The organism is Micromonospora tarensis (assembly GCF_016803395.1).
Classification (GTDB): domain Bacteria; phylum Actinomycetota; class Actinomycetes; order Mycobacteriales; family Micromonosporaceae; genus Micromonospora; species Micromonospora tarensis.
Genome location: NZ_JAEVHL010000020.1, coordinates 1 through 53,492 on the forward strand (window position 1 = coordinate 1; position 53,492 = coordinate 53,492).

Here is a 53,492-nt window from a genome sequence, read left to right on the forward strand (position 1 = left end):
CCCTCATCGCCCTGGCCATGCTCAGCCTCGGCAGCCACCGGCCCCAACTCCCCAAACGATGACCACCAAACAACCCACAAACCCAGCAGAAGACCCATAAATATGCCTCTGAGGTATACCGCTCAACGGCACACATCGACGGTGCCGGCCAGCCAAGGCGACGCTGGCGCCCGGAGCGCCCCTCGCCGCGCCGCAACCCCGTCCTGGGTTGAGGGGTTCGGTGTTCACGGCGGTGATCCTAGGAAGCGCGGTAGGTCGCGTCCATCCCGTTGGTCGAGAGGGTCGGCCCCCTGATTCCCTCGTGATCCGCTCGTCAGGTCGCGCGCCGTAGCAGCTCGTGAATGTGCCTGACCACCTCGTCGGGGGTGAGTTCCATGGCGTTCGCGCCGACACTGACCTCGAACGAGCACCGGTCCGGATCCGGCGCGGACCGCACGCGGCCGAACAGCTCCACCCCGGTGGCGGCGAGCATGGCGTCGGCCGCCCGCATCGCGGCGTCCGGGCCGATGGGGAGGTGGACGTGGAACAGGGGCGTCTGCGGTGGATCCGGGAACGCGCGGGCGGCGCCGTCGGCGTTGATGGCCGCCGCGATCGCCACGGCATGCTCCCGGTGCGCCGGTAGCCGGGGCAGCACGGTGTCCAGGCCGTGCAGGGCGGCGAGCGCCAGCGGCCACGCGTCGTAGACGTCGCCACCGAGCCGACGACGCCACACCCGGGCCTCGGCGAGGACGTCGGCGTCCCCGGCGAGCACGGCGCCTCCGCTGCCCTGTAGCCCTTTGTATAGCGAGACGTACACGCTGTCGAACAGGGTGGTGATCTCGGCGAACGGCCTGCGGTAGTACGTCTGGGCCTCCCACAGGCGCGCCCCGTCGAGGTGGGTGGCGGCACCGCGACGGCGCATGGCCGCGGTCTGCGCGACGAGGTCGTCCCACTCCGGCAACAGGCCGCCGATGTCACGTTGGGGCAGCTCCCAGACCACGGCCGCGAGCGGCTCGCCGACGGTCGACAGGTCGGTCAGGGTCAGCAACCGGTGCCGGTCGCCGACCGGGTGGCAGCGCAACCCGTGCACGACGCTGTACCCCCGGTGCTCCCAGACCTCCAGATGGCTCTGTGGATGGGCGGCGAAGGTCTGGCGGCCACGTCGGTCGGCGTGGATCCGCAGTGCGACCTGCTGTGTCATCGTCCCGGACGGGAAGAACAGCGCCTCGTCAGTGCCGAGCAGTGCGGCCATGCGCCGCTCCAGGACAGCCACCGGTCCGTCCGGCCCGTGCGGTGGCGTGTCGGGATCGACCTGAGCCAGCATCGACCGCAGCATGTCGTGCGGCCGGCGGCGCAGGTCCGAGTGCAGGAAGAGGGAACGGTGCACGACCATCGCTGGAGCATCCAATCCGGCTGGGCCGAGCCCGCGGCGGCGGGGTATCCGGCCAGGCTTACCGGACAGGCAGCCTACCTTGTTGCAACATCTTGGCAATAGTGGGTGCGGGGCCGCGGAGCACGTACCCGCCTCAGCCGGTTCGCCGCGTACGGCTGTGGTCGCCGTCGGCCTGCCAGGCCGCGACGAGGTCCTCGCGGGCGCGGGCGACCCGGGAGCGGATCGTGCCGACGGGGCACTGGCAGACGTCCGCGGCCTCGGCGTAGGACAGGCCGAGCACCTGGGTGGCGACGAACGCCTCGCGGCGCTCCGGGGTCAGGCCGGCGATCAGGTGGCGCAGAGCCACGCCCTCGTCGGCGCCGACCGTGACCGCGCCCGCGCCCTCGGCCGCCTCCTGCCAGTCCGGCACCGATGCCGTCCTCGGCCGCGCCACCGCCGTCCGGACGTGATCCACCGCGACGCGTCGGGCGATCGTGAACACCCACGTCCGGGCCGACGAACGGCCGGCGAAGCCGGGCAGGTTACGAAATGCCCGCAGAAACGTCTCCTGGGTCAGGTCGTCGGCCTCGCCCGGCCCGGCCAGATGCGACAGGAAGCGCCAGACCTGATCCTGGAGTGCCCGGACGAGCGCGGTGGCGGCCTGACGGTCACCCCGGCCCGCCTCCCGCGCCCACCGGGTCACCTGGTCGTCGTCAACGACGCCGTTCCGCACAGACCACCGTCCTGTGTGCCACGGGCGCTCCCCTGCCGAGCCGCCATCGTCGGAACGCCGCCGGTCGGCCGCGCACTCTGGTGGTCGGCGGCCGGCCCGGAAAAGTTCCCGATGTTCCCGCCTTCGGTCGATTTCCGGCAGCTCGGTCCGTTCGGCCGCTCAGCGGCGGGTGCGGCGGCAGGGCGCGGTTACTGCCGCCCCACCGGGGCCGAGACGGGCAGGCCGAGGCCGTTGACGGCCGCCGCGACCAGGGCCTGCGGGGCGAGCGAGGCATCGAGTACGAGCACCGGCTCGTCCGGTTCGGGCGGTTCCAGCGTGGCGAGTTGTGACTCGAGCAGACTCGCCGGCATGTAGTGCCCCTCGCGCTCGGTGATCCGGGCCCGGATCACCTCCGGCTGCCCCGCCAGGTGCACGAAGTCCACCCGGGGGGCACCCTGCCGGAGCACGTCGCGATAGGACCGCTTCAACGCCGAGCAGGCCAGCACCGTCGACCGGCCCTGCGCCGCCCGTTCGGCCAGCCACCCGGCGATGTCGTGCAGCCAGGGCCAGCGGGTGGCGTCGTCCAACGGCACGCCGGAGCGCATCCGTGCGACGTTCTCCGGCGAGTGGAACTCGTCCGCCTCGACGAACGTCAGCCCGGTCGCCGCGCTGATCCCCCGCGCCACAGTGGTCTTGCCGACCCCGGAGACGCCCATCACCACGACGTGTCGGCTGCCCGGTTCACCAGTCATGAACCGTGCCGTCCTTGAGCCGGTTGAACGGCAGGTAGGCGGGCTCGTACGGGAACCGGGCCGCCGCCTCCTCGTCGAGCTCCACCCCGAGCCCCGGTTGGTCGCCCGGGTGCAGGTAGCCGTCGGTGAAGGTGAACGACTGCCGGAACACCTCGTTGGCCAGCGGGGTGTGCTTCATGTACTCCTGGATGCCGAAGTTGTGGATGGCCAGGTCCAGGTGCAGCGCCGCGGCCATGCCGACCGGCGAGATGTCGGTGGGGCCGTGGATGCCCGACTTGATCTGGTACTGGGCGGCGAAGTCGAGCAGCTTGCGCATGGCGGTGATACCGCCGGTGTGGGTGACCGCCGACCGGACGTAGTCGATCAGCTGCTCCCGGATCAGGGTCTGGTAGTCCCAGACCGTGTTGAAGACCTCGCCGATGGCCAGCGGGGTGGTGGTGTGTTGCCGGACCAGCCGCAGCGCCTCCTGGTTCTCGGCCGGGGTGCAGTCCTCCAGCCAGAACAGGTCGTACGGTTCGAGGGCCTTGCCGAGCTTGGCGGCCTGGATCGGGGTCATCCGGTGGTGACCGTCGTGCAGCAGCGGCAGCTCGGGGCCGAACTCGGCGCGGACCGCCTCGAAGACCGTGGGCAGGTGGCGCAGGTACGCCCGGGTGTCCCAGTCCTCCTCGGCGGGCAACGGGGTGCGCTGCGCCGGTTCGTAGTCGTAGCGCTGGCCGGTGGCGCTGGGCTGCGCGGCCACGCCGTAGACGGCGTTGATGCCCGGCACCGACGTCTGCACCCGGATCGACCGGAAGCCCTCGTCGAGGTGCCGGCGGATGGAGTCGAACAGCTCGGGGATGTCCCGCCCGGACGCGTGCCCGTACGCCATGATGCCGGTGCGCGACGCGCCGCCCAGCAGCTGGTACAGCGGCATGCCGGCGGCCTTGGCCAAGATGTCCCAGAGCGCGACGTCCACCGCGGCGATGGCCGCCATGGTGACCGGTCCACGCCTCCAGTACGCCGAGCGGTACAGGAACTGCCAGGTGTCCTCGATCCGGTGCGCGTCCCGACCCATCAGCAGTGGGGCGACGTGGTCGCGCAGGTACGAGGCGACGGAGAGTTCCCGGCCGTTGAGCGTGGCGTCGCCCAGACCGGTGAGGCCCTCGTCGGTGGTGATCTTGAGGGTGACGAAGTTCCGGTCCGGGCTGGACACGATGACGTCTGCTGCGACGATCTTCACGGGGTGCCTTTCGTTCTTGGCGGTCTGAGGGGTGGTCTCACCACTCCGCGTAGGAGCCGTCGGGATGCCGCCAGGTCGGGCTGCGCCAGGCGTGCCCGCGCTTGTCCGCTGTCCGCACCGCGTGTTCGTCGACCTCGATGCCGAGACCGGGCGCGGTCAGCCGCTGGACGTACCCGTCGACGAAGGTCAGCGGGGTCTGGTCGAGGCAGTAGTCGAGCACCTCGGCGCCCTGGTTGTAGTGGATGCCGATGCTCTGCTCCTGGATCAAAAAGTTCGGCGTGGCGAAGCCGACCTGGAGGCACGCGGCGAGGGCGATCGGCCCGAGCGGGCAGTGCGGGGCGAGCTGCACGTCGTACACCTCGGCCAGGGTGGCGATCTTGCGGACCTCGGTGATGCCGCCGGCGTGCGCGAGGTCCGGCTGGGCCACCGCGATGCCGGCCTGCAACACGGGCAGGAACTCCTGCCGGCCGTAGAGCCGCTCCCCGGTCGACACCGGAGTGGTGGTGCAGCGGACGACGTCGCCGATCAGGTGCGAGTTCTCCGGCACCACCGGCTCTTCCAGGAAGAACGGCCGGTACGGCTCCAGGAGCGGGGCGACCCGGCGGACGTTGGCGAGGGTGAACCGCCCGTGGAAGTCGACAGCGACGTCCCGGTCGTCGCCGAGGACCTCGCGGGCGACGGCCACCCGCCGCACCACAGCGTCGAGTTCGGCGACCGAGGCGAGCGCGCCCATCCGCCCGGAGGCGTTCATCTTCACCGCGGTCAGGCCCGCCTCGACCCGGGCGCTGATCTGGTCGCGGATCTCGGCGGGTTCGTCGCCGCCGACCCAGCCGTAGACCCGGATCCGGTCGCGGACCGGCCCGCCGAGCAGTTGGTGCACGGGGGCGCCGTAGTGCTTGCCGGCGATGTCCCAGAGCGCCTGGTCCAGGCCGGACACCGCGCTGGCCAGGATCGGGCCGCCCCGGTAGAAGGAGCCTTTGGTCAGCACCTGCCAGTGGTCCTCGATCCGCAGCGCGTCCCGACCCACCAGCACCTCGCTGAGCTGGTGGACGGCGGTACGTACCGTCTCGGACCGGCCCTCGCAGGTCGCCTCGCCCCAGCCGACGATGCCGGAGTCCGTCTCGATCCGGACGAAGAGCCAGCGCGGGGCGACCAGGAAGGTCTCCACCTTCGCGATTGTCGTCACGGCGCGGTCAGCCCTTCGTGGCGCCGGCGGTGAGGCCGGAGACGACGTACTTCTGCACGAACAGGGCGATCAGCATGATCGGCAGGGTGACCACCGTCGCCGCGGCCATCAGGCCGCCCCAGTCGATGCTGGCGTAGCCGACGAAGTCGAAGATCGCGACCGGGAGCGTCTTGGTGTCGGAGTCGGACAACACCAGGGCGAACATGAAGTTGTTCCAGGAGAAGATGAAGGAGAGGATGCCGGCGGTCGCGACGCCGGGCACCGACAGCGGGAGGGTGATCCGCCGAAACGCGCCGATGTGGGTCAGGCCGTCGACCAGCGCGGCCTCTTCCAGCTCGGTCGGCAGGCCGTCGAAGTAGCCCATCATGATGTAGACGATCAGTGGCAGCGACACGAACATGTGGCTCAGGATCAGCACGGTGAACCCGCCGACCAGCTTCAGGTTCGAGAAGACGTAGTACCAGGGCACCAGGAGCGAGACGCCGGGGATCACCCGGGCCATCAGCACGACGAGCGCGGACCGCTTCATGGTGAAGCGGCTCATCGAGTACGCGGCGGGCACCCCGAGCAGGAGCGAGAGCACGGTGGCCGCGAACGCCACCCAGAGGCTGTTGCCGATGAACTGGAGGTAGTCCGCCTGCTGGAGGACGGTCTCGTAGTTCTTCAGGCTGGGTGAGAAGACGAACGCCTTGGCGGTGTCGTAGATGTCCACGTTGGTCTTGAACGACGCGGTGATCATCCAGAGCAGCGGCGCCATCAGCGTGAACACCACGAGGACGAGCGCCGACGTGCGGAACACCCGGTACGGCTTGCTCGGCGTCATCGGCCCAGCCCCTTCTTGCGATAGGTCAGGGCCCACATCACCCCGATGATGATCAGGAAGAAGATGATGAGGACGGTCGACGAGACGCCGTAGTCGTTGTAGTCGAAGCTGAGGCCGTAGGCGTACACGTTCAGGGTCTCGACCTCGTGGAAGGACCCGCCGCCGCGCCCCTTGGTGGCGTAGAGGATGTCGAAGGTCTTCAGCGCGTCGATACCGCGCAGCAGGATGGCGACGATCACCGTGGGCATCAGCAGTGGCAGGGTGACGTGCCGGAACCGCTGCCAGGTGCTGGCGCCGTCGATCCGGGCCGCCTCCTGGGGCTCGTCGGAGAGCGAGGTGAGCCCGGCGAGCAGGATCAGCACGACCATCGGGGTCCACTGCCAGACGTCGATGAACATCGTGGTCGGCAGGGCCGAGTGCTGGCCGGCCAGCCAGGGTTGGGGGCCGACCCCGACCCAGCCGAGCAGCTGGTTCGCCATCCCGATGTTCGGGTCGAAGATCAGCCGCCACATCATGCCGACCGCCACCGGGGTGGCCACCAGCGGCAGCAGGATCGCGACGCGGACCCACTTCTCACCGCAGAACGGCCGCCAGAGCAGCAGGGCGATCGCCATGCCGAGCACGACCTCGAAGAACAACACCACGCCGGTGAAGAGGACGGTACGCCAGACCGCCGGCCAGAACCGGTCGGTGTCGGTGAGCACGTCGAGGTAGTTCTGGAATCCGATGAACTCGGACTCGGCGCGCACCGAACCCTCGGCGTCGGTCAGGCTCAGATACCCGGTCCACGCCACCGGAAAGACGATCAGCACGGCGACGAAGGTCATGGCGGGTGCCGCGAAGAGCCACTTGCGGTGCTTGTTGGCCCAACGCGACCAGGCCGAGTCCTGCTGGGGCGCCGCGGGTGCCGCCGGCGCGTCGGTGCGGGGGGTGGTGACGGCTGACATGGAGATCTCCGGGTTCGGGGGCCAGGTCCCGACGGGGCGGCGGAGCCGGTCGGCTCCGCCGCCCGACGGTCAGGGTTACTTCGCCTCGTCGTCGAGGAACTTCTGGAACGCCTCGTTGGCGGTGTCCGCCGAGGCGGCGGCGTCCTTGCCGGTGATCGCGTCGACGATCGGCTGGCCGACGATCTCCCGCGCCTGGGCCACCTTGACCACCAGGGGTCGGTCGTGGCCGACGCCGTTGGCGGTGCTGACCGTGTTGGCCTCGACCAGGTCCTTCGGGTAGGAAGCGGTGGCCGCCGGGTTCGCCCAGACCGAGGCGCGGGCGCCGGGAACGCCGGCGGTCTGCTGGGCCAGCGCCTGCTCCTTGCCGGCCGCCCACTGGACGAACTTCCAGGCGTTGTCCTTGTTCTCCGAGTTGTCGTTCACGCCGAGCGCCCAGGAGGGGATGTTGTAGGGCTTCGAACCGGCCGGGCCGGCCGGGAAGGGGGCGAAGCCGACGGTCTCGACGACCTTGGACTTGGTCGGGTCGGTGGCGTTCTTGTAGAGCGAGTTGGCCTCGGTGTAGAAGGCGGCCTTGCCCTGCGTGAAGATCGCCATCGCCTCGGACCAGCTCATGTCGGTGCTGATGTTCTCCGGTCCGTGGTCCCGCAGCAGCCCGCCGTAGTAGGCGTACGCCTGCTTGGCCTGCTCGGTGTTGACGGTCGCCTTCCCGCTGCCGTCGACGAAGTCGCCGCCGAAGCTGAACAGGAAGCTGGAGAACTGGGTGACGGCGGCGGCCTTGCCGGTGCGGGCGACGAAGCCGGCGACGCCGGGGTTGTCGGCCTCGACCTTCGCCGCCTGCGCCTTGAGCTCGTCCAGGGTCTTGGGCGGCGCGGTGAAGCCGGACTTCGTCAGCAGGTCCTTGCGGTAGTAGAGGACCTCCTGCTCGGTGATGATCGGCACCCCGACGACCTTGTCCTCGTAGGTCGTCGCCTGCACCGGACCGGCCTGGAAGTCACCGAACTCGAAGGCGCTGTCCGACTTGGTCTTCTCGGTGAGGTCGGCCAGGTACTTGTTCTTGCCGAACTGCTTGCCCTCCTGCAACGGCCGGTACATCATCACGTCGAGGTCGCTGGCCCCGGCGTTGAGCTTGACGTTGTACTGGTCGGAGAGCTGGTCCTCGCCGAGCTGGGTGACCTCGACAGTGAGCCCGGACTGCTTCTCGAACTCCGGCAGGGCCTTCTTGATGTTCTCCGTCCAGACGTGGTTCACCAGCGTCACGCGAAGGGTCTTCGAGCCTTCGCCGCCGTCGCCACCACCGCAGGCAGCCAGGCTCATGGCGGCCACCACAGCCAGAGAAGTGCCGATTATCGGTCGACGTCGCACGCTTGTCTCTCCTTCTGTCGTGGTCGCCGCCCCCGCAGGAGGCCACTACCTCGGTGTTACATCCGCTTAACATCGGGATGCTAGGCCGACAAACCTGAGTATTTCAAGGGCTCGATCTGATTGATACGATCTTTTGGTGGAACCGTCCTCAGCAGAGGTTGCAACCGCCCGGACCGCCCCCGTCGAGGCCGGGCTGCACGCCCGCGTCCTCGACAGCCTCGGCACCGCCATCTGCGGCGGCGAGCTGACGTCCGGGTCGGTCCTCAACATCGACGACCTGGTCGACCGGTACGCGGTGTCCCGCTCGGTCATCCGCGAGGTGCTGCGGGTGCTGTCCTCGATGGGGTTTATCGAGGCGCGCCGTCGGGTGGGGGTGATGATCCGGCCGGCGAGCGCGTGGAACGTCTTCGACCCGCAGGTGATCCGCTGGCGACTGGCGTCGTCCGGTCGGATGGCCCAGCTGCGGTCGATCACCGAGCTCCGCACCGCTGTCGAGCCGCACGCGGCCCTGCTGGCCGCCGAACGGATCGGCCCCGACGAGGCGAGCGATCTCGTCGGGCTGGCGGCGAAGATGTGGGCCGCCGGCGAGGCCGGTGACGAGGAGCGCTTCCTGCACCTCGACATCGAGTTCCACCGGCGGGTCCTGGTCGCCTCCGGCAACGAGATGTTCGTGCAGCTCCAGGAGCTGGTCGCGGAGGTGCTCACCGGCCGGCACAAGCACCACCTCATGCCGCACCACCCGCACCGGCAGGCCCTCCAGATGCACGCGGATGTCGCCCAGGCGATCCAGCGGCGCGACGGTGAGCGCGCCCGGCAGGCGATGGTGCAGCTGATGGCGCAGGCGTTCGGCGAGATGAAATCACTCTGGGCCCAGACCGGCGAAACCGACCGCCACCATGCTCCATGACCACGGCGGCGCTTGATCGACTCGGCTTCCAGGAAACCGGGCCATCAAAGCGCCTCCGAGGCCCCGACTTCCAGGAAGCCGAGTCGATAACCCGCGTTCACACCAGCCCAAGGCCGATCGCGAGTTCGGTGATCGTCGCGGAGGCGTCCGGCGCGCGGGCGACCTGGCCGACCACCTCCCGTACCGCCGGACGGTGCCGGACCTCGGCGGGCGCGGCGCGGTCGGCCTGCGTGAGCAACCGGGCGGCACTGCCCGCGTCGCCCACCTGGAGGTACGCGCGGGCCGCGTCAACCAGATGCGCAGCGCGATGCTCGAGGGGCAACCACCGCCACCCGTCCCGCCTGACCGCCGCCTCGTGCCGTGCGACAGCCGCCGCCCCCTCCCCCACGTCGACAGCGGCGGCGACCCGCGCCAACTCCACGGCGGTCGGCCCGAACGCGGTCCAATGGTGGTCGTGCCCGTCACCAATCCGGGCGGCCATCTCGGTGGCTTCGTCCAGCAGGTCACCGGCCGCACGGTCGTCACCGGACGCGGCGGCGACCAGCGCGGCCTGCACCAGCAGCGCTCCGCACAGCGCCACCTCGGAGGGTGGCCCCTCGGCAGGGTCGGGTGGCGCGATCCGGTAGGCGGCGGCCAGCAGCACCGACCGCGTCCCTGCCGACGCACGGAGAGCCTGACCGAGCTGCACCGCCGCACACGCCAGCAACACCCGGTCACCGGCCGCGGCCGACATCGCCCGGTCGGCGGCCAGCCAAGCAAGGCTCGCCTCGCCCAGCTTGACCAGCACGGCTGCCGTCACCCGGTACGTCTCCACCACCAGCGCCCGAGCCAGCGCCGGGTCGTGGGACTGCGCGCGGCGCACCTCGCCCAACAACCCCGGCAACAGCTCGACCAACCGCGGGTGCCGGGCGTGCTGGTAGGTGGTCCACGCGTGCCCGATCTCCCGGCCCAACCGATCCGGCGACAGCACCGGCCGCCGGCCCGCCGGGCGACCAGGTGCCATGTCGTACGCCGACAACGCCGACCGGATACGGGCCACGCCCTCAGCGCACTCGGCCGACGCGGCGGGCTGAGCATCGCGCCCGAGCAGCGTCGAGGCGTCGACCCGCAGCACCGCGACGATGTCCCGGATGGTCGACACCCGCTCCAACGACCGCACGCCGCGCTCGACCTTGTCCACCCAGCTCTTCGACTTACCCAGCCGATCGGCGAACGACTGCTGCGACAGCTTCCGGCGCACCCGCAGGTAGGCGACCCGCCGACCGATCGGCACGTCACCGCTCACCACGCCACCGCCGATCCGGCAGCGCCCGAGTCGTCTCCTCAGCCGGTATCCGCTCCGCCTCGGCCTGCTCCAGAATCCGCTGCTTCGCGGTCTCCCGCTCCGCCGCCTCCACCTGCTCGGCCCGGTTCTCGCCATGACCGCGCTCCACGCTGCCCACGTACGACCCCTTAGTGCAAAGGGCACTGCGGTGTGCTCGGAAAGTCGCCACCGTCGCGCCGGCCAGAGGCGCGACAAACGGCAGGTCAAGAAAAGTACGAACAGGCAGTCGCGCCGTAATCAGGACGCTACGGAACGCACACTCACCGGCTGGAACGCTTACGCACCACTACTGCGTCGCGAGGCTCATTCGCTCGCAGAGCCCTCGCAACTCCGGCGACGTCGCTCCCTTGCGCAGGATCGCCCGTGCCGTCTCGCGGGCCGACACCGACGAACGCGCGTGCTGCGGGCCGACCCGTTCTGCGGCGAGCAGCATCCGTACCGCATCGCGGTCCCGACCGACCGCCTCAGCGGCACGGCCCATGTCGAGCCAGAAATACACCTGCCGCACCGCTGGTAGTCCCGTCAGGTCCACACCTGCCGCCGCTGTCATCGCCGCTTCGGGACGGCCGGTGTCGATCAAGAACGCCATCAGCCACAGCGCCACGTTCCGTGGCCCCCAGGCGAGATCCCACCTCTCGGTCTCCCCGGTGTGGGCAGCGATCCGAGTCGCCTCGTCAAGATGGTCCTCGGCGCCTGCCTGGTCACGCAGCCCGGCGAGGTGAAGCGCCCGCGCGAGATGCAGAAACCCCAGCACGTCCATCGCGCCGGCCTGCCCACTGCCGGTAAGGTCAGCGCTCGCCGCGTCGCACAGGTCCCGCGCAGGACCATACGCCCCGGAGTAGGCGGACACCCGCGCCCGATTGGCTGCCGCAACCCCGATCGCCACGGGATCGTCGAGCAACCCGGCCGCCTCGGCACAGCGCTCCGCAGCCAGCCAGGCATGCGCCGGGAAGCTGACGTTCAGCAACGACCCCATGGCCACGCCGTACACGGCGACCATTTCCGTCAGCGCGGTCTTCCGATCGGTCAGGCTGTGCATCGCCGGCACCAGGTCGGCGAGCCGCCGCAACGCACCCGCGTAGTCGCACCGTCCGTACAGGCCACGCACGAGCGTTGCCTCGCGATGCACCTGCTCTGCGGTCGCCGAGGCAGCAGAACGGCCCGCCATCGGCGTGTCCATCATGACTCGCCATACCCGCTCGGCATCGATGCGAGCAGCGTCAAGTTGCCGGTCAGCTGGCGTGTACGCCTGCCCGGTCAGGTCGACCACCGAACACTCGAGGGCGGCAGCCAGATCCACCACCATGTACCGATCGGTACGCTGCTGACCACGCTCGATGCGGGACCAGGACGTGTGCGAGATCCCAGCTCGGCTCGCCGCGTACCGCACACTCCAGCCACGCAGCTCCCGCCGCGCACGAATACGATCACCGATCGACGGGTCAGCAGGTATGGGCCGGCGAGGCATCAGCGGCGCTCCTCGGTGACGTGAGCTTCTGCCGACCATCGCGGCAGGCTGCCACTATCGGACGGTACACCGATCGACAGCGACAGCACCGCCACGGACGCGATCATCCGTTCACGGGGCGTGTCCAACTCCCGAGAGTCGAACCTGGAGAACGACATGGCGTTAACCAAGAAGGGCTCACGGCTCATCACGGTCGACGGTGTCGTCTATCGCTGGCGGGTGCGCGGGAGGCCGACCTATGCCCAAGCGCTCTGCCAGCAACCACTTACCCTCGCCGTCGAGCGCGCTGACTGCAAGGGCAGCATGCTGCTGGTCAGCATGCCCCAGGATCACCCGAGCAACTGGTTGGGCGGTCCGGCGGTCCCCGCCCTCCCGTCGACGGTCGCGGCAGTCGTCCGAAAGGCCCTGGCTGACGGGTGGCGGTCTGACCGAACGGCGGCGGCCTTCCACGTAACCGCCACCCCTGACTCCTGAACGTCTTTCACAGACCGACCGGACCGAAGGGTACGGGTGGCGGCGGCGCCGACCGGGTGAGCGTGTAGGTGCACTTCTTGGCGAGCCTGAGCGTCGCCCCGTGGCCGGTGTTCGCCCGGACGATCGCCGCGACCAGTTCGTCGGCGCTACAGGGCACGTCCCTGGCGTCGTCGCCGCCGTCCCACTGGTCGCCCTTGTCGTGCTCCTTGGCGTCCTTGCCGTCCGAGCGCTCCTTGCCGTCCGAGCGCTCTTTGCCCTCCGAGCGCTCTTTGCCCTCCGAGCGTCGCCCGGCGTCGTCGTCGCCGGACAAGCGGCTGCCGCCGGCCAGGACACGCTCTCCGGCGGTCAGCAGGCCACCGTCGCGCACCGCTTCTGGCGCGCCGACGGCCGCCAGGCCAGCCACCCCGGTCAGCCCTGCCACTCCGGCGACTACCCAGCGAGCCCGCCGCCTCTTCGGGGGCGTGCTCGGTGGGCCGCCACGTCATCCACGTTCGGGTGTCGATGGTTGGACCTCGCTCTTCTCCGTACCCCATGTCCCTGCACGTCACAATCAGTGCAGAAAGCGACAAATCGGTTACCGCGCCCAGGGGGAAACGTAGTCGAGCAGTGCTCGCGTTAAGGGTTCTTATGCGAAGAAGTCCTACATTGGTTGTGAGATCCCCAGCGCGCCCGTTCAGCAGCAGCGTGGGCCGGGCTCACCCTCCTGCGCGCCCGGTTCGCCGCAGCGGCACTCCTCGGCGCTCGCCTTGGTGAGGGTGTCGGCGTCGGCCTTGACGGTGTAGACCTCCCAGGGCTCGTTGCCGGGCCCGCGCACCCAGACCTTGTCCTGGAGGGCGTAGCAACACTCGGTGTCGCTCTCCTCCAACGTGATCAGGCCAGCCTCAGTGAGGCGCTTGGTGGCGGCGCTGACGTCGTCGGTGGAGAAGACCTCCACGCCCAGGTGGTCCATGACGGTGGGCTGGTCGGCAGCGCCCTCGAGAAGGACGAGCTTCAGCGGCGGGTTCTCCACGGCGAAGTTGGCGTAGCCGGGACGACGCTTGGCCGCTCGACGCCGAACAGGTTCGAGTAGAAGGCGATCGAGCCGTCGAGGTCGGAGACGCGCAGGGCGAGCTGGACGCGGGACATGAAGTGCCTCCTGTCGGAGCGACAGGGCGGGTCGACGAGCACACCGTCCCTGTCTAGATGGATTTCGAATCAGCCCCACTGTTGCAGGCTGTTTCGACGTCTGTCAAGGTAGAGAAATGTCGAAACAAGAGCTGCCGGTGGTGGATCTTCGGGAGGCGGCCTGCTGCGCGCCACTGTCGGTCCGCCCGATGGACGCCGGGCAGGCGGCGATTGTCGCGCCGATGTTCAAGGCCCTCGGCGATCCGGTCCGGCTGCGACTGATGTCGATGATCGCCTCGGTGCCGGAGATGTGCGTCTGCGACCTGACTCCCGCATTCGACCTGTCCGGGCCGACCATCTCGCACCATCTCAGGGTGCTGCGGGAGGCGGCCTCGTCGACTCCGAACGTCGGGGCACGTGGGTGTGGTACCAGGTCAGCCCCGAGGCGTTCCGCCAGCTCAGCGCGCTGCTCGACCTGCCCGCCACGGCCAGGCCGGCCGGCGCGTGAGGCTCAGTCTCGTTCGGCGCACCTCGGCCGAGTTCGTCGGCACGGCGCTGCTCGTCACCGCCGTGGTCGGATCCGGTATCGCGGCGGCTCGACTGTCACCCGGTGACGTCGGACTCCAGCTGCTGGAAAACGCGATCGCCACCGCGTTCGCGCTGGGTGCGCTGATCCTGATATTCGGGCCGGTATCCGGTGCCCACCTCAATCCCGTCGTGTCCGCCGTCGACTGGTGGCTCGGCCGGCGCAGCGGAACGGGCCTGACCGGTCCGAACCTCGCCGCCTACGGCGCCGCACAGGCAACCGGCGCGATCGCCGGGGCCGTGCTGGCGAATCTCATGTTCGACCTGCCGGCGACCACCTGGTCGCAGACCGACCGCACAGGAGCAAACCTGTGGCTGGCCGAGGTCGTCGCCACCGCCGGTCTTGTCGTCCTGGTCTTCGCCCTCGCCCGCACCGGGCGGACCACGACCGCACCTGCTGCCGTGGGCGCCTACATCGGCGCGGCCTACTGGTTCACGTCGTCCACCTCGTTCGCCAACCCCGCCGTCACCGTCGGCCGAACCGTCAGCGACACCTTCGCCGGCATCGCGCCCACCTCGGTGCCCGGCTTCGTGATCGCCCAACTCGTCGGCGGACTGCTCGCCGTCGCCGCGCTGGCCGCCTGGTATCCCGACGCCGGGCGCGCTGCTGATGCCGTACTCATGCCCCCGCTAGCACAGGAATCCGAAACGCCATGAGCGACAAGCCTTCAGTACTTTTCTTCTGCGTCCACAACGCCGGCCGCTCCCAGATGGCCGCCGGCTGGCTGCGGCACCTGGCGGGCGACACCGTCGACGTCCGCTCCGCGGGCAGCGAACCCGCCGACCGCCTCAACCCCGTCGCCGTCGACGCCATGCGGGAGGTCGGCATCGACATCACCGGTCAGACTCCCGTACGCCTCAGCTGGGACACGGCCGAAGCGAGCGACGTCATCGTCACCATGGGCTGTGGCGACACCTGTCCCGTCTTCCCCGGCAAACGCTACGAGGACTGGCCCCTCACCGACCCGGCCGGGCAACCCATCGACGTCGTCCGCCAGATCCGCGACGACATTCGGGCCCGGGTCGAGGAGATCCTCGCCGGCCTGACTGGGCAGCGACCCGCCTAGGCATCATCGACATGCGACGAGTGGTGACTCGTCTACGTCATCAGGTCCACAGGGATCTCCTGCGAATACTCACTGCCGCCCCGGCCTCGGGCGACAACGGCAGCGACCCGAGCAGGGCCGCTGCCGCGTCGTCAAGAACTTGAGTACGCCTCAGCGCACCACGCCGACGCCGGTGAAGGACCGGTCGTACTCGGTGAACGACTGGTTGGTGTACGGCGCGTAGATCCAGGTTCGCAGCGAGTTGGCCGCGGTGTCGACCTCGACGAGGCGTACCGGATTGGTGGTGTTCGAGTGGAACGTCTGGAGGAATGAATAGATCTTGTTGCCGTTGACCCCGGTGTCGACCCGGTTGGCGGCGACGCCGACGTGCCCGGAAAAGACGAACCGGATGTTGGCGTACTGCTTGATCAGGTTGTCGAAGAGGTACTGCGGGCTGGTCGCGCCGTAGGACGCGCTCTGCTCGATGGCGCCGTTCCCGTCGATGTAGTCGTGGGTGACGACGATGACGTTGTGCCGGGGGTTCGCGGCGACGACGTTCTTGGCCCAGTTCACGGCCTCGACCCGAGGCCAGAGTTCCACTGTCAGCACCAGCCACTGCGCGCCGCCGGCCGCAAAGGTCGAGTACGAGTTGTCGACCTTGCCGGCCTCAAACTGCCCCTTGACCGCCCGGTACTGGCCGGCGGTGAAGTACTGGTTGAAGACGGTGGTGTCGCGGACGAGTTCCCGGGTGTGGGCGGGGTCGCGGGCCGAGCCGCCGACGCCGGTGGCCTGGGTGTCGTGGTTACCGATCGCCAGCGAGTACGGGATGGCGGCGGTCTCGATCGGCCGCATCGCGTCCCGGGCGATCACGTACTGCGAATGGTCGGGCGTGTCCCAGTTGACCACGTCACCGGAGTGCGTCACGAAGCGCAGGTCCAGCGCGGAGCGGTTCTGCACCAGCCAGTTGGTGCGGTTGCGGAACCGGGTGTCGCCGCTGTTCAGCACCTCCTGCTGGGTGTCCGGCAGGACGGCGAAGCTGAACTTCGTGTCGGTGGCACCTGCGGTCTCCATCCGCGCGTACGCGATGTGGACGTTGCGGTCGCAGGCGTCGGTCCGGAAGTCGTTGACGAGTTGGACCCGCACCGTGTGCTGCCCGGCGTCGACCGCCGCGCCCACCGGGTAGGTGCCGTAGCTGGTCGCGCTGACGATTGTGGTCTGGCCGACGCTGACACCGTCGACAGTCACCCGGACTGTCGGCCAGCCCTCGCAGTAGTCACCGATGGCCCCGATCAGCACCCGCCCGGAGCCGGTGCTGGTGGTGGTGGCGTAGCTGGAGTTGCCCCACAGCGAGGCGTGCGTGCCGGACGCGGGAACCGGGGTGCCGGTCGCCGTGCGGATCGCGCCCTCCACGACGGTGAACGGCGAGGGCTCGGCGGCGTTCGCCGTAGCGCCGGTGAACACTCCCCCGGCCACGGCGACCACAGTCGCCGCGACCGTCGCCACGAGCCTGGACCTGGATCTGCTGATACGCACGCTGGGGCCTCCCCTGCCGACTGATGCCCGAGAGCTGGGCATCAGCAGCCTAGAGAGAATCCGGACGACATATGTGAATACGTCGAGACCAACCCGCGTATCCCAGTTGTACGTCCCGTGCCGCACACGGTCCCCTGGCAAAACCTGCTGAACACATGATCGGCGGGGACGCTGGATCGGGGCGACCGTCGCTGGCGAGACGGCGCTAGCGACCGCTGGATCGTCGACCCTGGCCGGCGGCGGAGGGTCGGTGACCGATGCGGGGGGCCCGCACGGCTGACGCGGTGCCAGCGCCCGGCCGGAAGTCCCGGGCGGCGGTGGCCACCACCTCGTCGGGATCGCCGGTGAGTTTCTGCCGGATGTGCGGCGGGACGACCTCGGAGGTGGCCATCGCCAGTCGGACCTGCACCGAGCGGTCGTCGACCAGGCGGTCCAGGTCCGCCTCGTCCAACTCGACCACGCGGACCAGCGCGGCCCGGACGTCGACCACCGGGTCCGCGGCGAGCGCGCTGCGCTGGGCCGCAGTGGTCCGCGGATTGCGGGCGAGCCCCTTGCGTACGCGGGCGGTGCGATCGGCCAGCAGGGCGGTGATCACGTCGGGGTCGTGGGTGTGGGTGGCGAGTCGTTCCCGCACCTCGGGTGAGGCGTCGTCGGTCAGCTTGGCGGCCAGCTCGGGCTCCAGCTGCCGACTCTCGGCGAGGAGGCCGCGCAGCTCCTTGTCCGACGCCTCCGACATCACCCGCCGAATCGACTCGTCACAGGCCGGGTTGCCGGCCACCGCCCAGCGCACCCACCGGTCGGCGTCCTTGACCAGACGCATGAGGTTGGCGAGCGAGGCGGAGGGGTTTCTCGCCACCGCCTCCCGGACCTGACGATCATGGTCCCTGGTCAGCGGTCGCAGGGCCTGCGCGGGTGCGTCGGGCCGAGCGGCTACCGTCTTGCGGACCACGGCCGACGGGTCGGAGGCCAGGTCGATCAGGGTCATCTGTGGCGTGCCGGGGTCCTGAGCGAGGGCGAGCCGAGCGTCAGCGCTGCCACCGATCGGACGGTGGTCGGTGGTACCGGTCTCGCTGTGCCGGTCGGCCTGGCCGACGTCCTGCTGTTTCCCCATCGCGCAATCATGTCACGCACCCGATCCGGGGGCGGCGGGCGCGGGTGGGACCGGCGCGGGTAGTCGCAGGCCGGACATGCCACCGTCCACCGCCAGCGACGTGCCGGTCACCGACCCGGTAGCGGGCGAGGCGAGGTAGACGACGGCGGCGGCCACCTCGTCGGCGGTCACCAGACGACCGGTCGGCTGCCGGGCTGCCAGCTGCCGCTTCTCCGCCGTCGGGTCGGCCGCGCCGGCGAGCAGGCGGGCCACCCAGGGCGTGTCCACGGTGCCCGGGGCGACGCAGTTGACCCGGACACCCTCCGTCACCAGGTCGGCGGCCATGGCGAGGGTGAGGGCGTGCACGGCGCCCTTCGACGCCGAGTACAGGGCCCGTTTGGGCAGGCCGGTGGTCGCCGCGATCGAGGAGATGTTGACGATCGCCGCGGACGGTGACCGACGCAGGTAGGGCAGGGCGACGGCGCTCGTCCGGGCCACACCGGAGACGTTGACGTCGAGCACCCGGCTCCACTGCTCGTCGTCGTTCTGCTCCACGGTGCCCACCGCCGAGATGGCGGCGTTGTTCACCAGGATGTCGATGCCGCCGAACGCCTCCGCGACCGAGGCGAGGGCCGCGGTGAGCGATTGACGGTCGGCCACGTCTGCCCGGACCGCGCGCACCCGAGGGTCCGCGGGCAGCTCCGAGACGTCCAGGTCCAGCACGCCCACCCGGGCGCCAGCGGCCAGAAACGCCCGCACGCAGGCGTTTCCGATTCCCGAACCACCTCCGGTCACCACGGCCACGAGACCGTCACACTGCATCGTTGTCTCCTTCGCGAGTAGTTGGCACACCGCCGTCAGGAGGGCCGCGCGGTCGAGCGCGGACCCGCCCGTCGGGGTGGTCAGGCGCTGCCGAGCGGGCTGCGCTGGCGGCCGAGGCCGTCGATCTCGACCTCCATCACGTCGCCGGCCGCCAGGTAGGGGAACCGGCCGGAGAGCGCCACTCCCTGTGGGGTGCCGGTGTTGATGACGTCGCCCGGGTCCAGGACCGTGTACTGGGACAGGTGCCAGACCAGGTGCGCCACGTCGAAGATCATGTCCTTGGTGCTGGAGTCCTGCCGGGGCTCGCCGTTGACCCAGGAGCGCAGCCGCAGCGCCTGCGGATCGTCGATCTCGTCGGCGGTGACCAGCCACGGGCCGAGCGGTTGGAACGTCTCGCAGGACTTGCCCTTCGACCACTGGCCGCCGGAGACGGCGAGCTGGAAGTCCCGCTCGGAGACGTCGTTGGAGAGCACGTACCCGGCGATGTGCCCGAGGGCCTCGGCCGGGGAGGCGAGGTAGCGGGCCCGTCGGCCGATCACCACGGCCAGCTCCACCTCCCAGTCGGTCTTCGTCGACCCGCGCGGGATCAGCACCTCGTCGTACGGGCCGACGACGGTGTTCGGCGCCTTGTAGAAGATGATCGGCGCGGTCGGTGGTTCGGCACCGGACTCGGCCGCGTGCGCGGCGTAGTTCTGCCCGACGCAGAGGACCACCCCGGGGCGGGCGATCGGCGCGCCGACCCGCTGGCCGGCGAGGTCCACCTCGGGCAGGTCGGTGGCCTCGCGGACCCGTTGGACGCCGTCGCCGGCGAGGAACTCCCCGTCGATGTCGGCGGTGAGCGACGAGAGGTCGAAATACCTTTCGTCGGCGAACAGCACGGGACGTTCCCGCCCCACGGGCCCGACGCGCATGAACTTCACGAACCAACCTCCAACGCATGGGTACGAATCGCAGGGTCCGCCGGCACGGCGGTCCGCTCGTGCACAGACAGCTCAGCCCGGCGCGGTGATGATCACGGTGTGGGCACCTCTCTGGGCAGCAGGCCCTCGGCCTTCAGGTCCGCCCACAGCGCGCCGGGCACCTCCCATTCGACCATCGCCACGTTGTCGGCGACCTGCTCCGGGTCACGGGCGCCGACCACCACGCTGGCGACCGCCGGGTGGCCGAACGGGAACTGGATCGCCGCGGCCCGCAGCGGGACACCGTGCCGCTCGCACACCGACCGGATCGCGGTGGCCCGGTCGAGCAGCTTCTGGTCGGCCGGCGCGTAGTCGAAGGGTGCGCCCGGCCTCGGGTCGGCCAGCAGACCCGAGTTGTAGACCCCGGCGGCGAGGACCGAGATTCCCCTCCGCTGGCACAGCGGCAGCAGCTCGTCGAGGCCGGACTGGTCGAGCAGGGTGTACCGGCCGGCGAGCATGAAGCAGTCGAAGTCACCGGCGCGGGCCAGCTCGACCAACGCCGGGGCCTGGTTCATCCCGGCGCTGACCGCGCCGATCTCGCCGGCCTCCCGCAGCCGCGCGAGGGCCGGGTACGCGCCGCTGACCGCCTCGGCGAGGTGGTCGTCCGGGTCGTGGATGTGCGCGATGTCGATCCGGTCCAGCCCCAACCGGGCCAGGCTCTCCGCGTGCGAGCGACGCACCCCGGCTGCCGAGAAGTCGAACTGTGGCGCGAGATCGGTCGACTCGGCCCAGAACCCCTGCCTGTCGCCGCCGTCGGGCACGAGCAGTCGGCCCACCTTGGTGGACACCGTGAACGCGGGGCGCGGTTTGCCGGCCAGGACCGCACCGGCCCGCCGCTCGGAGAGGCCGCAGCCGTAGAGCGGCGCGGTGTCGAAGTAGCGCAGCCCCAGATCCCAGGCCGCCTCGACGGTGGCGTGCGCGACCTCGTCGCCGACGGCGGTGAAGAGCCCGCCGATCGGGGCGAGCCCGAGCCCGAGCCGGGTCACCGTCACGTCGGTGCGCCCCACTGTGACCCGTTCGGTGGCCTGCACGCACGCCCCCTGTCCGTGGTCGATGAACCAGCGAGCCTATTTCCTATAGGATGTTGCTTTGCTAGTGTGTGTACTCGCTCACACCTGAACAGTCAAGGGTTGCTGAGGAGACGAGATGACCCCACCGGAAGACCGCGAGGGTCGACTCCGTCCCGCCCGTCGACTCACCCTCGCCGAGGACGTTTACGAGTCGATAAAGACGCTGGTCATGGACCACATCCTGCCGCCCGGCGAGCGGGTCAACATCGACGCCCTCGCCCGGGAGCTGGACGTCTCCCCCACCCCGGTACGTGAGGCGCTCGCCCGACTGGAAGCCGACGGCCTGGTCCGCAAACGCCCGCTGTCCGGCTACACCACCACCCCACTGCTCACCCGCGCCGAGTTCGACGACCTGTTCGAGGTCCGCCAGTTGCTGGAGGGCGCCACCGCCGGCCGGGCCGCCGCGCACGCCTCCGCCGAGGCGCGGCACCGGATCAGCACCGAGGCGGCGGCGAGCATCGACGTGGAGGTCGGCGACGGATATCGCCGACACGCCGCGTTCACCGCGCGGGACGCGACGTTCCACGACCTGATCGCCGACGCCGCCGGCAGCCCACTGCTGCGCGACAGCATCACCCGGTTGCACGCCCACCTGCACCTGCACCGGCTGTACTTCCCGGTCGGCGCGCGCCGGACACCAACACCGAGCACCAGCGCGTCGCCGCCGCCATCGTCGCCGGCGACGCCGCCACCGCCACCGAGGCGATGCGCGCTCACCTGAGCGCCGCCCGGGAGCGCCACCTGCCCGCCTTCGACCGACCCCCCACCCCCGGAACACCGCGCGACTCGGCGTGACCCGCCCCTGACACATCCGAGGAGCCGCCCATGCGCATCGCCCTCTTCATCACCTGCGTCAACGACCTCGCCTACCCGGCCACCGGCATCGCTGTCACCCGCATCCTGCGGCGGCTCGGCCACACCGTCGACTTCCCGACCGCGCAGACCTGTTGCGGGCAGATGCACGCCAACACGGGTTACCGGGCCGAGGCGCTGCCGATGGTGCGCGGCTACGTCGAGGTCTTCGACGAGTACGACGCCGTCGTCGCGCCGTCCGGGTCGTGCACCGCGATGATCCGCGAGCAGTACCCGCGCCTGCACCCGCCGGCCACGTCGGTGGCCGCCCGCACGTACGAACTGTCCGAACTGCTCGTCGACGTTCTCGGCGTCACCGACGTCGGCGCCGAGTTCGCGGAAACGGTCACCTACCATCCCACCTGCCACGGCCTGCGGATGCTGCGCCTCGGCGACCGGCCGCTGAGCCTGCTGCGCCAGGTCCGCAAGATCAATCTGGTCGAGCTGGGCGACGCCGAGGAGTGCTGCGGCTTCGGCGGCACCTTCGCCCTGAAGAACCCGGACGTCTCCACCGCGATGCTCACCGACAAGTGCGCCAGGGTTCGGGAGACCGGCGCCCGGGTGCTCGCCGCCGCCGACAACTCCTGCCTGGCACACATCGGCGGCGGCCTCGACCGCCACCGGTCAGGCGTGCGGGCCGTGCACTATGCCGAAATCCTCGCCGAGACGGGAGCGGGCTCATGAACCGTCCGGTCGCACCCGCCACCGGAGGCGGACGGATCCGTACCCCGCTGCCCTTCCCCACCGCGGCCAGGCCGGCCGTCGCCGACAGGCAGCTCCGGGCGAACCTGCACCGGGCCACCCGCACCATCCGCGACAAACGCGCCCGGGTCGTCGACGAGGTGCCCGACTGGGAGGCGCTGCGCGACGCCGGCTCCGCGATCAAGGCGGACGTCCAACGCCGGTTACCGGAGCTGCTGGAGCAGTTCGAGGCGTCCGCCACCGCCGCCGGCGCCACAGTGCACTGGGCCCGCGACGCGGCCGAGGCCTGCCGGATCGTGGTGGACCTGACCCGGGCCGCCGGGGCCGACGAGGTCGTGAAGGTCAAGTCGATGGCGACCCAGGAGATCGAACTCAACGAGGCGTTGGAGGCGGCCGGGATCGCCGCGTACGAGACCGACCTCGCCGAGCTGATCGTGCAGCTCGGCGAGGACACTCCCTCGCACATCCTGGTGCCGGCGATCCACTACAACCGGGCGCAGATCCGGGAGATCTTCCAACGCCGGATGCCCGACGCGCCGGCCGACCTGACCGACGAGCCGTCCGCACTGGCCGAGGCGGCCCGCGTCCACCTGCGACGACGGTTCCTCTCGGCCCGGGTCGCCGTCTCCGGCGCCAACTTCGCCATCGCCGACACCGGCACCCTCGTGGTCGTCGAGTCCGAGGGCAACGGGCGCATGTGCCTCACCCTCCCGGAGACGCTGATCAGCGTCGTCGGCGTGGAGAAGCTGCTGCCGACCTTCGGCGACCTGGAGGTCTTCCTGCAACTGCTGCCACGGTCGTCGACCGGCGAGCGGATGAACCCGTACACCTCGATGTGGACCGGCGTCACCCCCGGCGACGGCCCGCGGTCCGTGCACGTGGTGCTCGTCGACAATGGGCGGTCCGCCGTGCTCGCCGACCCGGTCGGGCGCCCGGCGCTGTCCTGCATCCGCTGCTCCGCGTGCCTGAACGTCTGCCCGGTGTACGAGCGGGCCGGTGGGCACGCGTACGGGTCGGTGTATCCCGGGCCGATCGGGGCGATCCTGTCGCCCCAGCTGACCGGCGTGGCCGACAACGCCTCCCTGCCGTACGCGTCGACGCTCTGCGGCGCCTGCTACGACGTGTGCCCGGTGAAAATCGACATCCCGGAGATCCTGGTCCACCTCCGCCAGCAGGCACCGCACCCGCCGGTCGAGCGGGCCGCCATGCGCGTCCTGTCCTGGGTCATGCGCAGCCCTCGACGCTGGGCCGCGGCCCTGCGCCTGATGCGGGTCGGCGCGGCTCCGCTCGGGGCGTACCGCGAGCGGCGCACCGGCGCGCGCACGCTGCGCCGGCTGCCCTGGCCGATGTCCGGCTGGACCCGGTCGCGGGACCTCCCGTTGCCCGCGCCGCAGACCTTCCGTGACTGGTGGGGGAAGCAGTGACCGCACGTGACGAGATCCTGGCCCGGCTCCGGACGGCGCTGGCCGACACCCCGCCGGCGGTGCCGGTGCCCCGCCGGTACCGGCGGGTCGACGACCGGCCCGACCTGGTCGAGGTCCTGGTCGACCGCCTGACGGACTACCGGGCTGTCGTCCACCACGGCCTCGACGCCCTACCCGGGCTGCTGGGCGACGTCGACCGGCTCGCCGTCCCCACCGACGTCCCCGCCGACTGGCTGACCGGCTACGCCGGGCAGGTGCACCGCGACGCTCCCCCGCTGTCCCCGGCCGACCTCGACGGCATGGACGCCGTGCTGACCGGCTGCGCGGTGGCGATCGCCGACACCGGCACCATCATCCTCGACGCCGGCCCGGCCCAGGGTCGGCGTGCGCTCACCCTGGTGCCCGACCGGCACCTCTGCGTGGTCCGCACCGACCAGGTGGTCGGTCTGCTGCCGGAGGCGCTGACCCGACTCGACCCGCGCGCGCCGCTGACCTTGATCTCGGGGCCGTCCGCGACCAGCGACATCGAGCTGAACCGGGTCGAGGGGGTGCACGGTCCGCGCCGGCTGGAGGTCGTCCTGGTCAGCTCAGCTCGGTGACACCTGCTCGTCGCTGCGCGGCATCCCGGTGCGGTCGTCGCCCGCAGCGGGATGCCGCGCAGGTTGAGCAGCATGACCACACCCACGCCGAGCACCAGCGCGATGTCCGCGACGTTGCCGACGAAGAAGCCGGCGTAGTCGACGAAGTCCACCACGTGCCCGCGCGCGAAGCCGGGCTCCCGGAAGAGGCGGTCCAAAAGGTGCGTCGTCGCGCCGCCGAGCACCAGCCCCAACGCCACCGCCCAGGGACGCGACGTGACGATTGGCCGCGCTCGGGGTGACGAAGCCGCGCCCGCTGGGGGCATTGAGGACTGGCGTGAGGACGCAGTGCCGTACGTCGCGTACGGCCTGGTCGCTGCCGCGACCCTGGAGCGGCTGAACCGGGGCCGACGACGGTGATCCGCCCGGCCGTGCTCAGTGGCCGTCGACCACTGAGGCGATCTTGGCCGGAGCGTTCAGGGGTGCCGACTGGTCCTCGCTCAGCCCGTAGCGCTGGGCGAGGTAGCCGGGGTCCTGCCAGGTGACCAGCGCGCCGGGCTGGCCGTCGTCGCGCACCATGAGTCGCAGTGGCAGGTCGATGGCGATCTCGGGGCGGGCCTGCATGGGTGGCGTGCCCGCCTGCGGGTTGCCAAAGATGATCACCTGGGTGTCGGGCATGCTCAGCCCGGCCTGGCGGGCGGCCGCCGCGTGGTCGACCACCGCCGCCACCGCCGCGCCAACGCGTTCCGCCTCGGCCCGCAGTGCGGAGATCGTCTCTCCGACATCCCGGGTGCTGCGCCTGGTCACCAGTCCGTCGTTCACGGCCGTCCCCCGCTCACCGCTCGCTGGGCGAATCCACCTCATCCTGCCCGCAACCGACACCGGTGCGGGGCGGTTCGCCGTAACCGCCGCGAAGCTGCTCGCGGAGCCAGACCCGGTCCGGGTTCACCACAGCCCGACCACGTAACGACAGCCCGGGCGCCAGTAGACGATCGGCTGGCCGTCCGCCGCGCTGGCCCGCTGCGCCTCGGCCGCGCTCATCGAGCGGGGAAAGGCCCAGAGCGAGAGGAGCAGTGCCAGCCCCAAGAAGATCAGCAACTCGACGCCGCCGACGACGGGCAGACCGGCGCTCAGTTGCGCGACCGCCACCAGCACGCCGCAGGCCACCATCAGGACCGTCAGGATCCACCGCCGCATCACGCCGGCGACCCTACCGCCAGCTACTGCCGCGCCGTGCGTCGCGGCTGAGCGCTGGGGCACCGACGGAGTTGGCGGTCGTGCGGAGCACCGACTCGTCAGGTCAGGAGTCGGAGCGTTCGATTCGAACGGCGACGCCGTCGAGGATCAGGTCCAGCCCGAGGGTGAAATCCGCGTCGGCGATCGTCGCGTCGGGGGTGTCCGACGGCGGCGCTCGAACAGCGTCGAGGAGAACAGCCGGGCAGTCTCGGGGAAGCGCTCGGGGTCGACGAGCACCGCCAGCGCGCGGCCGTAGTCGCGCTCGGCGTCGGCCTGCCCCTGACCTTCGGCCCTGCCCTCGGCGAGGTCGCTGTACTGCCGCACCGACTGCACGACGTAGCCGCTGATCAGCGACAGGATGCCGATCTTGTGCGCCCAGTCGAGCCGGGTACCGGACAACACCGCGAGCCCGATCTCCATCCAGGCGATCTGGTTCGGCCCCGACGGCGGCCCGGCGGTGGGCACCCGGGTCAGCCACGGCCGACGTTGGAGCACCGAACGATGCTCGAAGGCCCAGCCGCGCAGCCCGGGGCGCCAGTCCATGGTGGAAATGTTCGGTGGCGCGCCCAGGGCGGCGTCGGCCATCAGCTCGAGCAGTTCGTCTTTGGATCCGACGTAGCGGTAGAGCGACATCCCGGTGAAGCCGAGGCTCTGGGCGACCTTGGGCAGGGTCACCCCGCCGAGCCCGTCGCGGTCGGCGATCTCCACCGACGCGGTGACGACCCGGTTGACGTCGAGGGCCGCCGGCCGCCCGAGGCGGGAGGATTCCGACCGGCGCCACAGCCTGCGCAGCCGAGCCGGAATGAAGTCCTCGCTGGTCATGGCTCCCTCGTTCGTCGCCCGAAGATCGGGCTCCCATCATGCCAGGGCTAATTAGTGTGCGTGTGATACTTTCTCAGACAAACTAAAGCAGGCCTCGGGGAGGGGACGTCCATGAGCATCGACACGGCACCAGCGCGGACATCGAGAGGGCCGGTCCGGCCGGCCGAACGCGCCCTCGCGCCGGACCTGACCCGGGGAGCGATGCTGCTGATCATCGCTCTGGCAAACGTCGCCGGCGTCGTCTTCGCCGGCGAGCCCGGCCTGGACGCCACACCGACGGGCGTCGACCGAGTTCTCAACTTCCTCCTCTTCGCGCTCGTGCACGCACACGGCTACCCGGTCTTCGCCGTGATGTTCGGCTACGGACTGGTTCAGCTCGCCCGTCGCCAGGACGCCTCCGGCGCCACGCCCCGACAGGTCCGCTCGGTGCTGCTGCGCCGCAACCTCTGGCTCGTCGCCTTCGGGTTCGCGCACGCCGCACTGCTCTACTACGGCGACTTCCTCGGCGCCTACGGCATCGTCGGGATCGTGATGACCGTGCTACTGCTCCGCCGCGGTGCGAAGCTGCACCGGACCATCCTGGTGCTCTGGGCGCTGATCGGGGTCGAGATCCTGATCCTCGGTGCCATCGTGATCAGCGGCATCGCGGGCTCACGCGGGAGCGCACCACTGCCGGCGGGCCACGTCGACTCGCTGGCCGCCTCCCACTACCTCGCCTCCGTCGTGGACCGTCTCGCCGAGTGGCCGACGCACACGCTGACCGTGGTGCCCTTCATCGTCATCGCCTGGCTGGGCATGTGGGCCGCCCGCCGCCGGGTCCTGGAGGAGTTGGCCGGTCACCGGACGCTGCTCAGGTGGACGGCTGCCGTGGGGCTTGGCGTCGCCACCGTCGGCGGCCTGCCCGCCGCCCTCGTCAGCGCCGGATGGCTGCACGTCGACGAGCCGACCGCCAGCCTGATCCTCATGCTGCACGGCGCCAGCGGCATGTTCGCCGGTCCGGGCTACGCGGCGGTCTTCGGCCTGATCGCCCTACGGGTGACCCGGCCCGGCCCCGTCCTCAGCGCACTCTCCGCCCTGGGCCAGCGCTCCCTGTCCGGATACCTGTTCCAGTCGGTGGCCTGGCTGCTCCTGCTGGCGCCCTTCACGCTCGCCCTGGGCCAGCGCTCGGCGACCCCACGGTGGCGGGGGTGCTCATCGCGGTCACCGTCTGGCTGGTGACCGTGCTGATCGCCCGACTGCTCCACAAGCGCGGGCAGGCCGGGCCGGCCGAGGTCGTGCTACGCCGGCTGACCTACGGGCCCCGTCGGTCGCTGGCAGCGACGGCGGCTCCGGACCCGGCTGACCGTCGTCGACGGCGGTCCTGACCAGGTGTGCGGTGGCCACGCCGGTGGGCGGCACCGCCCGATCCCACCGGCCGGGTCACCTGCACCGCCACCTCCGTCGAGCCGCGCGCGGCCCAGCCGATCCTCAGCCGGTGACGTCCACGACGACCTTGCCGGCCGCGGTGCCGGCGGCGACCAGGCGGTGGGCGTCCATCACCGTGTCGAGCGTGAACGGACGCGGGTCCAGGCGGGGGCGCAGCGCTCCGGCCTCGGCCAGCGCGGCGACCTCACGCAGGATGTCGCCGTGGTGTTCGCGGCCGCGTCCGGTCAGCATCGGCAGCAGGGTGAACACTCCGGAGTACGTCGCCCCCCGGAACGACAGCGGGGCGAGCGAGTGCGACCCCCAGCCCAGCGCGCTGACAACGTGCCCGTGATAGGTACGCACCGCCGCGAACGAGGCGTCCAGCGTCGCGCCACCCACGTTGTCGGCGATGACGTCGAACCCCGCACCCCCGGTGTACCTGCGCACGTACTCCTCGACAGTGGTGGAGGTGTAGTCGATCGGCACCGCGCCGAGGCTCTCGATCACCGGCAGGCTCGCCGGCCCGCCGGTGGCGTACACCTCGGCGTTCCGGGCGAGGGCGAGCTGCACGCCCACGTGACCGACGCCGCCCGAACCGCCGTGCACCAGCACCTTCTGCCCGGCCCGAACCCCGGCCCTGTCGATGAGTCCCTCCCACGAGGTGATCGCCGCCAGCGGCAGCGCGGCGGCCTCCCGCATGGAGAGTGTCCGTGGCTTACGAGCCAGCAACCGGGCGTCCACGGCGGCGTACTCGGCCAGTGAGCCCGGCAGGTCGCCGACGCCGCCGCAGAGCCCGTACACCTCGTCCCCCGGCTCGAAGCCGGCCACCTCCGGACCCACCGCCGCGACCACACCGGCGAGGTCCAGGCCGAGCACCGCCGGCAGGCGGATGCGCGCGTGCGCGGCCTGGCCCGCCTGGATCTTCGTGTCCAGCGGGTTGACCCCGCTGGCGACGACCCGCACCAGCACCTGACCGGCCGCGGGGGCGGGTTGGTCGATCTCCTCGACCAGCATCGGCCGGCCGAACTCCCGCAGGACCACAGCACGCACGATTCTGCTCACCTCTCCCGGCGGGGTCGAGCCGCACCTGCACAGTGCAGGGGGTCACCGCCGCCGCGCCGGTCACCGCGCACCGCCCGGCGCTCAGATGACTGTCTGTTTGGTCGTCGGCAACGCGTCGACCATCGACTTCCGCACGTTGATGGTGTCCGCGATGATCTCGTGGGGCGTGTTGGCCATCCACTGCATCACCGAGATGTCCTCGAACCGGGGATGCCGGAACATCTCCAGGAACACCAGTGGCTCGTCGCCGGTGTTCTCGATGTAGTGGCCGTACGCGAAGGGGACGTAGCCCACGTCGCCGGCCTGGAAGTCGAACGTCCGGGCGGCGGCCTGGGCCGCGAAGACGCCCATCCGTCCGGTGCCGGAGATGTAGTACTGCCACTCGTCGGTGGTGGGATGCCAGTGCAACTCACGCATCCCGCCGGGTTCGACCTCGACCAGGGCGGCGGCGGTGGTCACCGACGCGGCGAAGTTGGTCGAGTCGGTGATCCGGACCGTGCCACCGCGGAAGCGTTGCGGGGTCTGGGCGGTCATCCGGTGTTTGAAGCTTCGCGGGATGTCGCCGGTTGGGCTGATCACCCGATCCTGTTGCAGGGGCGGTGGGACGTCGCCCTGGAAGATGTACTTCTCCCGCTCGGGCAGGTTCTCCATCTGTTCCATCGTCCAGCCGAAGTTCTTGGCCAGGACGTGCCGGGGAGTGTGCGCGAAGAAGTCGCTGAGCAGGAACGTGTTGTTCTCGGAGAACGCCCCGTCGTCGAAGACGAGCAGGAACTGGGCGCCGTCGGCCAACGCCTGGATGTTGTGTGGCACCCCCTGCGGGAAGAACCACAGATCACCCTCCTTGACGTCCTCGATGAAGTTGCGTCCCTCGTGGTCGACCGCGCTGATCCGGCAACTGCCGCTGAGCATGTACGCCCACTCCGACTGCTGGTGCCAGTGGATCTCCCGGTAGGCGCCCGGCTCCAGACCGAACTGGACGCCGGCGAGCTGGCTGGCGATCGGCAGGTCGCGGCTGGTGACCTCACGGGTCCAGCCGCCCTTCTCCACCCGGGTGTGCGCCTGGGAGAACGAGAACTTGAGGTTCGGCACCAGCCGGCTGTCGGTCGTCGGCGGCACGAGCAGATCCGGGTTCTGCCGCTCAAGCTCGACGTTACGGCCCGCGAAGGGCGGGCCACCCTGATCGCCGCGGCGCGGCTGGGGATCGCTGTTCGCCATGATCGCTGTCTCCTCACTCGGGTTGGATCGTGCTGGGCGCGGTGACCGGCCCAGCGCGCGGCCGCGGCCGGGACGCAGCCCCAGCAGGGCGCGCACCCCCGGGCGACCGTGCTGGTCCGCGACCGCGACCGGGACCGCCACCGCGGTCGCCACCAGCACCAGGCGGGTCCACGGCGGGGCGTGGCCACCGGCACCGGTGCCGGCGACGAGGACGAACATCAGCAGGACGACCCGGAGTCGGAGCAGGCCGGGCAGTGCGATCGAGTGGGCCATACCGTCGATGATCGGGGCCGGGCGCGGACCGTCGCATCACGCGATCGCGCTATTGGCGCAGGTCAGGTCCCGGACGTCAGGGCGCATTCGGCGCACTCGCGCCGGTTGGTCCTTCTGGTCGTCCGCCTGCTGCCGCCGTGGCTAGGCTCGCGGCATGGAGGCGCTGCATGTTCTGGCGGCGGAGATCGCCGCGAACCCCGGCGGTGAGCGCCACCGCGCCGACCTGATCGGTCGCCTGGCGCAGGCCGCGGCACTGGAGCAACCGGCAACCGCCCTCGCCGGTCTACGACACGCGCTGGGCCGGCGACTGGACGACCGGAGCCGCAGCGCAGTGCTCGCCCTGCTCGCCACGATCGCGGCTCGAACCGGCCACCCGGACACCGACGCCCTGCTCCGCGACGCCGGCACCGCGCACGCGTGGTCGGGTGACCACGCGTCGGCTCGTCACCTCGCCCTCGGTCGGGCCGCCCGGTCGCTCTCGCACGGGGACCTGCCGGGCGCCCACGCCGTGCTGGCCGCCTTGGACCCTGACGTGTGGCTGGCCCGACGGGACGCCACCGCCATCCGAGCCGAACGGATCCTGGTGCAACTCGGTCTGGGCCGATACCAGGACGCCCGGACCTCGACCCGGGAGGTGCCGGACGGCCCGCCGTCGCGCGACGCCCCGCTCAACGGCAGGCTGGCCGCGCTGGACTGCCTGCGCATGGTCGCGGTCGGAGAGCTACCCGAGGCGGCCGCGCTGGCGGTCACGATGCTCGGCTCGGGTTCGACGGACCTCGACCGGGAGGTGCGCGCCCTGTTGGTCGCGGTGATCGGCGAGGTTCGCTACCGCCGTGGCGAGCACGACGACGCCCGCGCCATCCTCCGCCCCTGCCTCACGGCGGCACGATGGCCGGACAGCACGATGTGGACGCTCGCGTGCTGCGTCGCGGTTCGCGACCCGCTCCTCAGCGCCCCGGCGAGCCTGCTCACCCGGGTCGTCGCCGATCTGCACCGCTCGGTCCGGTCGTTCGTGCCGGTGCCACACTTCGCCCCCCGGCTGGTCCGGGCGGCGGTGGCCGCCCACGACACCCGGGCCGCCGACCGGGTCACCGAGCTGGTCGAGCTGGTGGCCACCCGCACCCCGGTGCCGCTGTGGCGCGCGCTGGCCGAGCAGACCAGAGGGCTGCGCGAGGGCGACCCGGACGCCCTCCGGTCGGCTGTCGACGGGCTGCGCACCACCGAGGCGTGGCCGGCGCTGGCCGACGCGTTGCTCGACCTGGCGAACACCCCGGGAGCACGCCCCACGGAGGCGCGCGACGCCGCGCAGGAGGCGGCCGCCCTCTACGCACGAATCGGCGCCCCGGGCGACCAGGCGACGGCCGACCGGCGATCCGCTCAACTCACCGCCACCCCGCGCGACCGGTCATCGATCGACGAGCCGGCGCGCGCGGGCATCGACGCGCTCACCCCCGCCGAGGAGCGGGTGGCCGAGATGCTGGCGGCCGGTGCCACGAAGCGGGAGACGGCCGAGACCCTATTCGTCTCCTTCCATACGGTAGACACCCAGCTCCGCTCCATATACCACAAGCTGGGCATCAACAACCGGATGCAGCTGGTGCGGGCCTGGGATCGCACCCGGCGATAATCACCCGATGACCGCGTCGACCGATCTGACCCCGCTCGCCGAAGCCGTGGAGTGCGAATTCATGCACTCCTACGAGTCGCGGACGCCCGCGCCCGCGTACACCGATCTGGGGATCGCGACCACGCGTATCGGCGGCGGCGTCGCCCTCGCGATGCGGAACGACCCCTCCGGCGGGTACTGGAACAAGGCGCTCGGGTTCGGCACCACCGAGCCGTTCACCGTCCAGGTCCTGGATCGCGTCCTCGACTTCTACCGCGACCAGGGCGTCCACCAGGCTGTCCTCCAGCTCGTCCCGTCGGTGCTGCCGGTGGGCTTCGACGAGGTCGCCGCCGCACGGGGGCTCGAACCGGGCAGCGCCTGGGTCAAACTCGCCGCCCGACCCGACGACGTCGCGGCGCGGCAGACCCGCCTGCGGGTCGGCCCGGTGCCCGTCGCCGAAGCCCAGCGCTGGGCCGACGTGCTGCTCGCCGGGTTCGGCATGCCCAGCGGTGGGCTCACCACGATGCTGGCATCGACTGTCGATGCGCCGGCCTGGCGGCCGTACGCCGGGTGGGACGGCGACGATCTCGTGGCCGGCGGCAACCTGTTCCTGCACGGCGAGGCCGCCTCGCTCAACGCCGCCGCCACGGCCCCCGGGCACCGCCGCCTCGGGGCGCAGTCGGCGCTGATCGCGGCCCGCGCCCGAGCCGCCGCCGAGGCGGGCTGCCGGTGGCTGTTCGCCGAGACCGGCAAGCCCGCGCCCGGCCAGCAGAACCCGTCGTTGAACAACATGCGCCGGGCCGGGCTGGTGCCGCTCTACGAGCGGCGCAACTGGATCTGGCGATCGGCTTCCTGAGCCGGTCGACCTCACTCGGGGGGCTTGGCCCCCGACTGCTCGCTCACCAGGTACGCCGCGTACCAGTCGGGCCAGTTCTCGTCGCGCTCGCCGGTGCGCTCCTCGTGCTCGCCGTGGGCGGCGGCCGCACGCCGGAGCGCGCTCGCCAGGTCGCTCGCGGTGCCGAACGACGTCAGACCCCCCTCGATCCGCCCGGGAAGTCTGGTCGTGATCTCCTGCATCAGCCAGGTGTTGCCGTCCGGGTCGCGCAGCGTGGCGCGGGAGAAGTAGCTGCGCCGGTCGGGGTCCGGTCCGTCGGCCGGGCCGTCCGGGGTGACGTGGAAGACGTCGCCGACCTCGGCGCCAGCGGAGACGAGGGTGTCGCGGGCCGCCTCGATGTCGGAGACGATCAGGTACGCCATGGCCGAGCCGGGCGCCGCCGGGGTGAGTCCCGGGCCGAACTGTACGGAGCACCCGGAGCCGTGCGGCGTCAGCTGGACGATGCCGGGCGGCGTCTGGTCGAGCCGCCACCCGATGCGTTGGTAGAACGCCTTCGCCCGCTCGACATCCGACACCGGGATGACGATCACCTCGAGTTTCTGGTCCAGGCTCTCGATACGCGACGTCCCACTCGCGTCGCCCTGGGCAACCTTCGGGCTCATCGCCGCCCCCTCTCTGATCGCCACGCTACTGCTCACATCCCTGCTCGGTGCCGGCTTCCGGGCATCAGCCCGGCGACATCCTCGCGGTCCGGCGCACCCCCAGCAGGGCGACCAGAGCGAGCAGGATGACGGCCACGGAGTACTCGTCGGCGGTCTGCGGCAGGCCGCCGGCATAGACCACGAGGAAGCCGGCGATCACCGTGGGGAGGCCGAAGCCGACGTAGCAGACGATGTAGAGCACTGACAGCACGCTGGCGCGTTGGTGCGCCTCGACCAGTGGCATGACCGTCTTGAGGCTGCCCTGGAAGCCGCTGCCGAAGCCGACGCCGCCGAGCGCGAGGCCGACGAAGAAGCCCGGTACGGACTGCGCCATGATCGACAGCAGCGTGACGAGCATGCCCAGGATGAGCGCGACGATCCCGGTCAGGATCACCGTCCGCGCGGCGGTGTTGCGCTGGACCACGACGGCGACCGACCCGAAGACGGCGAAGACGAAGAGGACCAGCCCGGCGATCACGATCGACGTGTTCATCAGGCTGCGGACCAGCGCCGGGCCGAGCGCGCCGAAGAACCCGGCCAGCGCCCAGACCGCGAACAGCACCGGGACGACGACAAGCACCGGTTGACGCACGTTACGGGGCAGCGTGACGTCGGGTCGTAGGCTGCGTCGTGCTCCGGCCATCGGCGTGACGGTCTCCGGCATCAGCGCGACCCCGACGAGTTGGATCAGCAGGATCACGAGGAGGACGACGTACACCAGTCGGGTGGGCGCGGGTAGGAACCGGATGAGCAGCGCCGACAGCAGCGCGCCACTACCGGTTCCGATACCGGGCGCGATCGAGTTCGCGAGCGTGCCCCGGGCCCGGTCGATGTCGAGCATGGCGGCGCCCACCGCGCCGGTGGCGGCGCCGGCCGCCAGCCCCTGCACGAGGCGGGCGACCAGGAGCGTGGGTACGCCGTTGGCGAAGACGAAGACGACCAGCGCGAGCATCTGCACGGCGACCGCGACGGCCAGGACCGGCCGCCGACCGAGGTGGTCCGACAACCTGCCGAAGACGAGCAGCGACGCCAGCACCGCGAGCGCGTAGACGGCGAACACCACAGTGGTGGTGACCGGCGAGAAGTGCCACCGTTCCTGGTAGAGACCGTAGAGCGGAGTCGGTGCCGCCGACGCGGCCAGGAACGACACGAGGATCGACGCCAACAGCACCAGGGAGACCCTCGGTGAGAGTCGGGCCTGCCCGGCGATCGGCATGTCGGTGCTCCTCGGCTGCGTGGACAGCGGTCGACCTGGGCGCACTGCCGGGCCCAGGGCCAGGGCGGCGTACCCGGCGTTGGCCATTGCATGCCCGCTCGACCGCGTCGGCGCGCGGGCCGTCGCGGCTGGCCCGCGGCGCGGGCCGGCTCAGCCCTCGGCGTCGTGACCGGTTGCCGGGAGGCTCGCCACACCAACGCCGAGCGCCTCCCGGAAGTCCCGGTAGCGGTCGGGGCCGAGGGTGTCGGCGAGCCGCTGCTCGATCAGGTGCACCAGCCCGTCGGAGACCTCCATGAAGGTGCGGCCCCGCTCCGTCGGCACGATCAGCTTCGCCCGGCGGTCCGCCGGGTCGGGGGTACGCCGGACGTAGCCCAGCCGCTCCAACTCGTCGAGGATCGCGCCCATCGTCTGCTTGTTGCGCCCGGCGAGCCGGGCCAGTTCACCGGGTCGGGTGCCCTCCACGTCCAGATACGCGAGGACCGCGCCATGGCGGGGCCGGACGTCGTCGAACCCCTGCTCGGCCGAGCGTCGGAAGATCTCGCGCTGGACGCGCGCGGAGAGTTGCACGGCCAGGATCCCGAGGTCCGGGTCCTGCTCCTTCAGTGTGCTGCGCTTCATATTTTGGTCCAATCATTGGACGGTACAACTTCTGGACTATATCGTCGCTGGCGGCGACCGAGGCCCGACCTCGGTCGCAGCTGACCGAGAGGACGACCATGACCATTCTGATCACCGGGGCAAACGGCACCGTGTCGCGGGAGGTGCTGCGCGAACTCGCCGGCAAGCAGCCGGTCCGCGCCCTCGTGCGGGACACCTCGCGCACCGACAAGATGGCGGGCGTCGAGTACGTCGTCGGCGACCTGGACCGGCCCACCACCCTCACCCCGGCGTTCGAGGGGGTCACGACGCTGTGGTTGCTGATGCCGATGGGCCCGCTGGCGCCGAGCCAGAGCATGAACGCCGTGTGGGCGGCCCGGCAGGCCGGCGCGGGCACATCGTCCGACTCTCCGCGATCGGCGCCGCGCACGACGCGCCCACCCGCAACGGCCGACTGCACGCCCTCTCCGACGCGGAGTTGCAGCAGTCCGGGATCCCCTGGACGATCCTGCGGCCGAGTCACTTCATGCAGAACCTGCTCGGCGCCAAGGCCGGCGAACACCTCTACGGCCTGCTCGGTGACTCGCGCGCCGGTGTGGTCGACGCCCGGGACATCGCCGCCGCGGGGGCCGCGATCCTCGCCGCGCCCCGGCAGCACGAGAACATGGTCTACACGCCCACCGGGCCGGAGAGCATCAGCCTGGACCAGGCGGCTGACGAGATCGCCCGGGCGACCGGCCAGCCGGTGCGGTACGTGCCGCAGAGCCCGGAACAGGCGCGCGACGGCCTGCTCCAGGCCGGCCTCGACCAGTGGTCGGCAGAGGTCCTCGCCGAGTACCGGGTCGCCTACGGCTCCGGGTGGGGTGACTTCACCAACGACCACGTCGCCCGGATCACCGGCCGGCAGCCGCGGACCTTCGCCGAGTTCGTCCGCGACCACCGCGAGCACTTCGCCAGCGCCTGATCCGGTGGTCGTTCGGCGCGGTGCCCTCCGGTGCGGTCACACCGGAGGGCACGCCGGGTGGCTGGTGGAGGTCAGCGCGACGCCTGACGTGTCGCGGCCCGCGACAGCGGACCGACGTCCGAGTGGCGACCGGGGCGCAGCGCGGCATGCCGCTGCCCGGGGCCGGCACCGTCCCGAGTGGCCAGCGCATCGGCCACCGCTCCGGTGGCGAACGCGTAGATGGACTTGTGCAGCACGTCGATCGCGAGTTCCGGGCGTGGCCAGGTCTGTGGGGGTGCCCCCACCCCGGTGGCGTTCTCCAGGATCTGGTCGTTGCTCAGCCGCAGCACGGTGAACATTCCCGAGGCCCAGGGACCCCGCAGCCCGGCCTGCGCCATCACGCTGCGCAGCACGCCGACCAACGCGCCCTGGCCGTAGTGCATCGCCAGGTTCTGCCACCGGGGCTGCTGGCCGCGCGATTCCGGCAGGCCGGTGAGGCGTGCCAGAACCCGGGCTGGCACGTAGGAGTCGGGACGACCGGTCACCCGCTGCTCCACCTTCTCAGCGGCCGTCATCACCGCCGCGCCAACCAGACCCGCCGTTAGCCCCTGCCACACCGCTCGCCTCAGCATGCTCAAGCCCTACCCAGCGCTCGGGTGCCCACACCCGCGATCCGTCCGGCATCAACAGTCATCCAACTTGCTCCTGACGGTCTTGGTTTACCCCCTTTCGCGGCGGGTACGGTGAAGATCGGGTCAAGACATGCGCCCTCCATTGGTCATCCTGCCGGCACACCTGCGGCTTGGGGTCATCCTCATCGAGGGCGGAGGCAGCAGTTGACCGACCAAACCCCCCTTGTCCGGTCCCCGGTACCACCCCTCCAACCCGGCCGCATCAAGCCGATCATGTCGCTGACGCTGAGCCGCGACGGCTCGTTCAGCCTGATCCGAGTGGCCGGCGAGATCGACAGCAACGCCCACCTGCTCACCGAGCTGGTGGAATTCCTCTGTCGCGCACCCCGACCGATGGTCGCGGTTGACCTCTCCGCGGTCCACTTTTTCGGCGCGCACGGCGTCAGCGCCCTACTCAGGGCTGGCCAACTGGCCGCCCGGGCCGACGGTCGGCTGACGCTTCGCCATCCCTCGCCGTTCGTCCGCCGCGTCCTCGCCGTCACCGGAGTGACCCGGCACCTCGCACTCGACCGCCCGTCGGAGCCGACCGGGGCTCACCTCGGCGACACCGTTTCGCCGTCACCCCGCCGGCCCGCGTCCCCCGCACCGAAGGAGAGACATGTTCAATCCACTGGATCACAAGGGCATTGCGCTCGAAAGCCAGATCCGCAACTGGCGTGAGCTCAACGTCGAGCCGATCGACCCGGAGGCGGTCGACCCGTACACCAGGTGCCGGATCATCACGATGAACGGCATCGAGGTCGAGGCGATCAATTTCCAGCACCAGTTCGCCCGGAACTGCCCGGACCAGGAGGTCCGCCGGCAGCTCGCCTACGTCCGATACGTCGAGAACCAGCAGCAGCGGGTGGTGAACTGGCTGCTCCCGGGCATCGCCAGCGTGCTGGAGACGACGCTCGGCTACGAGCAGGTGGCCGTCGACCTCACCGCCTGGGTGGCCCGGCACGAACCGGACCCCTATCTGAAGCAGGCGTACGAGTTCGGCGTGCTGGAGGACTTCGACCACCTGTACCGCTACGCCAACCTCTACGAGATGGTCGAGCGCCGCAAGGCGGAGAAGATCGTCGACGGTCTCACCGAGGTCATGCCCGGCCGGCCGACGGTCCAGGAGCACCGGCATCCCTTCGACGAGGTCCGCACCCCGTACGACCGGAACTCGGTGGACCCGCGCTCCAAGCTGCACGCGTTGACGATCCTCTCCGCGGAGCAGCAGGTGATGTTCTACTACATGAACGTCGGCCCGCAGTACATGGAACCCATCGCCCGCCAGCTCTACCAGGAGATCAGCCTGATCGAGCAGGAGCACGTCACCCACTACGAGTCGCTGCTGGACCCGGGCGAGAACTGGTGGGAGCGGCTGCTCACCCACGAGTACAACGAGTGCTGGCTCTACTACTCCTTCCTGCAACAGGAGAGCGACAGCCGGATCAAGGCGATCTGGGAGCTGCACCTGCAGATGGAGCTGGCCCACCTCCAGCAGGCCGCCGACCTGCTGCGCCGGCACGACGGTCGGGAGCCGGAGGAGATCGTCGGCAGCGCCGGGCTGCCCGAGCCGCTGACCTTCGAGCCGAACAAGGACTACCTGCGTCACCTGTTGGCCACCCAGGTCGACCTCACCAAGCTCGGTGAGGGCTACGTCCGTGAGGCGCACGAGCGCTTCGAGTGGATGCAGCAGCAACTGCACGACGGCCAGCAGCCGCCGAGTGAGCAGGTCATCGACATGCACCGGGAACGCTCCGGCGACGAGTACCGCATCGAGACCGAGGGCCCGCACCCGGTCGAGGCGCTGCGCGCCAAGGGAGGAAGCCATGCCTGAGACCGACGCCCCGCTGACGTACGGGCCGAACGAGGACGTTGTCGACCTGCTGCTCGCCCAGCACGCCCAGATCGAGCAGCTCTTCCTGCTGGTCATCGGCGGCACCGGCGAGACCCGCCGGGACGCCTTCGACGATCTGGTCAAGCTTCTCGCCGCGCACGAGACCGCCGAGGAGGAGGTGGTCCACCCGCTCGCCCGGACGCTACCCGGCGGCGGTGGCGACGCGATGGTCGACGACCGGCTCGACGAGGAACGGCAGGCGAAGGAGACACTGAAGACCCTGGTCGCCGGTGGTGTGGACGCCGACGGCTTCGAGACCGGGATCATCCTGCTGCGCGACGCCGTGCTCATGCACGCTCGTCACGAGGAGCGCTACGAATTCCCCCGGCTCCGCCAGTTCGTACCGGCCGAACGGCTGCGCAGTCTCGCGACGGCCGTCCGGGCGGCGGAGGCGTCCGCACCGACGCGCCCACACCCCGGTGCCCAGTCGGCAAAGGGCAACCTGGCCGCCGGCCCGGTCCTGGCGGTCATCGACCGGGTACGCGACGCGGTGCGCAAGCCGTCGGAGAGCTGAGTCGAGACGACCGATCGCGAAATGTGCCGCAGGGCCGCCCGCGTTGTGCGGGCGGCCCTGCGCGTCGGCACGGTGGGCGTGCCGGTCGTGGGCACGGTACGCGACGAACTCGCCAACCTCGCCGGCGAGTCGCCGGGCCTGGAGGTCAGGGCTTGCGGGCCACCCCACCGAACGCGTCGATGTCGGCCGGGGTGTCGACAGCGTCGTCCGGCCGCCACTGCGGGCACGGGACGACGCCGGGCTCCACCAGCTCCAGGCCGTCGAAGAAGCCGGCGATCTGGTCGGGCGAGCGAAGCGTGTACGGGGTGGCCCCGGTGTCGTTGTAGTCGTCCTGTGCCTGCTGAATCTCCGCGCTGATCAGGCTCGTGCCGTCGTTGAGCGAGAGGTAACTGCCGCTGGGCAGCGGCGCCAGCAACTGCCGGGCGATCGACCGGGCCGTCTCGTAGTCGGGCACATGACCCATCACGCCGCTGAGGATGAGACCGATCGGCTGCTCGAAGTCGAGCGTCTTGGCGGCCTCCGCGATGACCTCGGCCGGACGGTGGAGGTCGCCGTCGATGTAGGCGGTCCTGCCCTCGGCGGTGCCGACCAGCAGCGCGCGGGCGTGCACCAGCACCAGCGGATCGCTGTCGACGTAGACGATGCGCGCGTCGGGCGCGACGCGCTGCGCCACCTCGTGGGTGTTGTTGGCGGTCGGCAGCCCGGTGCCGACGTCGAGGAACTGGCGGACGCCCGCCTCGCCGGCGAGGAACCTGATCGAGCGGACCAGGAACTGGCGGGAGGCCCGGGCGACGTCCACGACGCCGGGGAAGACCTGTCGGTACTGGTCGCCGGCCGCGCGGTCGACCGCGAAGTTGTCCTTGCCGCCGAGCCAGTAGTTCCAGATCCGTGCCGAGTGCGGCACCGACGTGTCGATCTTCTCTTGCGCGGCGACCTCGCCGGCCTCGGGCCGCCCGGTCGTCGGCGATTCCATGGTCACGGCGAACCCCATCTCGATCGTGTGCGTGACTCCGTCGCGGGACCGCCGGCCGAGGAAGTAGCCTCCCGTGACCGTGCCACGCTATAGAAGGCCAAAGATCCACGCCACCCCGAGGAGACGCCATGGGTAAGCCGACCCGAAGCGCCGCGGTCCTGTGTGGTCTGGGTGTCGGGTTGGTGGGTGGGTCGTTCCTCGGGTCGGCCGGAATCGTGGTCGCCGCGCTCGGTCTCGGATCGTCGCTGCTGAATAGGCCCGGAAGCGGGCCGCAGCGCCGACCGGGACCCGTCCTCGACGTCGAACTGAGCCCGCCGCCTCCTGCTCAGCCGCCGGTTGGACGCGGTGCTGCGGTGCTCTGCCGCACCACGAGCTTCGGGATCACCAACGGCAACGGCTGCGGCCTGGTGTCGTCGATGGCCTGGGTGACGGCCGTGATGGCCCGCCGGCCGACGGCGGCGAAATCCTGTTGGATCGTGGTCAACGGCGGGATGAGGTAGGCCGCCTCGGGGACGTCGTCGAATCCGACGACGGAGATGTCCTGCGGCACTTGCCGCCCGCGCTCGTGCAGCGCGCGGAGCACCCCGATGGCCATCTGGTCGTTGGCGGCGAAGACGGCAGTCGTTCCCGGCAGCTCGCAGATCCGCTGCCCGGCGGCGTAGCCGCTGTGCGCTCGCCAGTCACCCAGGACCGGCTCGGGCGGGCGGACGCCGGCCGCGCTCATCGCCTGCCGCCAGCCGTCCAGGCGGGCCCGGGCCTCGGCCCAGTTGAGCGGACCGCTGACGTGCACGATCTCGCGGTGCCCGAGGTCGAGCAGGTGTTCGGTGGCCATCCGGGCGCCGAGCACCTGATCCACGCCGACGGTGAGGCTGGCCCGGGACAGGTCGCCCTCCACCACGACGAAGGGCACGCTGGAGCGGGTCCTCCGCACCACCTCCAGCGCCTCGTCGTTGCCGGCGATCATCACGACGCCCTCCACCCCGACGCGCATCAGGTGTTCGGTGGCGTCGCTGAGCGCCCGAACCGTCACCTCCGAGAGGCTCACCGAGGTGGCGAAGTAGCCGGCCGCGCGGGCGGCGTCCTCGACGCTTCGGTGGATGCTCGTCGGGCCGAACAGTGTCCGGGCCGTGCCGATGATGCCGATCATCCCGGAGCGGCCCCGGACCAGCGCGCGGGCGGCGGTGTTCGGCCGGTAGTCGAGCCGTCGGATCGCCTCGAGCACCCGCTCCCGGGTCTCGCGCCTGATGCTGGGCGCCCCGTTGATGACCCGGGACACCGTCTGGTGGGACACGCCCGCCAGACGGGCGACATCGGCCATGACCGGTGGCCGATGAGCGGCTGTCACCGCTGTCTCCGCGTGAACTCGCACTGGTGGCCCGTCCGTTCTCCCATGGAATCAGTTCCTCGTCGGCTGGTACGACCGCGCGGGGTCAGTGTGAGTGGCGGGGCACCGCGCTGCCGCTGCCCCCGACCAGGAAGTCGAGGTCCGCGCCGCTGTCGGCCTGGAGGACGTGCTCGCTGTACAGCCGCACCCAGCCCCGATCGGCCACCGGTTCCGGGGGCTGCCAGGCGGCCCGGCGGTGGGCGAGTTCCGCGTCGTCGACCAGAAGGTCCAGTCGACGCGTCGGGACGTCGACCCGGACCAGGTCGCCGGTGCGCACCAGCGCGAGCGGGCCGCCCACGGACGCCTCCGGTGCCACGTGCAGGACGCAGGTGCCGTATCCGGTGCCGCTCATCCGGGCGTCGGAGATCCGCACCATGTCGGTGATGCCGTCGGCCAGCAACCGGCGGGGCATCGGCACGTTGCCCACCTCGGGGAAGCCGGGGTAACCGCGTGGTCCGGCGTTGCGGACCACGATCACGGTGTCCGGGGTGACGTCCAGGCCGGGGTCGTCGGCCGCGACGACGTACTCCTCGATCCGGTCGAAGACGAGCGCCGGGCCGGTGTGGCTGAGCAGGTGCGCGGAGGCGGCGGAGACCTTCAGCACCGCCCCGGACGGCGCGAGCGATCCGCGCAGCACCACGGTGCCCGAGCCGGCGGCCTGGAACGGCTCGTCCACTGTGGCGATGACGTCCCGGTTCCAGCACTGGGCGCCGTCGACGTTCTCCGCCACGCTCCTGCCACTGACGGTGATGTGGTCGGTGTGCAGCAGCGGGGCCAGCTCCTTCATCACCACCGGAAGGCCGCCCGCGTAGGCGAAGTCCTCCATCAGGTACGTCCCGGACGGCATGAGGTTGACGAGCAGGGGCACGTCGGCGGTGAGCGTGTCGAAGTCCTCCAACGACAGCGGCACGCCGAGGCGTCCGGCGATGGCGAGCAGGTGGACGACAGCGTTGGTGGATCCGCCGATCGCGGCGTTGACCCGGATCGCGTTCTCGAACGCCTCCCTGGTCAGCACCGTGGACAGCCGCTGGTCCTGCTCGACCATGGCGACGATCCGCCGGCCGGCGGCCTGGGCGAGCGCGTACCGCCGGGAGTCGACCGCCGGCACGGCGGCGGCCCCGGGCAGCTGCACGCCCAGCGCCTCCGTCACGCAGGCCATGGTGGAGGCGGTGCCCATGGTCATGCAGTGACCCCGGCTGCGGGACATGCCGACCTCCGCCTCGGCGCAGTCGGCCGCGGTCATCCGACCGGCCCGCATCTCCTCGGTGAAGCGCCAGACGACGGTGCCCGAGCCGATGTCCTGGCCGCGGAACTTGCCGTTGAGCATCGGACCGCCGGTCATCATCAGCGTGGGCAGGTCGACGCTCGCCGCCCCCATCAGCAGGCCGGGAGTCGTCTTGTCGCAGCCGGAGAGGAGCACCACCCCGTCGAGGGGGTTGGCGCGGACCGACTCCTCCAGCTCCATCGCCAGCAGGTTGCGGTAGAGCATGGTGGTGGGTCGCATGAGAGGTTCACCCAGGCTCATCGCCGGGAACTCCAGCGGCAGACCCCCGCTCTCCCACACGCCCCGCTTCACCGATTCGGCCAGGTCACGCAGGTGGGCGTTGCAGGGTGTCAGCTCCGACCAGGTGGTGGCGATGCCGATCACCGGACGACCGTCGAAGACGTCGTCGGCGAACCCCTGGTTGCGCATCCAGGACCGGTGGATGAACCCGTTGCGGCCTTCCGCGCCGAACCACTGCCCGCTGCGCAGCGGCCGATTCGTCGTCGACATCAACACACCTCTCCGTCATCCGTTCGGCCGCGCGCCGCGCGGCGGTCAATGCGCGTGATTGGTTGGGTTGGCGGCGGCGCGGCCTACCGGAGACCTCCGACGGACAGTCCGCCGCGCCAGTGTCGTTGCAGGCTGAAGAACGCGATGACCAGGGGAATCACCGACACCAGCGAGCCCAGGATGATCAGGCTCCACAGCGAGGTGCCGCCCGAGTTGTTCGCGGAGGCGATGCCCTGCCAGAGCCCGAGGCCGACGGTCACCGGGAAGAGCCGATTGTCGGAGAGCATGGCCAGCGGCAGGAAGTAGTTGTTCCAGGACGCCACGGCCGACAGCAGCAGCACGGTGACCACCGCGGGACGCATCAGCGGAAGAGCGATCTGGAGGAACGTCCGGATCTCCCCCGCGCCGTCGACCCGGGCCGCGTCCAAGAGTTCGTCCGGCACCGCGTCGCGGGCGTACACGTGCATCAGGTAGACGCCGAACGGGTTGAGCAGCGACGGCAGGATCACCGCCCAGACCGTGTTGGTGAGCCCGAGCCGGGAGAACATGATGAAGGTCGGGATGACCAGGGCGGTGGCGGGCACCATCAACGCGCCGAGGACGACGGCGAAGCTGAAGCGCCGGGCGGCGAACCGGTACTTGGCGAACCCGTAGCCGGCCATCACCGACAGGACCGTGGCGCCGACGCCGCCGGCGATGGCGTACAGCGTGGAGTTGAGGATCCACCGCAGGTAGATGCCGCCGTCGTAGGTGAACAACTGCTCGAGGTTGCCGAGGTAGTCGATCTGGTCGGTGAACCACAGCGTGTTGCCGCCGCCGAACAGGCCCGGCGCGTCCTTGGAGCTGTTGACGATGACCCACCAGAACGGCACCAGGAAGTAGATCACCAGGAAGCCGAGGAGGATCTGCATCGGGAGATAGCGCTGCGGCCGGCGGGCGCCCGCGCGAACGCTCGTGGGGTCGGTCATCTACAGGAAGCTCCTCCGCTTGCGGGTGAAGAACAGGAAGGCGTACACGCAGATGAAGACGATCCCGCCGAGGGCGAACGAGATCGCCGACCCGTAGTTGAAGTTGGCCAGCGAGAACGCCTGTTGGTACGCGTACATGTTCGGGGTGAAGTCCGCCCCGATCGTGCCCGCGGCGAGGTAGCGCAGGATCTGCGGTTCGTTGAAGAACTGCAGGGTGCCGATGAGCGAGAAGACCAGGATCAGGATCAGCGCCGGGGCGATCAGTGGAATCTTGATCCGGGTCGCTACCTGCCATCGTCCGGCGCCGTCCATCCGGGCGGCCTCGTAGAGCGTCGGGTCGATGCCCTGCAACGCGGCGTACAGAATGATCATGTAGTAACCGGCCCACTGCCAGGTGACCACGTTGAGCAGACCGTAGAAGATCAGGTTGCTGCCCAGGAAGTCGGGCGCGGTGGCGCCGAACAGCCCGAAGATGTCGGTCAGCGGGCCGAAGCCCTTGCTGTAGAGGAACCCCCACATCACCGCCCCGATGACGGTGGGGATGGCGTACGGAAGAAAGATCATCAGGCGGGAGAAGCGGGCGAACAGCGTCGTCACCGCGTCCAGGATGAGAGCCATCGCGAGCGCGAGGATGATCTGGAGCGGGATGGAGACGAGCGAGAAGCGGATGACGAACCACGCCCCGGACAGGAAGCTCGGGTCGGTGAACGCCTTCACGTAGTTGTCGAACAGGACGAAGCTGGTGCCGCCGATCAGCTTCTTCTGAAAGAGGCTGAGATACAGCGCGTAGCCCAGCGGGGCGATGAGGAACGCCAGGAAGACGACCCCGAACGGCCCGACGAAGAACCACCCCATCAGGTGTTCGCGGAGGTGCACCTTGCCACGGATCTTGCGCGTCTTGGGTTGGGTACGCGGCTCGCGCTTCTCGGTCAGGACTGTCATTGTGGTCTCCGGGACGTGGACGCCGAGGGTCGAGGGGTGGGCCGCCCGGTGCCGGCGCGGCCCACCCGTGGGGTCACTGAACGGTGAATCCTTGTTCCTTGGCGTACTTCGCCACGTCCTCCTGGAGCCGGTCGGCCGCCTGGGACCCGGTGACGGAGCCCTTGATGACCTCGCTGACCTGCTTGGTCATCGCGTCGAGGTAGTACTGACCGAAGGGGGCGTAGGAGACGCCCTGGTAGGCGTCGGCGGCCGGAACGTAGACCTCCTTGTTCGCCTGCTGGCCGTCGAAGAACGCCACCTTCAGGTCGATGAACGCGGGGTCCTTCAGCGCCGTGAGGTTCAGCGGGAAGATGATCTGGTTGGTCCAGCCGTCGGTGAGCGACTCCTTGTCGGCGTAGAGCCCGTAGGCGACCTTCGCCGCCAACTCCGGCTTCTTCGCCTGCTTGGTCACCGAGAAGGCCGAACCACCCCAGTTGACCTGCACCGGGTTGGCCGGGTCCCACTGCGGCAGCGGCGCCACCGCGAACTTGCCGGTGTCCTGTCCCTTGCCGACACCCGCGCCGGTGAGGTAGCCGGGCGCCCACGCCGCCGAGATGTACGTCGCGTAGTTGCCGTTGATCACGCCGGAGATGTACTCCGGGGTGAACTGGTCCTGGGTCCCGACCAGACCCTTCTTGGCCAGCCCGCCCCAGTAGTCAAGCACGTCCTTGGACGCCTGGTCGTTGAGCTTCACGCCGATCGACTTCGGCTGCGCCGGATCGAAGGTGAAGGGCGTGGCGCCCTTCTGGATCTGCAACGCCATCAGCACCGCCGGGACGTTCGCGCCGAGATCGCCGAAGAGCGGGCCACCGGCGTCCTTCACCTTCTGCGCGGTCTGCTCGTACTCGGCCCAGGTCTTCGGCGGCGTGACCTTGTACTTGTCGAAGATGTCCTTCCGGTAGATCATGCCCATCGGGCCACCGTCGACCGGGACGCCGTAGACCGCGTCGCCGACCGACACGTCCTTCCAGGCGCCCTCGCTGTAGTTGGCCTTGACCGCGTCGTAGCCGTACTTCTTGATGTCGACGAGCGCGCCCTGGATCTGGAAGGTCGGGATCCGGTCCGCCTCAACCATGATCACGTCAGGCGCGCCGGTGCCCGCCGAGATGGCCGTCTGGAACTTGTCGTACTCGTCGCCGCCCTGCCCGACGTTGGTCCAGCAGACCTGCACCTCGTTGTTCTGCTTGTTGAAGTTGTCGACGACGAGCTGCGTGTTGGGGTACCACCCCCACATCGTGACGACCGGCAGGTCCTTCTTGGTGATGGTGTTCGTGCAGTTGCTCGCGTCGCTGCCACCGTCGTCGGACGACGAGCAGCCGACGAGGCCGGTGCCGGCCGCGAGCATGGCCACCGTGGCGATTATCTGTCGTCTCTTCATTGAGATGGTTCCCTCCGGGGGTCACGGTGCGGGGGTGTCCATGCGCTGGCGGGCGCCACCGGGGCAGGAAACCCCGCTCCCGGTGGCGTCGCCTGAAAGTGCTCCTAGCGCTTGAAAAGCCGCGGCGCCAGGTCGATGAGGTTCTTCTGCCACACGTCCCAGCCGTGCGGCCCGGGGGTGACCCCGTCGAACTCGTAACGGATACCGAGGTTGTCCAGCGTGGTCAGCGAGGCCATGAAGCTCGGGTAGACGAAGTCGGTCTGGTCACCGACGTAGAGGCGCAGCATCTTGGTGCCGTTGTTGATCGCCGCCACGTCGACGCCGGTGCCGCTGCCGAACCCGGCCGAGAACGCCGCGACGTAGCCGAACTCGCCCGGGTAGGCCTTCAGCACGCCCAACGCCTGCCCACCGCCCATCGACAGGCCGGCGAGGGCCTGCTGGGACGGGTCGCTGGAGATGTGGTAGCGGGACCGGGCCGTCGGCACGATGTTCTCCAACAGCTCCCGGTTGAAGTTCGACGAGTTGCCGTTGCCCATCACCACGACCATCGGCGTGAGATCGCCGTCGAGGAACTGGTGGTCGAGGATCTGCTTGGCGCGGCCCATCTCGACCCAGTCCGTGTAGTTCTGGCCGCTGCCGTGCTGGAGATAGAGGACCGGGTACGGCTGCGCCCGGCCCGGGTCGTACCCGGGTGGGGTCCACACCAGCGCGGTGCGGTCCTGGCCCGCGACGGTGCTGGAATAGGTCATGGCCTCGACCTTCCCGCCCTGGCCGGCCGGCACGTCGGTGAGCAGTCGGGCCTCCGGGCCGGGGATGAGGAAGGTGCTCCACATCGGCTCGGTGGTCACCTTCGTCGGGTTCGAGACGTCCTTGAACGGGACCCGGTCCACGATCAGCCGGTAGTAGTAGAACCACGGCTTCAGCGGCCCGATCGTCGCCCGCCACCGGTCGCCGTCACGGGTCAACGGCACCCGCAGCCAGCTACCGCCCGGCGCGATGTTCGCCCAGACCGTGACGTGCTGGGCGGTGGTGAAGTCCGTGGTGGTCTCGAAGGTGACGAACCCGTCCTCGGTGACGAACGGCGTCGGGGTGGTGCCGGCCGGCGGCGGCGCGAACTCGCCCTTCAGCCGCTGGTGGCCCGGGCTCGGCCCGTGGTCCGACACGTGTCGGAACAACCGGGGCACGAAGTCGACGAGATTCTCCTGCCAGGTGGTCCAGTTCCCGCCGCCGTCCGGGTTGACCCCGTCGAACTCGAACCGGACACCGGCCCGATCCAACGCCTTCGTCAGCCGGTAGGTGGCGTTGTGCGCGGGGTCGGTGACGTTCCCGGTGTACAGCCGCAGCAGCTTGACGTCGCGGTTGATCGCCTTGGCGTCCTTCCGGTCGACGGCTGGCGCCGAGTCGCCGGAGAACCAGCCGACGTAGCCGAACTGACCGGGCTTGGCGAAGGCCGCTCGGACGGCCCGCGCCGCGCCGTCGGCCACGCCGGCGATCGCCTGGTGCGCCGGGTCGCGAAGGACCCGGTACCGGTCGGCGACCGCCTTGCGGAGTGCGGTCAGCTCCCGGTCGTCCGAGCCGTTGGCGATCACCACCACCATCGGCTGCATGGCGCCGGCCGCCGAGAGGTTGTCGAGGATCTGCTTCGTCCGACCGAGGTCGAGCCAGTCGGTGGCGGCCGTGCCGTCACCAGACTGGAGGAAGAGCGCCGGATAGCGCTTCGGGCCCTTGGCCGCGTACCCCGGTGGCGTCCACACCAGGGCGGAACGCTGCTCGTCGCGGGCCCGGTAGGTAAGCGTCTCGACCGCGCCACCGGTGCCGGCCGGCGCGTCGACCAACCAGCGCGCCGAGTCACCCGGGACGAGGAAGGTGCTCCAGAGCGGGTGGGACGCCACGCTTGTGCTGTTCGTCGGGTCCTTGATGGTCTTGGTGTCGTCGGCGGTGAGCTGGTAGTGGTAGAGCCCCGGCTCAAGCGCGCCGAGCACCCCCGACCACGCGTCCCCACGACGGGTCAGGCCGAACTCCGCCCAGCTGGCCGACGGGCCGAAGTTGCCCTCGATGACGACCTGCGACACCGTGCCCAACTGCTCCTGGACGTAGCTGGCCGGAACGGTGAACGAGGCGTAGCGGTCGTCGGAGACGGCCAGCCACGGGGTGTCCGCCGTGGCGGGTTGCGGCGCGACCAGGACCGCCGCGACCGCGATGACCCCGGCGGTGAACACCGCCGAGAGTCGGCGTACGCCCAGCCGGCGTAAGCGCCCGTGATACTGTTCGGTTGTCACGCTCCACTCCTCTCTGCGCCGGCTGCGGATGCGACCCGCTGGCCGGCTCGATTCATCGGTGGATCTCGCCGTGCGTGTTGCGTGCACCTCCTTCAGGCTTCGGCCATCCGGGCACCTGCTCTGATCGCGCTGTCGGGTGCGGTCAGGTGCTGGTGCCCGTCGGTGGCTGTCACTGTCGTGCCGCGCCCGTCGGTGCTGCGGTCGAGTCGCGGATCACGAGGCTGGTCGGGAGCACCACCTGGCTCGGCTCGTCCCACTCGCCGGTGACCAGCGACTTCAGCATCCGCGCGGCCTCGTAGCCGAGCTGGAACATTGACTGGTCCACTGTGGTCAGGCCGGGCTCGGTCAGCGCCGACTCCGGGATGTTGTCGAACCCCACGACGGACAGGTCCGTCGGGACGGCAAGGCCCAACTCCCGGGCGACCTCCAGGACCTTGAGGGCCATTCCGTCGCTGGCCGCGAAGATCGCCGACGGCCGGTCGGCGCGTTGCAGCAGCGCACGCGCCAACGGGACGGCCGACTCGGGGTTGAAGTCACCCCTGCCGATCAGCGTCGGGTCGACCGGGATGCCGGCGTCGGCCAGCGCCGCCCGGTAGCCCTCCTCCCGCGACCAGGCCGAGGCCAGACTGTCGCGGCCGGCGATGAACCCGATGCGTCGATGACCCAGACCGAGCAGGTGCTCGACCGCGGTGGTGGCGCCGGCGAGGTTGTCGGCCATGACCGAGGGCGCCGTCGAGCCCCGCACCGGGTCGATGGCCACGACCGGTGCCCGGCTGCGCATCTCGCCCCAGGGCGTGACGACGATGCACCCGTCGGTGAGGGTGCCCGACAGTCGGGCGAGGTGCCGCTGCTCCCAACCCTCCGAATAGGATCCGTAGAGGTCACTGTTGGCGTAGATGATCAGGTCGAAGCCGGAGCGGCTCAGCGCCTTCATCACGCCCTTGAGCACCTCCGCCGTGTACGACTGGAAGCTGTGCGCCACCAGGCCCAGCACGTTGGTGCGGCTGCGTCGAAGGCTCGTCGCCACCAGGCTCGACTCGTAGCCGAGCTGCTCGATGGCGGAGCGGACCTGAGCGATCGTGCGGGCGCTGACGCCGTAATGCCCGTTGACCACCCGCGAGACGGTGGCGGTGGAAACCCCGGCAACCCGGGCGACATCACTCATGGTTACCGGCGCATTGACTTCGATCATGCCGCTCTCTCTGGACTGCAATCGTTATCGGTTACGTTTCCAGGATGTTGCCAACGTAACCGACAACGATTACGAACACAAGACCTCTTCGCCCTTGCGGCACCCCGGAAAAACGTGGTCTTACTGCCACTACCGGTCACTGCGATAGGGCGCCGTTTCCGGTGCCCGCCCGATCGGTCGACAACAGGTAGGAACGCTCCGTCAGAGGCTCATTACCGGGTCGGTGAACGATCACAGTTCGCGCACTTCGACCGAGCCGGTAAAGACCTTCGCCGGGGTCGGCTGGTCCGCGTCCACATTGATGACGAAGGTGCCGGCGTGGAGACTGGTCGCCCCCGCGACCCGGGTCACGTGCCCCAGGCCCTGTCCGAGGATCGGCCGGGCCCGCTCCGCCGCGAACCGGCCGCTCTCCAGCAGTGTGAACGCCCAGGTGCTGCCCAGTTGCGCGAGCTTCTCCGCGCGGGTCATCCGGCCCAGCAGATCCGACACCCGCGCGTCGACCGGCATCGCCGCGTCGGCGTAGGTCCCCTCGGTCCGAGCCTCGACAGTGGTCACCCGGTCACCCCAATCACCGCGACAAGCCGGCCGTTCGGCCGCATCGGTCGGGACGCCTCCGGCGGCTGCCGGCGCACACCGCCACACGGCGGGAAGGCGACGGCGCCGAGGCGCGCCCCGGGGGCAGGACACCCGATCTCACCAGGGCCGTCGTGCTCTGTGGCCCACGGCGGGAACATTGATCACGGGCGACGTGTCCCCTATCGTAAACGTAATCGGTAACGTTTACATAGATCAACAACGTAGGCGATGATCACTACGTTGTCCAGAGCTCGCACCGAGCCACCGCCCCTCGGTCCCGACACCGCGACGGAGATCTCGACGTCGGGACCTCGCCCGAAGGGACCCCACCCTGAGCACGCACCGCACCGCCGCGCCGCAGCTCTCGACCGGCTGCGCGAGCCCACTCCCCCACCGCCTCGGGCTGCCCGCCCGCCCGGACCAGCGGGCCGAGGCCGGTTCGACCACGAACGGAGGCCGGTCGTGAACACCGCGCGCCTACTGTTGGACCCCCGTCGACGCGTCGCACCGGTGTCCCGCCGGCTCTTCGGCTCGTTCGTCGAGCACCTGGGCCGCTGCGTCTACACCGGAATCTACGAACCCGAGCACCCGACCGCCGACCCGGACGGCTTCCGTGCCGACGTCCTCGCGCTCGTGCGCGAGCTGGGCGTCACCACGGTCCGCTATCCCGGCGGCAACTTCGTCTCGTCCTACCGCTGGGAGGACGGCGTCGGCCCGGTCGACAACCGGCCGGCGCGGCTCGACCTCGCCTGGCACAGCCTGGAGCCCAACACGTTCGGGCTCGACGAGTTCATGCGCTGGGTCGGCAAGGCGGGCGTCGACCCGATCATGGCGGTCAACCTCGGCACCCGCGGCACGGCCGAGGCCATCGACCTGCTGGAGTACGCCAACCACCGGGCGGGCAGCCAGCTCGCCGACCGCCGCCGCGAGAACGGCGCCACCGACCCGTACGGGATCAAGCTGTGGTGCCTGGGCAACGAGATGGACGGTCCGTGGCAGGTCGGCGCGCGCAGCGCGACCGAGTACGGGCGGCTCGCCGCGCAGACCGCGAAGGCCATGCGCCGCTTCGACCCCGATCTCGAACTGGTCGCCTGCGGCTCGTCGCACCTCGGCATGCCGACGTTCGGCAGCTGGGAGCGGGACGTGCTGACCGAGGCGTACGACGACGTGGACCTGATCTCGCTGCACGCCTACTACCAGCCGGTCGACGACGACCTGCCCAGCTTCCTCGCCTCGGCCGAGGACATGGACCGGTACATCGACGCGGTGACCGCGATCGCCGACTCGGTCGGCGCGATCCGCAGGTCGACCAAGAAGATCATGATCGCGTTCGACGAGTGGAACGTCTGGTACCAGTCGGCCGCCCCCTCCACGCCGCCGAGCGGCGAGGACTGGCCGGTCGCACCGCCGCTGCTGGAGGACCACTACAGCGTGGCCGACGCCGTCGTGGTCGGCGGCCTGCTGATCAGCCTGCTCCGGCACAGTGACCGGGTGACCGCGGCGTGCCAGGCCCAACTGGTGAACGTCATCGCACCGATCATGACCGAACCGGGCGGCTCGGCCTGGCGGCAGACCATCTTCCACCCCTTCGCCCGCACCGCCCGGCACGCCCGGGGCACCGTGCTCGACGTGCTCCGCGAGGGCAGCACCACGACCACCGACCGCTACGGCGAGGTCGACGCGGTCGACGCGGTCTCCACCTGGGACGACAGCACCGGCGAGATGACCGTGTTCCTGGTCAACCGGGTGCTCGGCACGCCGGCCGAGGTGACTGTCGACGTCAGTGGCGCCCGGGTGACCGAGATCGTCGAGTGCGTCACCATCGGCGGCACCGACCTGGGCGCGAAGAACACCGCCGACGGCCCGGACCACGCCGAGCCGCGCCCGAACGGCACGGCGCGGGGCGGCGACGCCAGCGTCCGGGTGACCCTTCCGCCGGCGTCCTGGACCATGCTGCGGCTGCGGGCCGAGGCGGCGACCGCGACCTGGACGCCGTGCTGGTGCTCTTCGACGCGGCGGCCCGGTTCACCGACCGGCTGCCCGGTGCCCGCACCGAGGTCTTCCTCGACCACGTGCTCGCGCAGGACCTGCCCGCCGACACCATCGCGCCGACCGCCGACCGGGGCGCGGCGGTGCGCCTGCTCACCGCGCACGCCGCGAAGGGCCTGGAGTGGGACCTGGTCGCGGTGGCCGGCGTCCAGGAGGGCATCTGGCCGGACCTGCGGCTGCGGGGCAGCCTGCTCGGCTCCGAACGGTTGGTCGACGTGCTGGCCGGTCGCTCCGTAGACGGTTCGACAGTGGCGAACGTGGTGGGTCAGACGTCGGCGTTGCTGGACGAGGAACGCCGGCTCTTCCACGTCGCCATCAGCCGGGCCCGGCGCCGGCTGCTGGTCACCGCCGTGGCATCGGCCGCGGTGGGTGGTGACGACCACGAGGAGCAGCCGAGCCGGTTCCTGCACGAGCTGGGCGTCACCCCGCCCGGACCGGTCGACCCACCGGCCGGCCCACCGCCCAACGGTGGTCCCGTCGGCGGTGGTCCGCACCCCACGCCCGGCGGCGGCGACGGTACGGCGGAGGGCGGCGGCGGCGGTGCGGCGCGGAAGGAGGATGGGTACGCCGGTCCGGTTCGGACCGGCGCGCTGCCGGTGACCCGTCCGCCCCGGGCGCTCACCCTGCCGGCGCTGGTCGCGGAGCTGCGTACCGCCGTC

The 53,492-nt window shown here is 70.6% G+C and carries 52 protein-coding genes and 6 pseudogenes; 20 read left to right on the top strand and 38 right to left on the bottom strand.

The features are described from left to right. Positions 1–313: 313 nt before the first annotated feature. From JM949_RS07185 to JM949_RS07220, 8 genes are all read right to left on the bottom strand, one after another. Entirely contained in the window at positions 314–1,372 is a 1,059-nt protein-coding gene (locus JM949_RS07185; protein WP_203147654.1) for a threonine aldolase family protein, read from the bottom strand. Positions 1,373–1,505: 133 nt separating this feature from the next. Next, positions 1,506–2,084, bottom strand: a complete 579-nt coding sequence (locus tag JM949_RS07190; protein ID WP_203147655.1) for a sigma-70 family RNA polymerase sigma factor — start codon at positions 2,082–2,084, stop codon at positions 1,506–1,508. A 188-nt stretch (positions 2,085–2,272) separates the two neighbouring features. After that, a complete protein-coding gene (locus JM949_RS07195; RefSeq protein ID WP_203147656.1) occupies positions 2,273–2,815 on the bottom strand; it encodes a gluconokinase in 543 nt (180 codons plus the stop codon). Next, complete coding sequence (gene manD, locus JM949_RS07200) at positions 2,805–4,034, bottom strand: D-mannonate dehydratase ManD (protein ID WP_203147657.1); 1,230 nt, start codon at positions 4,032–4,034, stop codon at positions 2,805–2,807. Before manD ends, JM949_RS07195 begins: the two co-directional genes overlap by 11 nt. Before the next feature lie 37 nt (positions 4,035–4,071). Next, positions 4,072–5,220: a galactonate dehydratase gene (gene dgoD / locus JM949_RS07205; RefSeq protein WP_203147658.1), complete on the bottom strand. Its 1,149-nt coding sequence runs from the start codon at positions 5,218–5,220 to the stop codon at positions 4,072–4,074. Positions 5,221–5,227: 7 nt separating this feature from the next. Further along, positions 5,228–6,043: a carbohydrate ABC transporter permease gene (locus JM949_RS07210; RefSeq protein WP_203147659.1), complete on the bottom strand. Its 816-nt coding sequence runs from the start codon at positions 6,041–6,043 to the stop codon at positions 5,228–5,230. Further along, a complete protein-coding gene (locus JM949_RS07215) occupies positions 6,040–6,990 on the bottom strand; it encodes a carbohydrate ABC transporter permease (protein ID WP_203147660.1) in 951 nt (316 codons plus the stop codon). Before JM949_RS07215 ends, JM949_RS07210 begins: the two co-directional genes overlap by 4 nt. A 75-nt stretch (positions 6,991–7,065) precedes the next feature. Continuing rightward, positions 7,066–8,304 carry an ABC transporter substrate-binding protein gene (locus JM949_RS07220; protein ID WP_238432733.1) on the bottom strand — a complete coding sequence of 413 codons (1,239 nt, stop codon included), beginning with the start codon at positions 8,302–8,304 and terminating at the stop codon, positions 7,066–7,068. 184 nt (positions 8,305–8,488) lie between these two features. Here JM949_RS07220 and JM949_RS07225 point away from each other — a divergent pair, with 184 nt between their 5' ends. Beyond that, positions 8,489–9,259 carry a FadR/GntR family transcriptional regulator gene (locus JM949_RS07225; RefSeq protein WP_309232043.1) on the top strand — a complete coding sequence of 257 codons (771 nt, stop codon included), beginning with the start codon at positions 8,489–8,491 and terminating at the stop codon, positions 9,257–9,259. Between the two features lie 97 nt (positions 9,260–9,356). On the opposite strand, the gene JM949_RS07230 is transcribed toward JM949_RS07225, so the two are convergent. The 6 genes and pseudogenes from JM949_RS07230 to JM949_RS07250 form a co-directional block, all read right to left on the bottom strand. Further along, on the bottom strand, positions 9,357–10,544 hold the full coding sequence (locus JM949_RS07230) for a helix-turn-helix domain-containing protein (protein ID WP_309232044.1): 1,188 nt from the start codon (positions 10,542–10,544) through the stop codon (positions 9,357–9,359). Next, positions 10,534–10,701, bottom strand: coding sequence for a hypothetical protein (locus JM949_RS36625; protein WP_238432747.1), 168 nt, complete (start codon positions 10,699–10,701; stop codon positions 10,534–10,536). Before JM949_RS36625 ends, JM949_RS07230 begins: the two co-directional genes overlap by 11 nt. Before the next feature lie 168 nt (positions 10,702–10,869). Then, positions 10,870–12,018: a helix-turn-helix domain-containing protein gene (locus JM949_RS07235; protein ID WP_309232048.1), complete on the bottom strand. Its 1,149-nt coding sequence runs from the start codon at positions 12,016–12,018 to the stop codon at positions 10,870–10,872. Between the two features lie 32 nt (positions 12,019–12,050). Continuing rightward, entirely contained in the window at positions 12,051–12,239 is a 189-nt protein-coding gene (locus JM949_RS07240; protein WP_203147664.1) for a hypothetical protein, read from the bottom strand. Between the two features lie 293 nt (positions 12,240–12,532). Continuing rightward, complete coding sequence (locus JM949_RS07245) at positions 12,533–12,946, bottom strand: hypothetical protein (RefSeq protein ID WP_203147665.1); 414 nt, start codon at positions 12,944–12,946, stop codon at positions 12,533–12,535. A gap of 252 nt (positions 12,947–13,198) precedes the next feature. Next, positions 13,199–13,650 (bottom strand): annotated as a pseudogene (locus JM949_RS07250) (ArsI/CadI family heavy metal resistance metalloenzyme). 266 nt (positions 13,651–13,916) lie between these two features. On the opposite strand from JM949_RS07250, the gene JM949_RS39020 reads away from it, so the two are divergent. From JM949_RS39020 to JM949_RS07265, 3 genes are read left to right on the top strand one after another with little or no spacing between them, the layout of a single operon-like run. Further along, positions 13,917–14,243, top strand: a complete 327-nt coding sequence (locus JM949_RS39020; protein ID WP_309232049.1) for an ArsR family transcriptional regulator — start codon at positions 13,917–13,919, stop codon at positions 14,241–14,243. Further along, a complete protein-coding gene (locus JM949_RS07260) occupies positions 14,134–14,871 on the top strand; it encodes an aquaporin (protein WP_203147666.1) in 738 nt (245 codons plus the stop codon). Before JM949_RS39020 ends, JM949_RS07260 begins: the two co-directional genes overlap by 110 nt. Then, entirely contained in the window at positions 14,868–15,281 is a 414-nt protein-coding gene (locus JM949_RS07265; protein ID WP_203147667.1) for an arsenate reductase ArsC, read from the top strand. The genes JM949_RS07260 and JM949_RS07265 overlap by 4 nt, the downstream gene beginning before the upstream one ends. A gap of 150 nt (positions 15,282–15,431) precedes the next feature. On the opposite strand, the gene JM949_RS07270 is transcribed toward JM949_RS07265, so the two are convergent. From JM949_RS07270 to JM949_RS07290, 5 genes are all read right to left on the bottom strand, one after another. Beyond that, on the bottom strand, positions 15,432–16,763 hold the full coding sequence (locus JM949_RS07270) for a carbohydrate-binding domain-containing protein (RefSeq protein WP_309232045.1): 1,332 nt from the start codon (positions 16,761–16,763) through the stop codon (positions 15,432–15,434). A gap of 235 nt (positions 16,764–16,998) precedes the next feature. Next, entirely contained in the window at positions 16,999–17,904 is a 906-nt protein-coding gene (locus JM949_RS07275) for a hypothetical protein (protein WP_203147669.1), read from the bottom strand. Between the two features lie 12 nt (positions 17,905–17,916). After that, positions 17,917–18,705, bottom strand: coding sequence for an SDR family NAD(P)-dependent oxidoreductase (locus JM949_RS07280; RefSeq protein ID WP_203147670.1), 789 nt, complete (start codon positions 18,703–18,705; stop codon positions 17,917–17,919). 80 nt (positions 18,706–18,785) lie between these two features. Then, positions 18,786–19,625 carry a fumarylacetoacetate hydrolase family protein gene (locus JM949_RS07285; protein ID WP_203147671.1) on the bottom strand — a complete coding sequence of 280 codons (840 nt, stop codon included), beginning with the start codon at positions 19,623–19,625 and terminating at the stop codon, positions 18,786–18,788. A gap of 92 nt (positions 19,626–19,717) precedes the next feature. Further along, the gene (locus tag JM949_RS07290) at positions 19,718–20,695 is read right to left on the bottom strand and encodes an aldo/keto reductase (protein WP_203147672.1); all 978 of its coding nucleotides are present in this window, start codon (positions 20,693–20,695) and stop codon (positions 19,718–19,720) included. A gap of 208 nt (positions 20,696–20,903) precedes the next feature. On the opposite strand from JM949_RS07290, the pseudogene JM949_RS07295 reads away from it, so the two are divergent. The 4 genes and pseudogenes from JM949_RS07295 (at position 20,904) to JM949_RS07310 (ending at position 24,311) form a co-directional block, all read left to right on the top strand. Continuing rightward, positions 20,904–21,529: pseudogene (locus JM949_RS07295) on the top strand (GntR family transcriptional regulator). 30 nt (positions 21,530–21,559) lie between these two features. Continuing rightward, the gene (locus JM949_RS07300; RefSeq protein ID WP_203147673.1) at positions 21,560–22,270 is read left to right on the top strand and encodes a (Fe-S)-binding protein; all 711 of its coding nucleotides are present in this window, start codon (positions 21,560–21,562) and stop codon (positions 22,268–22,270) included. Beyond that, the gene (locus JM949_RS07305) at positions 22,267–23,712 is read left to right on the top strand and encodes a LutB/LldF family L-lactate oxidation iron-sulfur protein (RefSeq protein ID WP_203147674.1); all 1,446 of its coding nucleotides are present in this window, start codon (positions 22,267–22,269) and stop codon (positions 23,710–23,712) included. The genes JM949_RS07300 and JM949_RS07305 overlap by 4 nt, the downstream gene beginning before the upstream one ends. Next, positions 23,709–24,311, top strand: coding sequence for a LutC/YkgG family protein (locus JM949_RS07310; protein ID WP_203147675.1), 603 nt, complete (start codon positions 23,709–23,711; stop codon positions 24,309–24,311). The genes JM949_RS07305 and JM949_RS07310 overlap by 4 nt, the downstream gene beginning before the upstream one ends. 77 nt (positions 24,312–24,388) lie before the next feature. Here the strand turns inward: JM949_RS07310 and JM949_RS39605 are convergent. Further along, positions 24,389–24,616 (bottom strand): annotated as a pseudogene (locus JM949_RS39605) (signal peptidase II); the annotation flags it as partial. Here JM949_RS39605 and JM949_RS07320 point away from each other — a divergent pair. Then, on the top strand, positions 24,567–24,710 hold the full coding sequence (locus JM949_RS07320) for a hypothetical protein (RefSeq protein ID WP_203147700.1): 144 nt from the start codon (positions 24,567–24,569) through the stop codon (positions 24,708–24,710). The pseudogene JM949_RS39605 and the gene JM949_RS07320 overlap by 50 nt on opposite strands. Positions 24,711–24,725: 15 nt before the next feature. Here the strand turns inward: JM949_RS07320 and JM949_RS38490 are convergent, their stop codons facing one another. The 3 genes from JM949_RS38490 to JM949_RS07335 all read right to left on the bottom strand — a co-directional run bounded on the left by JM949_RS38490 (position 24,726) and on the right by JM949_RS07335 (position 26,348). Further along, the gene (locus JM949_RS38490; RefSeq protein WP_203147676.1) at positions 24,726–25,112 is read right to left on the bottom strand and encodes a DUF302 domain-containing protein; all 387 of its coding nucleotides are present in this window, start codon (positions 25,110–25,112) and stop codon (positions 24,726–24,728) included. Positions 25,113–25,235: 123 nt separating this feature from the next. After that, a complete protein-coding gene (locus tag JM949_RS07330) occupies positions 25,236–25,487 on the bottom strand; it encodes a hypothetical protein (RefSeq protein ID WP_203147677.1) in 252 nt (83 codons plus the stop codon). Positions 25,488–25,634: 147 nt separating this feature from the next. Continuing rightward, complete coding sequence (locus JM949_RS07335) at positions 25,635–26,348, bottom strand: TetR/AcrR family transcriptional regulator (protein WP_238432736.1); 714 nt, start codon at positions 26,346–26,348, stop codon at positions 25,635–25,637. A gap of 111 nt (positions 26,349–26,459) precedes the next feature. Here JM949_RS07335 and JM949_RS38495 point away from each other — a divergent pair, with 111 nt between their 5' ends. Then, the gene (locus JM949_RS38495) at positions 26,460–27,566 is read left to right on the top strand and encodes a DUF418 domain-containing protein (protein WP_255545545.1); all 1,107 of its coding nucleotides are present in this window, start codon (positions 26,460–26,462) and stop codon (positions 27,564–27,566) included. Further along, the gene (locus tag JM949_RS38500; RefSeq protein WP_309232046.1) at positions 27,536–27,712 is read left to right on the top strand and encodes a DUF418 domain-containing protein; all 177 of its coding nucleotides are present in this window, start codon (positions 27,536–27,538) and stop codon (positions 27,710–27,712) included. Before JM949_RS38495 ends, JM949_RS38500 begins: the two co-directional genes overlap by 31 nt. Positions 27,713–27,815: 103 nt before the next feature. On the opposite strand, the gene JM949_RS07345 is transcribed toward JM949_RS38500, so the two are convergent. Then, positions 27,816–28,802 (bottom strand): zinc-dependent alcohol dehydrogenase family protein, encoded by a 987-nt coding sequence (locus tag JM949_RS07345; RefSeq protein WP_203147678.1) that lies wholly within the window; start codon positions 28,800–28,802, stop codon positions 27,816–27,818. A 93-nt stretch (positions 28,803–28,895) separates the two neighbouring features. Further along, positions 28,896–30,302, bottom strand: a complete 1,407-nt coding sequence (locus tag JM949_RS07350) for a cupin domain-containing protein (protein WP_305070583.1) — start codon at positions 30,300–30,302, stop codon at positions 28,896–28,898. A gap of 154 nt (positions 30,303–30,456) precedes the next feature. Between JM949_RS07350 and JM949_RS07355 the strand changes: the two genes are divergently transcribed. Beyond that, complete coding sequence (locus tag JM949_RS07355) at positions 30,457–31,929, top strand: helix-turn-helix transcriptional regulator (RefSeq protein ID WP_203147679.1); 1,473 nt, start codon at positions 30,457–30,459, stop codon at positions 31,927–31,929. A 7-nt stretch (positions 31,930–31,936) separates the two neighbouring features. Beyond that, on the top strand, positions 31,937–32,764 hold the full coding sequence (locus JM949_RS07360) for a hypothetical protein (RefSeq protein WP_203147680.1): 828 nt from the start codon (positions 31,937–31,939) through the stop codon (positions 32,762–32,764). Between the two features lie 11 nt (positions 32,765–32,775). Here the strand turns inward: JM949_RS07360 and JM949_RS07365 are convergent, their stop codons facing one another. From JM949_RS07365 to JM949_RS07375, 3 genes are all read right to left on the bottom strand, one after another. Beyond that, on the bottom strand, positions 32,776–33,405 hold the full coding sequence (locus tag JM949_RS07365; RefSeq protein WP_203147696.1) for a VOC family protein: 630 nt from the start codon (positions 33,403–33,405) through the stop codon (positions 32,776–32,778). 64 nt (positions 33,406–33,469) lie between these two features. After that, positions 33,470–34,747, bottom strand: coding sequence for an MFS transporter (locus JM949_RS07370; RefSeq protein WP_238432737.1), 1,278 nt, complete (start codon positions 34,745–34,747; stop codon positions 33,470–33,472). A 63-nt stretch (positions 34,748–34,810) separates the two neighbouring features. Next, complete coding sequence (locus JM949_RS07375; protein WP_203147681.1) at positions 34,811–35,278, bottom strand: MarR family winged helix-turn-helix transcriptional regulator; 468 nt, start codon at positions 35,276–35,278, stop codon at positions 34,811–34,813. Between the two features lie 98 nt (positions 35,279–35,376). Here JM949_RS07375 and JM949_RS39610 point away from each other — a divergent pair. Together JM949_RS39610 and JM949_RS07385 are read left to right on the top strand one after the other, a co-directional pair. Continuing rightward, positions 35,377–35,586: pseudogene (locus tag JM949_RS39610) on the top strand (SDR family oxidoreductase); the annotation flags it as partial. Between the two features lie 38 nt (positions 35,587–35,624). Continuing rightward, positions 35,625–36,221, top strand: coding sequence for a Rossmann-fold NAD(P)-binding domain-containing protein (locus JM949_RS07385; RefSeq protein WP_203147682.1), 597 nt, complete (start codon positions 35,625–35,627; stop codon positions 36,219–36,221). Positions 36,222–36,292: 71 nt separating this feature from the next. On the opposite strand, the gene JM949_RS07390 is transcribed toward JM949_RS07385, so the two are convergent. Next, positions 36,293–36,832, bottom strand: coding sequence for a hypothetical protein (locus JM949_RS07390; protein WP_203147683.1), 540 nt, complete (start codon positions 36,830–36,832; stop codon positions 36,293–36,295). Between the two features lie 273 nt (positions 36,833–37,105). Between JM949_RS07390 and JM949_RS07395 the strand changes: the two genes are divergently transcribed. Genes JM949_RS07395 through JM949_RS07405 form a run of 3 tightly spaced genes read left to right on the top strand, consistent with a single transcriptional unit; the run spans position 37,106 to position 39,279 of the window. After that, positions 37,106–37,552, top strand: a complete 447-nt coding sequence (locus JM949_RS07395; RefSeq protein ID WP_203147684.1) for an STAS domain-containing protein — start codon at positions 37,106–37,108, stop codon at positions 37,550–37,552. Beyond that, positions 37,491–38,705 (top strand): hypothetical protein, encoded by a 1,215-nt coding sequence (locus JM949_RS07400; RefSeq protein ID WP_203147685.1) that lies wholly within the window; start codon positions 37,491–37,493, stop codon positions 38,703–38,705. Before JM949_RS07395 ends, JM949_RS07400 begins: the two co-directional genes overlap by 62 nt. Continuing rightward, positions 38,698–39,279, top strand: coding sequence for a hemerythrin domain-containing protein (locus tag JM949_RS07405; RefSeq protein ID WP_203147686.1), 582 nt, complete (start codon positions 38,698–38,700; stop codon positions 39,277–39,279). The genes JM949_RS07400 and JM949_RS07405 overlap by 8 nt, the downstream gene beginning before the upstream one ends. A gap of 145 nt (positions 39,280–39,424) precedes the next feature. Here JM949_RS07405 and JM949_RS07410 read toward each other — a convergent pair whose 3' ends face one another. The 9 genes from JM949_RS07410 to JM949_RS07450 all read right to left on the bottom strand — a co-directional run bounded on the left by JM949_RS07410 (position 39,425) and on the right by JM949_RS07450 (position 50,763). Continuing rightward, the gene (locus JM949_RS07410) at positions 39,425–40,252 is read right to left on the bottom strand and encodes an SAM-dependent methyltransferase (RefSeq protein WP_203147698.1); all 828 of its coding nucleotides are present in this window, start codon (positions 40,250–40,252) and stop codon (positions 39,425–39,427) included. Between the two features lie 325 nt (positions 40,253–40,577). Further along, on the bottom strand, positions 40,578–41,597 hold the full coding sequence (locus JM949_RS07415; protein ID WP_309232047.1) for a LacI family DNA-binding transcriptional regulator: 1,020 nt from the start codon (positions 41,595–41,597) through the stop codon (positions 40,578–40,580). Positions 41,598–41,682: 85 nt separating this feature from the next. Next, positions 41,683–43,410 (bottom strand): IlvD/Edd family dehydratase, encoded by a 1,728-nt coding sequence (locus JM949_RS07420; RefSeq protein WP_203147687.1) that lies wholly within the window; start codon positions 43,408–43,410, stop codon positions 41,683–41,685. Positions 43,411–43,493: 83 nt separating this feature from the next. Further along, positions 43,494–44,378, bottom strand: coding sequence for a carbohydrate ABC transporter permease (locus tag JM949_RS07425; RefSeq protein ID WP_203147688.1), 885 nt, complete (start codon positions 44,376–44,378; stop codon positions 43,494–43,496). Beyond that, entirely contained in the window at positions 44,379–45,320 is a 942-nt protein-coding gene (locus JM949_RS07430) for a carbohydrate ABC transporter permease (RefSeq protein ID WP_203147689.1), read from the bottom strand. Between the two features lie 73 nt (positions 45,321–45,393). Then, entirely contained in the window at positions 45,394–46,737 is a 1,344-nt protein-coding gene (locus tag JM949_RS07435; RefSeq protein WP_203147690.1) for an ABC transporter substrate-binding protein, read from the bottom strand. A gap of 104 nt (positions 46,738–46,841) precedes the next feature. Continuing rightward, positions 46,842–49,016 carry an alpha/beta hydrolase gene (locus JM949_RS07440; protein WP_203147691.1) on the bottom strand — a complete coding sequence of 725 codons (2,175 nt, stop codon included), beginning with the start codon at positions 49,014–49,016 and terminating at the stop codon, positions 46,842–46,844. 169 nt (positions 49,017–49,185) lie between these two features. Beyond that, positions 49,186–50,208, bottom strand: a complete 1,023-nt coding sequence (locus JM949_RS07445) for a LacI family DNA-binding transcriptional regulator (RefSeq protein WP_203147692.1) — start codon at positions 50,206–50,208, stop codon at positions 49,186–49,188. Between the two features lie 231 nt (positions 50,209–50,439). After that, entirely contained in the window at positions 50,440–50,763 is a 324-nt protein-coding gene (locus tag JM949_RS07450; RefSeq protein ID WP_203147693.1) for a hypothetical protein, read from the bottom strand. A 483-nt stretch (positions 50,764–51,246) separates the two neighbouring features. Here JM949_RS07450 and arfA point away from each other — a divergent pair. Next, positions 51,247–52,752: pseudogene (gene arfA / locus JM949_RS07455) on the top strand (arabinosylfuranosidase ArfA); the annotation flags it as partial. Further along, positions 52,716–53,492 (top strand): annotated as a pseudogene (locus JM949_RS07460) (3'-5' exonuclease); the annotation flags it as partial. The pseudogenes arfA and JM949_RS07460, both read left to right, overlap by 37 nt.

What these genes read in the sequence shown, in the direction of transcription:
- JM949_RS39020 (WP_309232049.1), top strand. Translation starts at nt 13,917, where the DNA reads ATGATCGCCTCGGTGCCGGAGATGTGCGTCTGCGACCTGACTCCCGCA.
- JM949_RS07445 (WP_203147692.1), bottom strand. Translation starts at nt 50,208, where the DNA reads ATGATCGAAGTCAATGCGCCGGTAACCATGAGTGATGTCGCCCGGGTT.
- JM949_RS07370 (WP_238432737.1), bottom strand. Translation starts at nt 34,747, where the DNA reads ATGGCCAACGCCGGGTACGCCGCCCTGGCCCTGGGCCCGGCAGTGCGC.
- JM949_RS07335 (WP_238432736.1), bottom strand. Translation starts at nt 26,348, where the DNA reads ATGACCAGCGAGGACTTCATTCCGGCTCGGCTGCGCAGGCTGTGGCGC.
- JM949_RS07185 (WP_203147654.1), bottom strand. Translation starts at nt 1,372, where the DNA reads ATGGTCGTGCACCGTTCCCTCTTCCTGCACTCGGACCTGCGCCGCCGG.
- JM949_RS07365 (WP_203147696.1), bottom strand. Translation starts at nt 33,405, where the DNA reads ATGAGCCCGAAGGTTGCCCAGGGCGACGCGAGTGGGACGTCGCGTATC.
- JM949_RS07390 (WP_203147683.1), bottom strand. Translation starts at nt 36,832, where the DNA reads ATGCTGAGGCGAGCGGTGTGGCAGGGGCTAACGGCGGGTCTGGTTGGC.
- JM949_RS07400 (WP_203147685.1), top strand. Translation starts at nt 37,491, where the DNA reads ATGTTCAATCCACTGGATCACAAGGGCATTGCGCTCGAAAGCCAGATC.
- JM949_RS07195 (WP_203147656.1), bottom strand. Translation starts at nt 2,815, where the DNA reads ATGACTGGTGAACCGGGCAGCCGACACGTCGTGGTGATGGGCGTCTCC.
- JM949_RS07395 (WP_203147684.1), top strand. Translation starts at nt 37,106, where the DNA reads ATGTCGCTGACGCTGAGCCGCGACGGCTCGTTCAGCCTGATCCGAGTG.
- JM949_RS07305 (WP_203147674.1), top strand. Translation starts at nt 22,267, where the DNA reads ATGAACCGTCCGGTCGCACCCGCCACCGGAGGCGGACGGATCCGTACC.
- JM949_RS07240 (WP_203147664.1), bottom strand. Translation starts at nt 12,239, where the DNA reads ATGAGCCGTGAGCCCTTCTTGGTTAACGCCATGTCGTTCTCCAGGTTC.
- JM949_RS07330 (WP_203147677.1), bottom strand. Translation starts at nt 25,487, where the DNA reads ATGCGGCGGTGGATCCTGACGGTCCTGATGGTGGCCTGCGGCGTGCTG.
- JM949_RS07360 (WP_203147680.1), top strand. Translation starts at nt 31,937, where the DNA reads ATGACCGCGTCGACCGATCTGACCCCGCTCGCCGAAGCCGTGGAGTGC.
- JM949_RS07350 (WP_305070583.1), bottom strand. Translation starts at nt 30,302, where the DNA reads ATGGCCCACTCGATCGCACTGCCCGGCCTGCTCCGACTCCGGGTCGTC.
- JM949_RS38495 (WP_255545545.1), top strand. Translation starts at nt 26,460, where the DNA reads ATGAGCATCGACACGGCACCAGCGCGGACATCGAGAGGGCCGGTCCGG.
- JM949_RS07430 (WP_203147689.1), bottom strand. Translation starts at nt 45,320, where the DNA reads ATGACAGTCCTGACCGAGAAGCGCGAGCCGCGTACCCAACCCAAGACG.
- JM949_RS07375 (WP_203147681.1), bottom strand. Translation starts at nt 35,278, where the DNA reads ATGAAGCGCAGCACACTGAAGGAGCAGGACCCGGACCTCGGGATCCTG.
- JM949_RS07435 (WP_203147690.1), bottom strand. Translation starts at nt 46,737, where the DNA reads ATGAAGAGACGACAGATAATCGCCACGGTGGCCATGCTCGCGGCCGGC.
- JM949_RS07425 (WP_203147688.1), bottom strand. Translation starts at nt 44,378, where the DNA reads ATGACCGACCCCACGAGCGTTCGCGCGGGCGCCCGCCGGCCGCAGCGC.
- JM949_RS07300 (WP_203147673.1), top strand. Translation starts at nt 21,560, where the DNA reads ATGCGCATCGCCCTCTTCATCACCTGCGTCAACGACCTCGCCTACCCG.
- JM949_RS07215 (WP_203147660.1), bottom strand. Translation starts at nt 6,990, where the DNA reads ATGTCAGCCGTCACCACCCCCCGCACCGACGCGCCGGCGGCACCCGCG.
- JM949_RS07355 (WP_203147679.1), top strand. Translation starts at nt 30,457, where the DNA reads ATGGAGGCGCTGCATGTTCTGGCGGCGGAGATCGCCGCGAACCCCGGC.
- JM949_RS07220 (WP_238432733.1), bottom strand. Translation starts at nt 8,304, where the DNA reads ATGAGCCTGGCTGCCTGCGGTGGTGGCGACGGCGGCGAAGGCTCGAAG.
- JM949_RS07410 (WP_203147698.1), bottom strand. Translation starts at nt 40,252, where the DNA reads ATGGAATCGCCGACGACCGGGCGGCCCGAGGCCGGCGAGGTCGCCGCG.
- JM949_RS07420 (WP_203147687.1), bottom strand. Translation starts at nt 43,410, where the DNA reads ATGTCGACGACGAATCGGCCGCTGCGCAGCGGGCAGTGGTTCGGCGCG.
- JM949_RS07265 (WP_203147667.1), top strand. Translation starts at nt 14,868, where the DNA reads ATGAGCGACAAGCCTTCAGTACTTTTCTTCTGCGTCCACAACGCCGGC.
- JM949_RS07210 (WP_203147659.1), bottom strand. Translation starts at nt 6,043, where the DNA reads ATGACGCCGAGCAAGCCGTACCGGGTGTTCCGCACGTCGGCGCTCGTC.
- JM949_RS07280 (WP_203147670.1), bottom strand. Translation starts at nt 18,705, where the DNA reads ATGCAGTGTGACGGTCTCGTGGCCGTGGTGACCGGAGGTGGTTCGGGA.
- JM949_RS07275 (WP_203147669.1), bottom strand. Translation starts at nt 17,904, where the DNA reads ATGGGGAAACAGCAGGACGTCGGCCAGGCCGACCGGCACAGCGAGACC.
- JM949_RS07405 (WP_203147686.1), top strand. Translation starts at nt 38,698, where the DNA reads ATGCCTGAGACCGACGCCCCGCTGACGTACGGGCCGAACGAGGACGTT.